46 protein-coding genes and 6 pseudogenes (1 of these 52 running past the window's edge) are annotated in these 57671 nt (G+C 69.7%); 15 read left to right on the forward strand and 37 right to left on the reverse strand.

Annotated elements, in window-relative coordinates:
• Positions 1 to 1331: 1331 nt before the first annotated feature.
• Both ACIPSA_RS47255 and ACIPSA_RS47260 read left to right on the forward strand, forming a co-directional pair.
• Positions 1332 to 1922, forward strand: coding sequence for a hypothetical protein (locus tag ACIPSA_RS47255; RefSeq protein ID WP_402647436.1), 591 nt, complete (start codon positions 1332 to 1334; stop codon positions 1920 to 1922).
• A 304-nt stretch (positions 1923 to 2226) separates the two neighbouring features.
• The gene (locus tag ACIPSA_RS47260) at positions 2227 to 3078 is read left to right on the forward strand and encodes a hypothetical protein (protein ID WP_402647439.1); all 852 of its coding nucleotides are present in this window, start codon (positions 2227 to 2229) and stop codon (positions 3076 to 3078) included.
• Between the two features lie 446 nt (positions 3079 to 3524).
• On the opposite strand, the gene ACIPSA_RS47265 is transcribed toward ACIPSA_RS47260, so the two are convergent.
• Positions 3525 to 5663, reverse strand: a complete 2139-nt coding sequence (locus ACIPSA_RS47265; RefSeq protein WP_402647442.1) for a serine/threonine-protein kinase — start codon at positions 5661 to 5663, stop codon at positions 3525 to 3527.
• 34 nt (positions 5664 to 5697) lie between these two features.
• Positions 5698 to 5805 (reverse strand): annotated as a pseudogene (locus ACIPSA_RS47270) (helix-turn-helix domain-containing protein); the annotation flags it as partial.
• Between the two features lie 642 nt (positions 5806 to 6447).
• Here ACIPSA_RS47270 and ACIPSA_RS47275 point away from each other — a divergent pair.
• Entirely contained in the window at positions 6448 to 7638 is a 1191-nt protein-coding gene (locus tag ACIPSA_RS47275) for an IS1380 family transposase (RefSeq protein WP_402647445.1), read from the forward strand.
• Between the two features lie 280 nt (positions 7639 to 7918).
• Here the strand turns inward: ACIPSA_RS47275 and ACIPSA_RS47280 are convergent, their stop codons facing one another.
• Positions 7919 to 8524 carry a helix-turn-helix domain-containing protein gene (locus ACIPSA_RS47280; protein WP_402647447.1) on the reverse strand — a complete coding sequence of 202 codons (606 nt, stop codon included), beginning with the start codon at positions 8522 to 8524 and terminating at the stop codon, positions 7919 to 7921.
• 94 nt (positions 8525 to 8618) lie between these two features.
• The gene (locus ACIPSA_RS47285) at positions 8619 to 9191 is read right to left on the reverse strand and encodes an adenylate kinase (protein ID WP_402647450.1); all 573 of its coding nucleotides are present in this window, start codon (positions 9189 to 9191) and stop codon (positions 8619 to 8621) included.
• Between the two features lie 812 nt (positions 9192 to 10003).
• Between ACIPSA_RS47285 and ACIPSA_RS47290 the strand changes: the two genes are divergently transcribed.
• The 4 genes and pseudogenes from ACIPSA_RS47290 (at position 10004) to ACIPSA_RS47305 (ending at position 14436) form a co-directional block, all read left to right on the forward strand.
• The gene (locus ACIPSA_RS47290; protein WP_402647573.1) at positions 10004 to 10576 is read left to right on the forward strand and encodes a DUF4158 domain-containing protein; all 573 of its coding nucleotides are present in this window, start codon (positions 10004 to 10006) and stop codon (positions 10574 to 10576) included.
• Positions 10577 to 11290: 714 nt separating this feature from the next.
• Positions 11291 to 12568: pseudogene (locus ACIPSA_RS47295) on the forward strand (transposase); the annotation flags it as partial.
• Positions 12569 to 12703: 135 nt separating this feature from the next.
• Positions 12704 to 13092: pseudogene (locus ACIPSA_RS47300) on the forward strand (hypothetical protein); the annotation flags it as partial.
• A 351-nt stretch (positions 13093 to 13443) separates the two neighbouring features.
• A complete protein-coding gene (locus ACIPSA_RS47305; protein ID WP_402647453.1) occupies positions 13444 to 14436 on the forward strand; it encodes a LuxR C-terminal-related transcriptional regulator in 993 nt (330 codons plus the stop codon).
• 11 nt (positions 14437 to 14447) lie between these two features.
• Here the strand turns inward: ACIPSA_RS47305 and rsgA are convergent, their stop codons facing one another.
• The 9 genes from rsgA to ACIPSA_RS47350 all read right to left on the reverse strand — a co-directional run bounded on the left by rsgA (position 14448) and on the right by ACIPSA_RS47350 (position 23727).
• The gene (gene rsgA, locus ACIPSA_RS47310; protein ID WP_402647456.1) at positions 14448 to 15587 is read right to left on the reverse strand and encodes a ribosome small subunit-dependent GTPase A; all 1140 of its coding nucleotides are present in this window, start codon (positions 15585 to 15587) and stop codon (positions 14448 to 14450) included.
• Positions 15584 to 16993: an MFS transporter gene (locus ACIPSA_RS47315; RefSeq protein WP_402647458.1), complete on the reverse strand. Its 1410-nt coding sequence runs from the start codon at positions 16991 to 16993 to the stop codon at positions 15584 to 15586. The genes rsgA and ACIPSA_RS47315 overlap by 4 nt, the downstream gene beginning before the upstream one ends.
• Positions 16990 to 18027, reverse strand: coding sequence for a hypothetical protein (locus tag ACIPSA_RS47320; protein ID WP_402647461.1), 1038 nt, complete (start codon positions 18025 to 18027; stop codon positions 16990 to 16992). The genes ACIPSA_RS47315 and ACIPSA_RS47320 overlap by 4 nt, the downstream gene beginning before the upstream one ends.
• Positions 18024 to 18656 carry a TylF/MycF/NovP-related O-methyltransferase gene (locus tag ACIPSA_RS47325; protein WP_402647463.1) on the reverse strand — a complete coding sequence of 211 codons (633 nt, stop codon included), beginning with the start codon at positions 18654 to 18656 and terminating at the stop codon, positions 18024 to 18026. The genes ACIPSA_RS47320 and ACIPSA_RS47325 overlap by 4 nt, the downstream gene beginning before the upstream one ends.
• A complete protein-coding gene (locus ACIPSA_RS47330) occupies positions 18646 to 19482 on the reverse strand; it encodes a cupin-like domain-containing protein (RefSeq protein WP_402647466.1) in 837 nt (278 codons plus the stop codon). The genes ACIPSA_RS47325 and ACIPSA_RS47330 overlap by 11 nt, the downstream gene beginning before the upstream one ends.
• Positions 19479 to 20741 (reverse strand): hypothetical protein, encoded by a 1263-nt coding sequence (locus ACIPSA_RS47335; RefSeq protein ID WP_402647468.1) that lies wholly within the window; start codon positions 20739 to 20741, stop codon positions 19479 to 19481. Before ACIPSA_RS47335 ends, ACIPSA_RS47330 begins: the two co-directional genes overlap by 4 nt.
• 36 nt (positions 20742 to 20777) lie before the next feature.
• Positions 20778 to 21980 (reverse strand): arginase family protein, encoded by a 1203-nt coding sequence (locus ACIPSA_RS47340; protein WP_402647471.1) that lies wholly within the window; start codon positions 21978 to 21980, stop codon positions 20778 to 20780.
• Positions 21980 to 23185, reverse strand: a complete 1206-nt coding sequence (locus ACIPSA_RS47345; RefSeq protein ID WP_402647473.1) for a hypothetical protein — start codon at positions 23183 to 23185, stop codon at positions 21980 to 21982. The genes ACIPSA_RS47340 and ACIPSA_RS47345 overlap by 1 nt, the downstream gene beginning before the upstream one ends.
• Before the next feature lie 380 nt (positions 23186 to 23565).
• Complete coding sequence (locus ACIPSA_RS47350; protein ID WP_402647476.1) at positions 23566 to 23727, reverse strand: hypothetical protein; 162 nt, start codon at positions 23725 to 23727, stop codon at positions 23566 to 23568.
• 551 nt (positions 23728 to 24278) lie between these two features.
• Here ACIPSA_RS47350 and ACIPSA_RS47355 point away from each other — a divergent pair.
• A pseudogene (locus ACIPSA_RS47355) lies at positions 24279 to 25170 on the forward strand (NAD(P)-dependent alcohol dehydrogenase); the annotation flags it as partial.
• 593 nt (positions 25171 to 25763) lie between these two features.
• Here ACIPSA_RS47355 and ACIPSA_RS47360 read toward each other — a convergent pair.
• From ACIPSA_RS47360 to ACIPSA_RS47380, 5 genes are all read right to left on the reverse strand, one after another.
• Complete coding sequence (locus ACIPSA_RS47360; RefSeq protein ID WP_402647479.1) at positions 25764 to 26105, reverse strand: hypothetical protein; 342 nt, start codon at positions 26103 to 26105, stop codon at positions 25764 to 25766.
• Between the two features lie 501 nt (positions 26106 to 26606).
• On the reverse strand, positions 26607 to 27302 hold the full coding sequence (locus ACIPSA_RS47365; RefSeq protein ID WP_402647482.1) for a restriction endonuclease: 696 nt from the start codon (positions 27300 to 27302) through the stop codon (positions 26607 to 26609).
• A gap of 796 nt (positions 27303 to 28098) precedes the next feature.
• On the reverse strand, positions 28099 to 28242 hold the full coding sequence (locus ACIPSA_RS47370; protein ID WP_402647485.1) for a hypothetical protein: 144 nt from the start codon (positions 28240 to 28242) through the stop codon (positions 28099 to 28101).
• A gap of 119 nt (positions 28243 to 28361) precedes the next feature.
• Positions 28362 to 29291 carry a hypothetical protein gene (locus tag ACIPSA_RS47375; RefSeq protein WP_402647488.1) on the reverse strand — a complete coding sequence of 310 codons (930 nt, stop codon included), beginning with the start codon at positions 29289 to 29291 and terminating at the stop codon, positions 28362 to 28364.
• A 262-nt stretch (positions 29292 to 29553) separates the two neighbouring features.
• Entirely contained in the window at positions 29554 to 30630 is a 1077-nt protein-coding gene (locus tag ACIPSA_RS47380; protein WP_402647491.1) for a tyrosine-type recombinase/integrase, read from the reverse strand.
• Between the two features lie 358 nt (positions 30631 to 30988).
• Between ACIPSA_RS47380 and ACIPSA_RS47385 the strand changes: the two genes are divergently transcribed.
• The 3 genes and pseudogenes from ACIPSA_RS47385 to ACIPSA_RS47395 all read left to right on the forward strand — a co-directional run bounded on the left by ACIPSA_RS47385 (position 30989) and on the right by ACIPSA_RS47395 (position 32713).
• Complete coding sequence (locus ACIPSA_RS47385; protein WP_402647493.1) at positions 30989 to 31123, forward strand: hypothetical protein; 135 nt, start codon at positions 30989 to 30991, stop codon at positions 31121 to 31123.
• A 351-nt stretch (positions 31124 to 31474) separates the two neighbouring features.
• A pseudogene (locus ACIPSA_RS47390) lies at positions 31475 to 31873 on the forward strand (helix-turn-helix domain-containing protein); the annotation flags it as partial.
• A gap of 183 nt (positions 31874 to 32056) precedes the next feature.
• Positions 32057 to 32713 carry a hypothetical protein gene (locus ACIPSA_RS47395; RefSeq protein WP_402647579.1) on the forward strand — a complete coding sequence of 219 codons (657 nt, stop codon included), beginning with the start codon at positions 32057 to 32059 and terminating at the stop codon, positions 32711 to 32713.
• A gap of 177 nt (positions 32714 to 32890) precedes the next feature.
• On the opposite strand, the gene ACIPSA_RS47400 is transcribed toward ACIPSA_RS47395, so the two are convergent.
• Positions 32891 to 33196 (reverse strand): hypothetical protein, encoded by a 306-nt coding sequence (locus ACIPSA_RS47400; protein WP_402647496.1) that lies wholly within the window; start codon positions 33194 to 33196, stop codon positions 32891 to 32893.
• Positions 33197 to 33517: 321 nt separating this feature from the next.
• On the opposite strand from ACIPSA_RS47400, the gene ACIPSA_RS47405 reads away from it, so the two are divergent.
• Both ACIPSA_RS47405 and ACIPSA_RS47410 read left to right on the forward strand, forming a co-directional pair.
• Entirely contained in the window at positions 33518 to 34324 is an 807-nt protein-coding gene (locus ACIPSA_RS47405) for a hypothetical protein (RefSeq protein WP_402647498.1), read from the forward strand.
• Between the two features lie 1267 nt (positions 34325 to 35591).
• Positions 35592 to 35735, forward strand: a complete 144-nt coding sequence (locus ACIPSA_RS47410; RefSeq protein ID WP_402647501.1) for a hypothetical protein — start codon at positions 35592 to 35594, stop codon at positions 35733 to 35735.
• A 31-nt stretch (positions 35736 to 35766) separates the two neighbouring features.
• Here ACIPSA_RS47410 and ACIPSA_RS47415 read toward each other — a convergent pair whose 3' ends face one another.
• Positions 35767 to 36255: a hypothetical protein gene (locus ACIPSA_RS47415; protein ID WP_402647503.1), complete on the reverse strand. Its 489-nt coding sequence runs from the start codon at positions 36253 to 36255 to the stop codon at positions 35767 to 35769.
• A 73-nt stretch (positions 36256 to 36328) separates the two neighbouring features.
• Between ACIPSA_RS47415 and ACIPSA_RS47420 the strand changes: the two are divergent.
• Positions 36329 to 36626: pseudogene (locus tag ACIPSA_RS47420) on the forward strand (pentapeptide repeat-containing protein); the annotation flags it as partial.
• Positions 36627 to 36673: 47 nt separating this feature from the next.
• On the opposite strand, the gene ACIPSA_RS47425 reads toward ACIPSA_RS47420, so the two are convergent.
• The 9 genes from ACIPSA_RS47425 to ACIPSA_RS47465 form a co-directional block, all read right to left on the reverse strand.
• Entirely contained in the window at positions 36674 to 37528 is an 855-nt protein-coding gene (locus ACIPSA_RS47425; protein ID WP_402647506.1) for a hypothetical protein, read from the reverse strand.
• The gene (locus ACIPSA_RS47430; protein ID WP_402647509.1) at positions 37515 to 37868 is read right to left on the reverse strand and encodes a hypothetical protein; all 354 of its coding nucleotides are present in this window, start codon (positions 37866 to 37868) and stop codon (positions 37515 to 37517) included. The genes ACIPSA_RS47425 and ACIPSA_RS47430 overlap by 14 nt, the downstream gene beginning before the upstream one ends.
• 45 nt (positions 37869 to 37913) lie before the next feature.
• Entirely contained in the window at positions 37914 to 38924 is a 1011-nt protein-coding gene (locus ACIPSA_RS47435; RefSeq protein ID WP_402647511.1) for an NAD(P)H-dependent glycerol-3-phosphate dehydrogenase, read from the reverse strand.
• Positions 38921 to 39790 carry a class I SAM-dependent methyltransferase gene (locus ACIPSA_RS47440; protein WP_402647513.1) on the reverse strand — a complete coding sequence of 290 codons (870 nt, stop codon included), beginning with the start codon at positions 39788 to 39790 and terminating at the stop codon, positions 38921 to 38923. The genes ACIPSA_RS47435 and ACIPSA_RS47440 overlap by 4 nt, the downstream gene beginning before the upstream one ends.
• Positions 39787 to 40938, reverse strand: a complete 1152-nt coding sequence (locus tag ACIPSA_RS47445) for a YcaO-like family protein (protein ID WP_402647515.1) — start codon at positions 40936 to 40938, stop codon at positions 39787 to 39789. The genes ACIPSA_RS47440 and ACIPSA_RS47445 overlap by 4 nt, the downstream gene beginning before the upstream one ends.
• Positions 40925 to 42172, reverse strand: coding sequence for a TfuA-like protein (locus tag ACIPSA_RS47450; RefSeq protein ID WP_402647518.1), 1248 nt, complete (start codon positions 42170 to 42172; stop codon positions 40925 to 40927). Before ACIPSA_RS47450 ends, ACIPSA_RS47445 begins: the two co-directional genes overlap by 14 nt.
• A 93-nt stretch (positions 42173 to 42265) precedes the next feature.
• On the reverse strand, positions 42266 to 42406 hold the full coding sequence (locus ACIPSA_RS47455; RefSeq protein ID WP_402647521.1) for a hypothetical protein: 141 nt from the start codon (positions 42404 to 42406) through the stop codon (positions 42266 to 42268).
• A 229-nt stretch (positions 42407 to 42635) separates the two neighbouring features.
• Positions 42636 to 42875 (reverse strand): hypothetical protein, encoded by a 240-nt coding sequence (locus tag ACIPSA_RS47460; RefSeq protein WP_402647523.1) that lies wholly within the window; start codon positions 42873 to 42875, stop codon positions 42636 to 42638.
• Entirely contained in the window at positions 42872 to 43285 is a 414-nt protein-coding gene (locus tag ACIPSA_RS47465; protein ID WP_402647525.1) for a hypothetical protein, read from the reverse strand. The genes ACIPSA_RS47460 and ACIPSA_RS47465 overlap by 4 nt, the downstream gene beginning before the upstream one ends.
• Positions 43286 to 43476: 191 nt before the next feature.
• On the opposite strand from ACIPSA_RS47465, the gene ACIPSA_RS47470 reads away from it, so the two are divergent.
• The gene (locus ACIPSA_RS47470) at positions 43477 to 44811 is read left to right on the forward strand and encodes a hypothetical protein (protein WP_402647528.1); all 1335 of its coding nucleotides are present in this window, start codon (positions 43477 to 43479) and stop codon (positions 44809 to 44811) included.
• Positions 44812 to 44965: 154 nt separating this feature from the next.
• On the opposite strand, the gene ACIPSA_RS47475 is transcribed toward ACIPSA_RS47470, so the two are convergent.
• The 8 genes in view from ACIPSA_RS47475 to ACIPSA_RS47510 are tightly spaced (at most 37 nt apart) and all read right to left on the reverse strand, a layout consistent with a single transcriptional unit that may run on beyond the window.
• The gene (locus ACIPSA_RS47475; protein WP_402647531.1) at positions 44966 to 45493 is read right to left on the reverse strand and encodes a hypothetical protein; all 528 of its coding nucleotides are present in this window, start codon (positions 45491 to 45493) and stop codon (positions 44966 to 44968) included.
• A 37-nt stretch (positions 45494 to 45530) separates the two neighbouring features.
• On the reverse strand, positions 45531 to 49856 hold the full coding sequence (locus ACIPSA_RS47480) for a hypothetical protein (protein ID WP_402647532.1): 4326 nt from the start codon (positions 49854 to 49856) through the stop codon (positions 45531 to 45533).
• A gap of 37 nt (positions 49857 to 49893) precedes the next feature.
• Positions 49894 to 50412 (reverse strand): hypothetical protein, encoded by a 519-nt coding sequence (locus ACIPSA_RS47485; RefSeq protein WP_402647535.1) that lies wholly within the window; start codon positions 50410 to 50412, stop codon positions 49894 to 49896.
• Positions 50405 to 52135: a type IV secretory system conjugative DNA transfer family protein gene (locus ACIPSA_RS47490; protein WP_402647537.1), complete on the reverse strand. Its 1731-nt coding sequence runs from the start codon at positions 52133 to 52135 to the stop codon at positions 50405 to 50407. The genes ACIPSA_RS47485 and ACIPSA_RS47490 overlap by 8 nt, the downstream gene beginning before the upstream one ends.
• Positions 52136 to 53692, reverse strand: coding sequence for a type VI secretion protein (locus tag ACIPSA_RS47495; protein ID WP_402647539.1), 1557 nt, complete (start codon positions 53690 to 53692; stop codon positions 52136 to 52138).
• The gene (locus tag ACIPSA_RS47500; protein WP_402647541.1) at positions 53692 to 55221 is read right to left on the reverse strand and encodes an SCO6880 family protein; all 1530 of its coding nucleotides are present in this window, start codon (positions 55219 to 55221) and stop codon (positions 53692 to 53694) included. Before ACIPSA_RS47500 ends, ACIPSA_RS47495 begins: the two co-directional genes overlap by 1 nt.
• A gap of 3 nt (positions 55222 to 55224) precedes the next feature.
• Complete coding sequence (locus ACIPSA_RS47505) at positions 55225 to 57156, reverse strand: hypothetical protein (RefSeq protein WP_402647542.1); 1932 nt, start codon at positions 57154 to 57156, stop codon at positions 55225 to 55227.
• On the reverse strand, positions 57146 to 57671 hold the 3' portion of the coding sequence (locus ACIPSA_RS47510) for a hypothetical protein (RefSeq protein WP_402647544.1). Its footprint extends 239 nt past the window's final position; the window shows 526 of its 765 coding nt (coding positions 240-765); the start codon falls outside the window, past its right edge; it ends in the stop codon at positions 57146 to 57148. Before ACIPSA_RS47510 ends, ACIPSA_RS47505 begins: the two co-directional genes overlap by 11 nt.

A 57671-nucleotide genomic window follows, 5' to 3' on the forward strand; every position in this document is an offset into this window, starting at 1 on the left:
CCAGGAAGAGCATTACCACATTGCTAAGCGATCCGGCTGCGGAATCGGATCGATGGGCTGCGAGCACATGTGCATCTAGCTAAGCGATCCGACTCCAGAGTCGGATCAACCCGATCCCAGAGTCGGGTTGATCCGACTCTGGAGTCGGATCAACCCGATCCCAGAGTCGGCAATGCCGATCCCAGGATCGGGTTACCCGATCCCAGAGTCGGATCAGATCGCGCGTTTCCGCAGGTCAGAGGCCTGCGGGGGCTACGCGTTCTTATTGCATGAAGGAAGGGGCACACGTGCGGCGCCATGAGGGTTGACCCTGCGGGCCGCCGCAAGCGGCGGTCCTCGGGTGTGTCGGGCACGTCAATCAGCCATCTTCAGGCGGCTAGTGGCTGGGCGGGCAGCAACAGGAAGCGTGGCTGGCCTACGTCTGGGGCACAGGTGCATACGCGTGCCTGGTCAGTTGGCTGCCCCGCCATCGTGGTGGGCTGGTTTCGGCTGAGGTGATGAAGGGGTAGGGGGTCCTGCCGCAGGCGTTATTGGTCACTGCAAGTCACAGCAATAACCCCGGTTCGGCACTGCCTCGCTAGGTTTTGCCAACAGTGGGCCGCCCCGTCGACGTCGGTGTTCGTCGGCACCGCTGAGGTCATGTCACCGGAGGCATCGGCCTGGCTTCCGTCGGCCGCCACGCTGGCCGCGACAGCATGGCCATCGCCGACCAGGAAGGCTGGGCTCGCCACTCCTGCTTCATGCTCAACTACATGCAGATCAACGACGGCCGGGACTACAACGCCGACGCTGGTCTGACCTGACGTCACCGCAGACCAGCCGCTCCGGGACGGCCCGTCAGGGTCGTCGTCTCGACCCGGGGAGCACCCCTTCCTGCGAACCTGACTGTACGAGCCCGAGCCGATCATCCGCCGCGGCGGCGGCCTCCTGGTGTAGGTGGCGGATTGCCACGTACTTCAACGGCCGAGCCACGTACCGCCGCCGACGGCCCCTCCGAGCACCGACAGTGAAGTGAGAAGCAGGACTGGTGGCCGCAGAGGCCGCTGCATCGTCACCCGGAAACTTCCTACCCTGAGCTCAAAGTACGGATGCTCTGCGTGCGCGCCTGGTCGACCAGCATCAGGCAGTGTCTTCTTCGGCATCTCGGCCCCCAATCATTGGCTGTCTCCGTTGTCGGCCATCGATCAGGAAGGCATGACTTGAGCGATGAAAAACATACGAAAGGGCGATCGGGTACATGGGCGGAATCGGTCAACTTCGACCTCCAACCCGAGTCTGGGAACGTCTGGTCCGGACAACAGCGTGTCGGTGATGGCCGCCATGATGGGTGCGTGGACTACAGCCTCGTGATCGCCGCTGCTCAGGCCGCCGGGCCCTGCCCGCCCGGTGAAGAACCGGACTGGGGCCGCCGCGTGCACGCCCTGACCATTGACCTGCACATGATCGCCCAGCAGGCCGCACAGGACATCGCCCGTGTGGAGAGCGCCTCGCGGTTTGTCGCCTTTCTGGAGAAGGTCGAGATCGAGGACTCCAGCCGCCGCGGTCTGCTCACCCTTCGCAACCCTGCCGGAGACACCGAGCAGATCCGCACCGAACAGCAGGAGACCGACCGTGGCCGCGTCCTCATCGAGCGTGCCCGCGCCCTGACGGGCCGGTGGGTACTGGTGTTCCGGCACAACGACAAGGCCTCCGCCACCAAGAGCGTGCGTATGCTGGCCCACCTCATGGACCTCGGCGACGGCGCCATTGCCGTGAACCTGGCGAAGAAGATCCTGCTTGACGACGCCGGCGGAGCCGTCCCCCGGGCCCAGGCCGCATGGGCGGACGCAGGCCTGCCGGACTCTGGCACCGTCACTGTCGAACAGTTCCAGCAGGCCCGCGGCAAGCTGCAGGGCGAACGGGACCCTGGCGTCGCGGTGTAACGCTCGCCGGGGGTCCCCGTCTGTAGGGGTGAAGCGCCCCCGGGGAGACGGCCCGCCGAACGGATCCCCGGGGGCGCCGCTAAGCCGGCACCCTTGGATAACAGCAAGAAGCAGGGGAGGCCCCGCGGGGCGCAGCCCGCCCTCGGGCCGCCCAGGGGTCGCACAAGGACCGTGCCGGGCCTGCGCGGACCGTCTTGGTCCGACACGGACCGAAACGAGACCTGTAGCTGGCGGGGGAGGAGGGCCTGCCCCGCTTCTTGCTGTTATCCAGAACCATCCGACCGGATTGCGTACGCTGTCGGGCATGTCCAAGGCGATCCCGCGCAACACCGACGCCCTCACCGCCATCGCCACCTTCATGGATGCGCAACGTCAGTCCGGGTACGCCTTCGAGACCGTACGGCTGCGCGGCACCCTGCTCACCGAATTCCTGGAGCACGTCCTCGACGAGGAGAAGAACGCCTCCCTCACCGCCGAAGAACTCGTCCAGCCCGAGCACGCGGACTCATGGCTCAACGCCGCGGACTCAGGCGAGACCCGCCGCCGCAACACCCTCCTCGGCCCCGACGCCGTCGCCGCGCACGACTCCCAGCGCGCCCGCATCCAGACCTACAACGCCTTCACCGACTCCCTCGGCCTCTCCGGCCTGCGCCGGGCATACCCGCCATCCGGGCACGGCGAGCGCCTGGAGCCCGAGCAGGCCTGGAACCTGCTGCGCACTCTCGCCGTGAAACGGCCCACCGGCACGAACGCGGCCACCGCCATCCGCACCGCCGCTGTGGCCGCCCTCGTTGCCGCCACTGGCCGCACTGTGCCCGAGCTGCAGAAGCTGGACGTCACGCACGTCGCCCTGGAAAGCCGCCCCTTCCCCGTCGTCGAGATCGGCGAGGCAGCACACCCGCTCGACAAGCACACCGTGGAGATCCTTCGCCGCTGGCTCGACGTCCGCGCCGGCATCACCAAGGAGCTGGAAGGCAGCGACCCCGGCTACCTCTGGATCCCGACCAAGCCCGGCCGGGCCCGCAACGGCATCGAACCGCCCAAGCCGGGACTGACCCGGGCCGCCGTGCGCACCCTGCACTCCGCACACCGCACCCTCGTCCTGCAGGTCTTCGGCGCCCCCCTGCGGCCGTACGCACTCCTCCCCCGCCGCTGACGCCGCTACCGCCGCGCCCGTGATGGAACTGTTCGCCGACGCCGACATGGCCCTGTACTCCCGAAGCTGCCACGAAGTGACAAGTAGCTCTCTGTAATCACGCTTGACCTGCGGTGACACTGCGGTGCCTGACGTCGACTTCTCGGCGGGGGAAGCATGCTGACACCCCATCAGGGCGTTGACCTGCAAAGTTATCGAAGCTCGGGATTCGTGAACTCGCCGCTGGGCCGGGCCGACATGGAGCGCATCGCCGCGGCGGTTGTCTCGGGTCCCGAGGAAGCGTCAGGCACGTGAGGCAGGTGACCCGAAGACGACGTGACTCACGGATATCCGGGGGTTGTTCAGGCGGTTATGCGAGCACGTCGGTTTCGCACCCCTACGAAGGGGCACCCTAGGTGTCCGCTGTGGTGCTGGGCGAGGCCCGGCCGAACACTGTGCGTTTGTCCTCAGGCCCAGATGGCGACCACGGCGTCGCCGGTCGCGGCGTAGACCATGCCGTCGGCCACCGCGAGTGCCTTTATCCCGCGGTCCGTGGGGAGTTTCCAGCGCTGGTTTCCGCTGGCCGCGTCCACCGCGAACACCGCTCCGCTGCCGGCGCCCTCGCTGGGGCCGCTGCCGGCGTAGACCGTGCCGCGGACCACCGAGAGCGCGTTGACAGGCTTGCCGGTGGGGAATGCCCAGCGCTGGCTTCCGCTGGCCGTGTCCACCGCGACCACCCCACCGCTGGTGGCTGAGCTGGCAGTGGCGGCGTAGACGGTGCGGCCGGTCGCCGCCAACACACCGTTCTGGTCAACGGGCAGCTTCCAGCGCTGTTTGCCGCTGGCCGCGTCCACCGCGAACAGCGTTCCGGCGGCTGTGTCACCCTCGCTGGGGGTGCTGGCGAAGCAGACGGTTCCGTCGGCCACCGCCAGCGACCAGAGGATCCAGCCGCTGGCAGGGAACTTCCAGCGCGGCGTGCCGTCGGCCGCGTCCACCGCAACCCCGCCTCTGCGGCCGAGGGCGGCGTAGACGTTGCCGTTGGCCACCGCCAGTCCTCCTGACACGTTGCCGCCGGTGGGGAATGTCCAGCGCTGGTTTCCGCTGGCCGCGTCCAGTGCGATCACAGCATCGCTGTTGCCGCCGAAGTAGTCGCTGTTGCCGAGGTAGACCGTGCTGTCGGCCACCGCCAGGCAGTCCACGCTCCAGCCAGGCCGATCGCCGTTGGCCTTCCAGCGCTGCTTGCCGCTGGAGGCATCCAGGGCGAACAACCCGCTACCGGCGAGGTTGGGGCCGAAGTAGACCGTGCCGCCGGCCACCGCCAGCGGGTCCACGCGCCCTTCGGCGGGTGTCTTCCATCGCTGTTTGCCGCTGGCCGCGTCCAGGGCGAACACACTGCCCCTCTGACCGTCGTCGATGCTGCCGCCCGCGTAGACCGTCCCCTTGGCCACCGCCAGTGAGACCGCGTCTTCCCCGAGGGGGGACGTCCAGCGCGCGCGGCCCGGGCGAGGAGCGGCGGTGGGGGGCGTGCGCTGCTTGCCGGACGGAGAGTTTCCGTCGTTGAGGAGCTGCCATCCGGTGATGCCGGCCGTGGCAAGGGCGGCGGTCCCGGCGATTCCGATCAGCAGATGCCGCCGGGACAGGCGGGGTGTCGCTGGTGCTGTTGGTCCGGCGGCCGGTGTTGACGCGGCGGGCGGTGCCGGGCGGCCGGGTGGGTCAGCGGTGGTGGCCTCTTGGATGCTTTCGGCGTGGCTGCGGATGAGTCGGGTCACTGACGCGGGGAGCCAGTCGGCGGCCTCCGCCGTGGTTGGGCGGCCCAGCTGGGCGAGGAGCTGTGCGGGAGTGGGGCGGGCCGCAGGGGGGCGGGCCAGGCAGTGCCAGATCAGGGGGAACAGGGCTGCGGGAACGCCGGTGAGGTCGGGGTCTTCGTGGACGACGCGGTAGAGCAGTTCCGGGCTGCCTCCCGTGCCGAAGGGGTTGGTGCCGGTGGTGGCGTAGGCCAGGACAAGTCCGAGGCAAAAGATGTCGCTGGGCGGTCCGACCGGGGCGCACCTGGCCTGTTCGGGGGAGACGAAGCCGGGCGTGCCGATGAGTTGCCCGGTACCGGTGAGAGCGGTGTCTTCCAGGGCGCGGGCGATGCCGAAGTCGATAACACGCGGACCATCGGTGGCGAGCAGCACGTTGGAGGGTTTGAGGTCGCGGTGGGTGAGTCCGGCAGCATGGATGGCGGCCAATGCCTCGGCCAGCCCGCGGGCGAGCATGCGAGTGCTGTTCGCGGGCAACGGCCCGTGCTCGCGGATGGCCTGGGTGAGGGAGGGGCCGGGCACGTACTCGGTGGCCAGCCACGGGACAGGGGCCTGGGGGTCGGCGTCGACCACGGCGGCGGTCCAGAAGCCGCCGACCCTTCGCATCGCCGTGATCTCCTGGGCGAAGCGCCGCCGGAAGCGGGGATCATGGGCCAGGTCGCTGGAGACGACCTTGATGGCCACCAGCCGCCCGCCGGGCGAGCGGCCCAGGAAGACCCGGCCCATGCCGCCCGACCCTAGCTGGCCCAGCAGCACGAACGGCCCGATCTGCTGCGGGTCCGCAGTCCCCCCCACCTGCAGCATGGCAACCCCCTTTAAGAGCCGCGCCGCGGCGCGCTCAGCTTGTATCGGAGACGGGAGCAGGGCTGTGGGCGCGGTCCAGCACCTGGTACACCGTCGCCCGGCTCACGGAGAACAGCTCGGCGAGGTCGGCGATGGTGTGCTCGCCGCTGCGGTTAGTACTTCAGCAGCAACGCGAACCCCAGCCGCGTCCCGCCCCGCTTGCCCGCCAGGAGCCCCAAGTTCCCCATCTAGCACCGTCCAGTGCTCGACCAGCTTGTCCATCCCCACCGGCTGCCGACCCACAGCCACGCATCATGCCCGAGCGTCGCTCGTCAGGGCAGCCACTCCGTCAAACCCGCTTTGGGGGCGGTGACACATTCGTTAATGGCACCCCGACCGGCTGGACGTTCTCCACCGGATGGGGTGCCCGCGAGTCCATCCACGTCACCCTCGTGCGGCCGGAGCTGGTCGTGGAGGTCGGCGTCGATGTCGCCCGGGACAGCGTCGGCCGCGGGCGGCATCCCGCCCGATGGCACCGGTCTCGCCTCGATCTTTCCCCCGCAGACGTGCCACGCGTCCCGCCCAGAGCGACGGACTAAGCCTCGATCCACCGACCGATGCTGTGGATGACGCTTAGGAAAATGAAGAAGTGCCTTGTGACCTGCGATGATGGGAGTTCTTCACGCTTCCAGCACGCACAATCAGCAAGGCACTTCCTAGATGCAAGTTTCCCATACGCCAGCGGCGGTCTCCGCTGCGTTCGATGACCCGAATCTGATCGCGTATGCCGGGCTGGTCCCGGTGATTGCGGCTGGCCGAGCGGTGTGCTCTGCCGCGACTGGTGACGCAGAAGGTCAAGTTGACCGGGGTGAGGAACGGCGCGGGTGCGGCGGCGGACGCGAAGGTCACCAGCATCGTGGCCGGGATGGTCGCGGGTGCGGACAGCATCGACGACCTCGATGTCCTGCGCCACGGTGCGATGCCGGCCATGTTCGCAGGTATCCGTGCGCCCTCCACGCTCGGCACTTTCCTGCGCGCGTTCACCCACGGCCATGCCCTTCAACTCCACGCCGTGCACAGGAGGTTCCTGGGTACGCTCGCCGCGCACACCCCACTGCTGCCCGGGGCCGACCAGGTGGCGTTCATCGATGTCGACTCCACCCACAAACGCGTCTACGGCCGCACCAAGCAGGGCGCCGAGTACGGCCGGTTCAAAGGCATCCGCACCCTCCACCCGCTGCTGGCCACGATCTGCACTCCGCGGTCCCGGCCGGTGATCGCCGGGGTGCGGATGCGCCGCGGCAAGGCAGCCGACTCCCGCGGCGCCCCGAAGTTCGTCAGCGAGGCCCTGGCTACCGCCGCGGAGGCCGGGTGCACTGGCACCCGCATCCTGCGGGCGGACTCCCAGTTCTACAACGCCGGGGTGATCGCCGCCTGCCGCCGGGCCGGCGCCCACTTCTCGATCACCACCGGCATGAACCCCTCCGTCAAGCGGGCCATCCTCGCCATCCCCGACCAGGCATGGCAGCAGATCACCTACCCGACCGCGGTGCCCGACCCCGAGACGGGGGAACTCATCTCGGACGCCGAAGTCGCCGAGATACCCGCCTACACCGCGTTCGCCAGCCGCAAGAAGGCGGAGCGGGTCACCGCCCGGCTGATCGTGCGCCGGGTCCGCGACCTGGCCAAACCCGCTGTCGTGGGAGAGCAGGGGGAACTGTTCCCCCTCTGGCGCTACCACCCGTTCTTCACCGATACTCCCGCCCAGACCCTCCAGGCCGAACGGGAACACCGCCACCACGCCGTCGTCGAACAGGTCATCGCCGACAGCAAAGCCTCCGCCCTGGCCCATCTGCCGTCGGGACACTTCCACGCCAACGCCGCCTGGCTGACCCTGTGGGCCATGGCCTACAACCTGCTGCGGGCCACCGGCGCACTGACCTCCGCCTTCCACGCCAAGGCCACCACCGCCACCCTCCGCGCCCACCCCGGCTGACAGCCCCTACCCACCCCGCCCGCCAAGGCCCGACCGGAACCGAACTGTGGAAAAGCTGGGCAGACCAGTAGATATTACCTGCCCAGACACAGACACCGAACCGAAACCCGCTCAAAAACCGATCAGAAGATCCATTCCAGGCCACGTCGGTGGATCAAGGCTAAGTCGGCCACGGACTGTCAATTCGTCTTCCACGACAACCTCCCGCGCCCGGCGGCTCGGCTGAGAGCTTGGGAAGGGGCGGCACACCCTGTGGTGCGCCGCCTCTTCCCCATACGGATCAGCTGGGCGGGGAGGTCTGGCTGGCCTGGGTGAGGAGGCGTTCCCAGGTGCGTGTGGACCCGCCGTGTTGTTGGGCGAGGGATGCTGCGATGTGGTGGCGGGGGGTGTCACCGGCGGTGCGGAGGGCTGCGGTCGCGGTGTGCAGGCGGGGGTCGCCCTCGTAGGCGTGTGCCTTGTGCGGGCCTTTTCCTGTGCCTGGTGGGCGGCCGCCTCCCTTTCCTTGTCCAGGCGGGTTTTTCCGGCGTTCGTCAATGGCATGGCGGGGCCAGACGCGGACGCTGTAGAGGGTCTTGCCTGCTGGGAGATAGCCCTGGGTCGCGTAGGCGCGGACGGTGCTGGCCGTGACGCCGAGTAGGACGGCCGTCTCTTCGTCGTTGAGGAGGTCGTCGGGGTGTTCTCCGGCGGGCAGCTCGGGAAGGGGTTTGCCCTCGAGGTAGGCGCGGGCTTGTTCGAGGTCGTAGATCAGGATGCGGCTGTGAGGGAAGAGGCTTGCGACGCGCTGGCGGAAGGCGGGGGCATCGCGTCGCCGCCATGTGGACGCGGGGACGCCGGCGTGCTGGGCGATGTCGGCCTCATTGATCACTGGCCGGTTGCGGGGGATCACAGTGGTGTTCCTTGAGCGGCTGTGGGGTCACGGACGGGGCCTTGTAGGCTGGTGGTACTTCCTTACGCTGGCGTCTCGCCGGCGCGGATGTTGGTTAAGGGCCGGTGGTGTGCCGGGCCGCCCTCGGGTGGCTCTCCGCCGGCCCTTTCATCAGTTCTGTCTTCCAGTGGCGGACTTCGTGTGGGCTGCGGAGCCTGATCACCTCGACGCCCAGGGCGGCTGTCTCGGATACCTGTTGGGCGTAGCGGGGCCGGTTGTTCCGGTACTTGCGGATGGCGGTGCGCAGCAGTGACCGGCGGCTGAAGAATGCTTTGCTCCAGGTCAGCCGCCTTGCTTGTGGGCTGTCCTCGCGTCCGGTGAGCTGGTAGAGGCTACGGCGCACGATGCGGTAGATGATCAGAGACAGCGGGAAGTCGAGCCACACGAGTGCGTCGGCGCGGTGCCAGACCACTTCGGCCAGCTTGGAGAAGTTTCCTTCGACGATCCACGCGTCTTGCCGTGTGATCTCCGCTGCCTGTTGGCGGAACTCGGGCAGCGGCAGCGGGCCGTCAGGGGTGAAGAGGATGTCGTCGAGGTCTGTGTGCGGGTGGCCGAGCTCTGTCGAGAGCCACCTGGCCAGGGTGGATTTTCCTGTGGCGGGTGGTCCGAAGAGTGCGATTTTCCGCATGGATTCCTTGCCTTCACGGGGACGGCGTCCGGGCTCCATCGGGCTTCGGGCGGGCGGTGGCATAACCGCACACCCCGATTTTGCCATTTAAAACCTTACAGCATTCAGACTCGCCATCGAGAGCCGTTCGGAGTCCGCGGACCGGCGGCCGAAGGCGGCTTCTCAGCCCGCAGGGGCGGGCCCGCGCCCAAAGGGCAGAAAAAGCCGGGAGGGCCGCCAGGCCCTCCGCGGCGTCTCCGCCCGGCCGGTCCTCGCGGGCGGCCGGCGGGATGGGCCCGGCGAGCGCACGGCGGGGGGAGGTTCCAGCGGGCGGCGGCCGAGGTCGTCCTCGCAGTAGGCGTAGAAGCTGCGGACGGCGGAGACGGCGCGGCCGCGGGAGGCGCAGTGGTTTCGTCCCTGCGCAGCAGGGAGCAGACGGCGCTTCATCCCCGTAGCGGCGGGGAGCACTTCCCCGGGGGGAAGGTCTTGCTGCACGTCCTTGACGGACGGACCACCCCGCAGCGGCGGGGACAACAGCGCGTTCAATCGACGCGACTGGGAGGGCACGGGGCCACCTCCGCTCGCGCGGAGAGCACGCTCCCACTGCAATGATTCGCCGCGCCGCTGGGACCCCATACATGGCCCCGGAGACCTAGCTCAGACACCAGGGAGCAAGTAACCCGCCGGCAGCTTCCGGTTCTTCACTTCTGCCGTTTCCCGGCGCCCGTGCACCTCGTTGAGCCGATCGGGTGAATACCCGGAGGGCCGACGACAAAGGGGCGGGTGTGCGACAGGAGTGGTCGCCGGAAGACGTGGTGGCGTGTTGGACGCTGGTGGAGAGCGACTGGGACTTGGTGGCGAACAAGTCCGGCCCGACCCGGCTCGGTTTCTGCCTGATGCTCAAATTCTTCGAGATCGAGGCCCGGTTCCCGGAGTTCATCGAGGAGTTCCCGCAGCCCGCCGTGGAGTACGTCGCCGAGCTGGTGAAGGTGTCGGCGGCCGAGCTGGCGAAGTATGACCTGGCGGGCGCGAAGCGGCACCGGAAGCAGATCCGCGAGGCTTTGGGGTTCCGTCCGGCCACCCTCCCGGACGAGGAGGAGCTGACGGCGTGGCTGGCCGCGGAGGTGTGCCCGGTCGAGTTGTTGGAGGACCGGCAGCGGGAGGCCCTGTGGTCGAGTGCCGGGCGAGGAAGATCGAGCCGCCGGGCCGGACCCGGATCGAGAAGGTCCTGGTCGCCGCGCGGGGCCGGTGGGAGAAGGTGTTCTGCACCCGGACCATCGAGCGCCTGGGTAGCGCGGGCACGGTCCGGCTGCTGGCGTTGGTCGCGGAGGACAACGAGGGCGGCACCGCCCTGCTGGCCGCGCTCAAGCGTGACCCGGGCGCGGTCGGGCTGGACTCGCTACTGACGGAGATCACCAAGCTGAACGACGTCCGCAGAATCGGTCTGCCCGAGGGGCTGTTCGCGGACTGCTCGGAGAAGCTGCTGGCCGCCTGGCGGGCGCGGGCGATCAAGATGTACCCCTCGGACTTCCGGGCCACCGCCGAGGACGTGCGGATCACGCTGCTCGCGGCTCTGTGCTCCTCCCGGCAGGCGGAGATCACCGATGCCCTGGTGGATCTGCTGGTCGCCCTGGTTCAGAAGATCAACGCCCGGGCCGAGCGTCGGGTGGAGAGGCAGCTGACGGCGGAGCTGAAGAAGGTCCGCGGCAAGGAGGGCATCCTCTTCAAGCTCGCCGACGCGGCGATCGGCAAGCCGGACGAGATCGTGCGCACGGCTCTGTACCCGGTCGTCGGCGAGAAGACGCTGCGCGACCTGGTCGCCGAGGCGAAGGCGAATGAGAAGGTCTTCAAGGCCAAGGTGCGCACCACGCTGCGGTCGTCGTACAGCTCGTACTACCGGCAGATGCTGCCGCCGCTGCTGAACACGCTGGGCTTCAGATGCAACAACACCGCCTACCGGCCGGTGATGGACGCGCTGAAGCTGCTGGCCAAGTACGCCGACGTCGACGGCAAGACCCGCTTCTACGACGGCGCCGACGAGGTGTCGATGGACGGCGTCGTACGCAGGGACTGGCGCGAGGCGGTCGTCGACGACAAGGGCAGGGTCGAGCGCATCCCGTACGAGCTGTGCGTCCTGGTCGCGCTGCGGCCGTCTTTCCCGTTCTGCCCGGCCGAACCGGGTGTTCGAGGCGGTGCGGGAGGTCGTGAAGGCCACCGGTGTGCTCAAGGGCAAGCACCGGCGAGCGCTGGACTCCACCGTTTTGGACGACGCGGTCGCCACTCAGGACACCGTCACACAGCTCATCGCCGCCGTCCGCGCGGTCATCCGCGAGGTCCCCGGCGCCGACCAGGTGGCAGCCGTTAAGTGCACCGCGCATGACTACAGCGACCCCGGCGAACCCCGCATCGCCTGGAACGACGAGCAGGCCCGTGCCGATCTCGTTGACGCCCTGGTCGGTGACGCGCTCAGGCTGCTGGGGCATCTGCCGGACCAGCAGCTCGGTGAGAAAGCCGCGAACGCGGTGGGCCTGCCGGCCCTGGTCGCCGGACAGGACGTGGAACCGGCCGAGGACTCCGACGGCCGTGACGGACGCTGGCGCATCACCCGCGGCACCGCCTACGACCGGACAGTCTCCACCGTCGATGCCGAATCCCGGCACATCCACAAGACCCGCACCCACCAGCAGGACGGATACAAAGCCCACCTGGCCATCGAGCCGGAGACCGCGTTATACACCGCTGTGGCCCTCACTCCCGGCGTCGGGCCCGAGCACCACGAGGCCACCGTCGGCGTGGACCTGCTCGCCGGGGAAGACGGGCCGGTGGACGCTTTCGGCGATACCGCCTACTCCACCGGCGAGGCCCGCCAGGTCCTCGAAGCAGCAGGCCACCGGCTGTTTTTCAAACCCGCCCCGCTACGGGCGGCTGTCCCCGGCGGCTTCACCCTGGACGACTTCGCCATCGACACCGCCGCCGCCACGGTCACCTGCCCCCAAGGACACACCGTTGCACTGTCGGACCCCGGCGGGCAGTACCACCAGCGCAAGGCAGCCTTCAAGAACCTGTGCACCGGATGTCCCCTGCGCGAGCGGTGCACCAAAGCCAAGGCCGGCCGCATCCTGACCATCCGCCCCCGCCACGACCTGCACGCGGCTGCCCGCCGCCAGGCCACCACCGACCCCGACTGGCAAGCGGACTACCGGCGCTGGAGACCACCGGTCGAACGCGCCGTCGCCTGGCTCGTCCACCACGGCAACCGCCGCCTGCGCTACCGCGGCACCATCAACAACGACACCTGGCTCCACACCCGAGCCGCCGCCCTCAACCTCCGCCGACTGATCAACCTCGGACTCACCCGCACAGGCAACACCTGGACGATCAACCCGGCCACCGCATAAGCCGAGGGGGTTGTCCGGCCCACGGGCCGGACAACCCCTCAACAAGATCTTCATGAGCCTTCTAGCCCTAGGTGCCGGCGCTGCGGAGCGCGACGGCTCCGTCGCCGGATGGGGCAAGGGGGGTGTGGCCCTGGACCGAAGAACAGCGACGGCCGACGCAACGGACGCAAGAGCTTCTCCTGGCGCGACTACTGGGGCCTGCTGATGTCAGCCCACCAGCAGCTCGGCGGACCGAGGTCACGCTCGTCCGGGACAACCTCAACGTCGACAAAGTCGCCGAGCTGCGGGAATTCGCCAAAGCGCAGGACGGCTGACGCGGCCGACTCTCCGGCGTCGCCTTCACCACGCCCGAACGCCTCATCCAGCGCATCCGACGCGGCCTACGGCACAGACATCACGAGTTCAACCCCAGTAAGAGGTGGACTCGAGATCATCGGTTCCCATCAGGCGATCGTGAAATCCGGAAACCAGAACCGCCTCGCAGCGCGCTTGGGAAAGGCCCGCGAGCTGAGGACAGCTGCTGAGTGCCCGACCGCAGATACGACTTGCGGACGCTTCCGCCGTACCGAGCGTTTCGGCGACGATGAAAAGGCTGAGGACCGGGCCCTTCGGCGTGACCGGGTGAGCTGTCACGTGCTGCAACCCGTCCGCCGGATCCGCATATCGGTGGACACACTCCAATATATTATCCGGGAGTTCAGAATCTGGCGGATTGATTTCTACGTGGATTAGATACATGACCCATCGATATGGATAGTCGAAATCGCGACGATTTACCTCGCCCCGCGTGCATCCTGCGTCTGGATATGGCCGATCGGCCCGTTAAGATCCCCTCCAGGACTCGGGAGTGCCTTGAGGTGCACGGGGGGTAGGACATGTTGCAGACACTTGGGCTGGACACGGCGTCGGAGCTGGCTTATCGGGCGATGATTCGACATCCGCAGGACTCCCTGCCCGAGCTGGCGGACCGGCTGGGTGTCTCCCTGCGGGACGTACGGAAAGCCCTGGACCGGCTCAGTGAACTGGCCCTGGTCAACGCCGCACCCAACCCCTCGGGCTTCCGCGCGGTGAACGCGTCCATCGGCATGGAGCTGCTGCTGGCCCGGCAGCAGGCGGAGCTGGCGGCCCAGCAGGAGCGCATCGAAGCCTCCCGAGCCGCAGCGGCCCAGCTGATCGCAGAGTGCTTGGACAGCGGTGCCGAGACCAGCAACTCCATCGGGGAAGAGATCCGCGGGATAGCCGAAATCCGCCTCAAGCTCGCCGAGCTGGGCTCCAAAGCCACCGGCGAGGTCATGACGCTCGCACCGGGCGGTGCCCACTCGGCGGCCGACCTGGAGGCCAGCCGGGGCCCCAACGCCGATCTCCTGGACCGGGGCGTGAAGATCCGCACCGTGTACCTGGACAGCGTGCGCAACAGTCCGGAGACGCTGGCGCACATCCAGTGGCTCGGCGAACGTGGCGCCCTGGTCCGCACTGCCCCCGCGCTGCCGATCCGCATGATCCTCATCGACCAGCGGGTGGCCGTGCTCCCGACCCACACGAACGACGCCACCGAGGGTGCGGTGGTGCTCCGGGGGCAGGGCACGGTGGCCGCGCTCAACGCTCTTTTCGAGAGCATCTGGAACAGCGCGAGTTCCCTGACCGAACTCGGGAAGCGCGACGCCCGAGGGCTGACCGCACAGGAGGCCGAGACCCTGCGGCTGCTCAGCCAGGGGCTGACCGACGAGGCCATCGCTCACCGCCTCGGTGTCTCGCCGCGCACCGCCCGGCGGATCGTGGCCGGGCTGATGACCCAGCTGAACGCCCGCAGCAGGTTCGAAGCCGGCAGCCGTGCCGTCCAGGACGGCTGGATCCCGATGTCGCGCTGACCGGGCCATCGTCAGTAGCCCCGCCGCGGAACGGGCCGGCCCTTGGCCGCCGCGCGGGCCCGGCCCTCCTTGTAGGCGCTGTGGCTCTTCATGAAGTACTCCTTCTCCAGCCTGGGGTCACCCCGGCGCTCCAGGTAGTCGTTCTCCCGCTGGAGCTGCTGGTAACTGTCGAGCCGGCGCCGGTCGAGCGCCCCTGCCTCGACCGCCTCGACCACCGCGCACCCCGGCTCGTCACCGTGTGCGCAGTCCGAGAAACGACAGTCCTGTGCCAGGTCGGTCACATCGGCGAACGTCGCGTCCATGGCGTCGCCCGACAGCCATACCGACAGTGCCCGCAGCCCGGGAGTGTCGATCACCGCCCCGCCACTCGGCAGGGTGACCAGCTCACGCCAGGTGGTGGTGTGCCGGCCCTTGCCGTCGCTCTCGCGGACCGCAGACGTACGCAGCTCACCACCGCCGAGCAGACGATTGACCAGCGTGGTCTTCCCCGCGCCCGACGCACCGAGCAGCGCGACCGTCCGGCCGAGGCCCAGGATGTCGGCGGTCAGGCCGTCGATACCCTCTCCGGTGCGGCTGGAGACGGCGAGTACGGGAACGCCGTACGCGATACGCGAGATCAGCTCGACCGCCTCGCTCAGCGTGCCGGCGTCGGTCACGTCCGTCTTCGTCAGGACGACGGTCGGCTGGGCGCCGCTCTCCCACGACATGGCCAGAAAGCGTTCGAGCCGGGAGATCTGAACGCCCCTGTCCGCCGCGACCACGTTCAGGATCGTGTCCACGTTGACGGCGAGCGCTTGTGGCTCACCTCGGCTGCCGGACGCCCGCCGCACGATGGCGCTGCTCCTCGGCAGGATTGAGTCGAGTACGACGGAGCCGTCGTCGAGGCGCAGGGCAGTGGCCCAGTCGCCCACAGCGGGCGGGCCGCACGGCCCGAAGCGGGCGGTCGGGGTCCCGGCCGCAGTGGCGAGCCGGGCCCGGTCCCGTTCCACTCGTACGACCCGTCCCACCTCCGTCTGCTGTGCGGACCGTCGCTGGTGCCGGGCTGCGGCCAGGTCGTCCATCGTGACGGAGGACGCGCCGAGGCGGCGCAGTGCGCCGGACTCGTCCGCGGTCAGGCTCGGGTTGCTCAAGGTGTTCAGGATGTCGCTCATGCCAACTCCGCTTCCGTGAGGCTGTTGTCGGTCGTGAGGCCCTGGTACGTCCTGGCTCCGCGCGCGAGGAGGACCGCGAGGTTGGCGAGTGCGGTGCAGACGGCCATGCCGATCAGCAGGTTCGGCAGTCCGACCAGGTCCGCCGCCGGTCCCGCCGCGAGCAGTCCCAACGGCATCGGCAGCGTCGAGATGAACGTGTCGAGGGCGTCCACCCGGGCCACGGCGTCCTGGGAGACCTGCGACTGGATCGCTGTGTCCAGCAGCACGGTGCCGAAGACGATGGCGGCGACCGCCAAGCCCGCGGTGACAATAAGCACGACCTCCCCGCCCAGGGCCAACGCCCCCAGCTCCGCCGGGATCAGCAACGCCATCAGCAGGTATCCGGTGACCAGCGGTTGCCTCGGACGCCACCTCGACGCCACCATGCCGCCGAGCAGGCCGCCCGCGGAAGCCGCGGTGCCTACGAGCCCCCAGGTAGTCGCCCCGCCAAGGCGGGCCTCGGTGGCCGCAGGTCCCAGCACGAAGAATGCGGAGGTGCCCACGTTCGTCACCGCGGACGCGAAGAAAGAACTCCACATCCAAGGATGCTTGTTGACGACGGCGACGCCCTCACGGAAGCGAGTGAGCTCCCTTCGGAGGAAGCCGCCCGCATCATGGGCCCGTTCGCCTTCCCCGGCCCCCAGAGCCGTCTCCTGGGCCGCTTCGGTCAGGGGCCTCCCCGCTCGGAAGGCGGACGGACGGGTCCGGCCCAGCAGAGCGAGGAAGACCGCGCTCGCCAGGAACGACGCCGCGTCCAGTGCGTAGGCGACGCCATAGCCCCCCATGGTCGCGAGCAGCCCGGAAAAGGCCGGGCCCAGCATGACGATGAGGTTCTGCGAGATCGCGACGAGCGCGTTGGCCCTCTGCCGGTGCTCCTCGTCGACGGTCTCGGTGACCAGGCCCATGGAAGCGGGGCCGAAGAGCGCCGACGCCGCCCCATACACGGCGGTGCCCGCGGCCAGCGCCCAGATCGTGGCCGCACCGCTGAGCAGAGCGACCGCCAGCACCGCCTGGACGGCGCAGCGCACCAGGTCGGACCAGATCAGCACCCGGACCCGGGCGAAACGGTCGGCGATCTGGCCCGCCACCGGCGCCATGACCAACTTGGAGGCCCACAGTACGGCCAGGACCAGGCCGAGAGCGGTGATCGAGCCGCTGATGTGCAGCACCGCGAAGGCCGTAGCCACGGGCACCATGGCGTCACCGACGGCGGAGATCGTCTGCCCGAGGAAGAAGGACCGGAAGACAGGATTCCGTAGGATGTTCCCGGCACGGTCCCGCGCCCCACTCCCCTCGCGGTCCCGTACCTCACCCCCGTCGCGCTCGCGCGAAGGCGTCGCCCCTGAGGCGGTGTCGATGTCGGTCATGGCGCAACCTCGTTGGGACGTATGGCGCCCAGCTCCAGGGCGATGGACAGGATCTGCTGGGCCGCCTCCGGCCCGCCAGTGACCGCGGCGAGCTCGTGCCGACTGAATCCCTTTCGAGTTCCCAGCAGTTGAAGGGCCTCGGACATCCAGGGAGTATCGGGGAATATGACCTTACGGCCGCGCAGGAACGCAGCGATCTTCCCGTCCCCCTCCGGCCGCCACTCCGGCCGACTTCCGCTCGGCACGGCGAACTCCGTGGCCTCGGGATCGACCGCGCATGGCCGGGCCGGGAGCGAGAGCAGGTACCCGTTGCTCCGCAGAGCACGCCTGCGGTCGGCGGACGCCGCCGGGTCCAGCGGGAAGATGTCGAAGCCAAGCGAGGCGCCGAAGCCCCAGGACCGCAGCAGGTGGTAGGTACCGGCGGGGATGAACACCACGTCACCGTTCCGCATCACATGGTGTGTCGCCCGGTCCATCCACTCGGTCGCCGCCGCCTGGCCGGAGCCGTTCGGCGCAAGGTCGGAGTACCAGACCTCCTTCGGGTTGGGTCCGCAGTGCATCAGGAAGATCGGCTCGTCGTCGGTGTGGACCCCGAACGGAGTGGCGCCGCAATTGCCCAGGACCGCGTACACATCCAAGCCGCCGACAAGGCCCTCAAGACCGGAGAGGCCCGCGGAGTCGGTGAGAGGGCTCACGAACGACTCGTACGCCAGGTCGTGCAGGCGCTCGTTCCATGCCTCCAGGTGGCTCACAGTGACGAAGAAGCGCTCGTGGCCCAGCCAGCGGGCCAGGAAATCCTCCAGGGACGTCGTGGTGAGCAGGTCCGGGCGGTGGATGTCCTCGCGCAGGGCCGGCCTGACCTCACCGTCCGCATAGGGCGTCATCGGCGGGGCGCTGCCCGGGGTCGCGGCGATGGAGTGCAGCGTCTCGAGCAGCAGCGTCGTCCAGTCGTGGCGCGCGAAATCGCCGAACGGGCTCCAGTAGGCCGGCTGTCGAAGTCCTCCGGTCTCTTCCAAGAGCTTCAGGTCGGTCACTCCTTCTCCCCCGTGGACGTAATGATCAGGCTCGCGGCTGACCGCCGCGGCACATGACCGATGTACTCGTAGGTCCAGGAGCGCTCTTCGCTCACCTCGAGCAGGGCCCGCAGCTCGTGCTCGGTGTAGTGCGGGTAGTTGAACAGCTCATCGAAGACCAGGACGGTGCCCGGAACGACGTAAGGGGCGATGCCATTGAGGACCACCAGCGTCGAGCTGTACAGATCGCAGTCTATGTGGGCCAGGGCGATCTGTTCCCCGCGGGCGGCGAAGAAGTGCGGAACGGTCTTCTCGAACATCCCCGGCACCAGGCGCGCGTTACCCCGCAGCACCGTCGGCTCGCCACTGAATGCTCCCACGGACCACGTGAGTTCGGGGCCGACCCGCCACTCCTCGGGCAGTCCGGCGAAGCTGTCGAAGCCGTAGACCAGGCCCGTTGCCTCGCCGCACAGCTGCCACAGCGAGCCGCCGGTGCTGACGCCGAACTCACACCACACGCCCTCTTCCGGGGCCTTGTAGCAGGCGTTGATCAAGTGGTGGTACTGGTCGATGTCGGGGCCGCGCTCCGACTCGTACGCACGGCTGGCCCGGATGCGTGCGTCGGCGGCGTGCGCTAGGTCAAGCGGCATGGTTCCACTCCCTCTCGTCGTGTGTCAGGGCGTCCAGGAGCTTCAGCCAGGCCGTCCGGCCACGCGTCCGCAGATAGCGGCGGGCGAATTCGACGTTGCCGCCGTTCACGAAGTTGCCAGTGACCGCCACCGTGGTGTCGTGGTTGACGACCTGGTGCGCCCAGCCGCTGGGAATGACCAGTAGGTCGCCCGCTTCCTGGGAGCACTCGAACTCCGCATCGTCGCGGCCGGCGACGAGGTCGAGGTACGGCTCGGGCAGCACGCCGGCCCGCACCGAGGCCGCGGGCGAGAGGAACCTCCAGTGCTTCGTCCCGGCTGCGACCGCGTTCCAGGCGCTGCTCATCATCACGTCGACGTGCATTGCGGAGCCGGAGCCGCGCGGTCCCACGTAGATCCACTCCCAGCCGGGCCTGGCCTCGGCAGGCAGCCGCGTGAACCAGCTGCGCAGGGAGTGCGGGAGCCGGGCGGGAAGGAAGGCGCCGGGGTCGGTTTCGGAGGCGACCGTCCAGTCCTTGACGTACCAGGGCGCCTCGGCTGCCTCCCCGTCGGCGGCAGTCCCGCAGTACGTCAGGAACTCCCGCAGCGTGGTGGTCCAGCCCGGCGACGCCTCGCGCCGCGCCTGATCCGCCGCCTCCGGGCTGCTGCGTACCGCAGTCAACTCCCTGTCGCCGTACGCGGCGACGAAGTCGCCGGACGCGCAGGCCTGTACCAGCGGCCAGTCGGAAGCTCCCCCACGGACCAGGACGGGACCGCCGTCGACGCTCCACTCGACCGGTCGGCCACGCTCCACTTCGGTGACGCCCCGCACCTGTGTCGTCGGGCTCATGCCGCCTGCGCCCTTTCGTCGGCGGACCCGCCACAGAGCCGCAGGCCCCGGTGCAACACGGCCAGCTCCAGCAGCCGCTCCGCGACCCGTCCGGTCTCCAGGCCGTCGAGCCGGTCCACGGCCTCCTGGCAGGTGAATGCGGAGCGGCGACCGGCCAGCCACCCGAACCACTCCTCGATCTGCGGGTCGTACCGCATGTCGAGCAGCCGTCCGTGCAGGGCGACGTGGAGCCGGTCCTCGTGCCGTGCGGTGAAGATGGGGAAGTCCTCCCGGACCTCCAGTTCGTCGTCCGGCCGCAGCACGGGCCGGGTCCGGTCTAGTACAGGCTTGTAGATGAGGTACCCGTTGCTGCGTAGGCTCATCAGGTGGGCGGCCGCGTATGAGGCGGTCCTGGCCGCCAGATCGGGGATGGCCTCGAGGGCCGTCAGCACCTGGTGGCGCAGCGCCGGGATCGCCGTCGCCCCGGGCGCGCTCTCGACCGGCGTGCCGGCCTCGTCGCGCAGCAGCAGGCCAACGGCCTCGGAGACGACCGCCCCGAGGGTGGCTGGCATCAAGGACAAGCCAATGAACGCGGAAAAGCCCTTGTTCTCGAAGATGTGGAAGTCGCCGGTCGGGATCAGCAGTGCGTCACCCGGCTTCATGACCAGGCGCTGGGCGTGCTCGGCGATGGCGGCCGGATCGAACCGGCGGTCGTCGCGCTCGGGGTCGAACTCCCGGCCCTCGGCCTCTACCAGGCGGGCGTAGTCCGAGCGACGCCAGATCAGACACTCCTTGTCGGCGGGCCCCAGGTGCAGCAGCAGCGAGGGCTCACGATCGGCGTGCACACCGAAGGGCGTGTGCCCCGCGTTCGCCAGAAAGGCGTAGAAGTCCAGCCCGCCGACAGGCACGCCGAGTTCTTCGAGCAGAGGAGTCACCACACCCGCGGTGAGCACTTGGTGCAGGTCGTCGTCCCAGCTGGGCACGCCGTTGACGGCTAGGCAGAACTCCTTCTCACCCAGGACCTCCGCAAGCCACTGCTCGAACCCGAGCGCGGGGTTCGGGGCGCGGTGCGAGAGCCGCTCCAGCAGGTCGACGCGCTGTCCGTCGCAGGTGAAGACGCGGGCGACAGGACGCTGTGTGGAGGAGGAGAACGCCTCCACCACCCTCCTGAGGCCCGCCGTGAGCCCGGCCACGTCGGTGATCGCGCCCTCGACCAGAGCTGGCTGGGTCAGGCCCGGCGAGGCCAGCAGAAGCTCCTTGGTCCACTCAGTCCGAAACATCAGTTCTTCTCCCTCAACACACCTGCGGTACGGCGTTCATCTGCCACCGAGCAGCAGAGCGCTGGCGCAGCCGGCCAGCGCCATAGCCGCGAGATTGCGCGTCTCCTTGCCGGAGGTCACCTCGACCAGATCCGCGCCGATCACGTCGAACTCCTCGGTGACGGCGTGCAGTACGGAGTCGACCTCACGGAAGGACAGCCCGCCCATGACGGGCCAGGCCACCTCGGGGGCCACAGTGGGGTCCAGCACATCGGCGTCGATGCTGATGTAGACCCGGGAGCCGCGAGGGATGTCCTTGAGGATCTCCGCCACACCCGCGCCCGCGATCACCTCCGCGGCGCTCACAACGCGGGTCTTGCCCACCGTCAGCGGCGGCTCGTCCTCGTTCGCGGTGTGGTCGAACTCGCGGATGCCGATTTGGAGCAGTCGCTCGACACAGTCCAGCGACTCGACGTGCGACATGACGTTGCCATTGGTCAGCCCGGCCTGGTTGCCCTTGCGCGCGGCGTACCTGTCGGTGTGAGCGTCGAAGTGGATCACGCTGAACCGCTGGTGGTGCTCCGCGACGGCCTGGATCACCGGCAGGCTCAACCAGTGCTCGCCGCCCAGGACCAGCGGCCGCCCACCAGCGGCGAGCACTTCCCGCGCGGCGGCCCGCACCTTGTGCTCCACCAGTTCGGCCGTGTCGGTGCGCGGGGCGTGGCAGACGTCCCCGAGGTCGAGCGGCAGTACGTCCGGCAGGTTCACTCCGCGGCCCCGGTTCCAGTCCCAGAGCAGCCGTCCGGCGGTCCCACCGGACGACGAGAAGAGTCCCAGCGCTCCACGTATCGCGGCCGGGCCACCAGCGGGCGAGTGCACGCGCGGGCAGTCGTAGGCAATGGGAACCCCGAACAGGCACCATCGTCCGGCCAGTTCACGGCCGGCCAGCTCGGTCCAGACAGCCGCGGCACCCACCGGGTTCCGGCTCGGCCTGAGCAGACCGGTCCTGACCGTCTCGGCCTCCGTGGCGGGCACCAGAAGCTCGTTGCGCAGCAGAAAGGCGACCAGATCGGCGGCGAGTGCGGGGGAACCGCGCCGCAGCGGCCGGGGCGCGGCGAACCCCTCCCAGATATCCAGCAGTTGAGGCGATGACTCAATCCGGCGGCCGGTGACGAGATCCTCCAGGGCCACGCCGCCCGAGCCCTGGGCCAGTACGAGCCGGGGATTACGGACGTAGAGCCGGTCGGCCAACTGCGGCATCACAGGACCTCTACGGCGCTCAGGCCGACGAGCTCGGTCAGGATGCGCCGTGCTTCCGGTGTGCCGATGCGGGCCTCGACATCGACGGTGTCGCCGCCACTCAGCGCCTGGACCAGCTCCCTGATGTGGGCCCGGTCCGGACAGCTGATCACCGTGCCGCGCGCGAATATCTTGATCGCTCCGGCGTCGCTCTCCTGCAGGATCAAGGGGAACGGGTCGATACGGCGGACCGTCCGGCCGTCGAGGGCGGGAATCGCGATCCGCCTCGGTGTGGCACGGAATCCGCAGTTGCTTCTGATCCTCAGGACGTAGTCCGTGACCGCGTCGGCGACGTCGACAGTCGAGCCCTGGGCCGGGGACGGCTTGATGGTCTCGTTGGCGTCGACCCGCTGGAGCAGCTCGCCGGCCAGCCCGGTCTCCCACTCCTGCACCTTCAGTTCGAAGGCGCGCGAGCGCATCGCCCGGCGGACGAGGCGGTCGGGGGCGTACTGGATCAGGGTGAGCACCATCGAGACGGAGAAACCGTGGTTCTCCGCGACGTGGTAGTACCGCGTGGCGGGCAGGAAGAACATGTCCCCCTGCCGAACGGGATGGTGCTGCCCGTGGGGCGCGATGTCCTCGCTCCGGTAGTACGAGCGGGTCCCGCCCGTCAGCTCCTTGAACTGCTCGGGCTCCCAAAGCGAGATCTGCCGGGGCGCGGAGCCGAAGTTGAAGTGCAGGGCGTCGGCGGCGTCGTCGATGTGCACACCGAACGGTGTGAAGCGCGAGTCGCCGATGAAATAGAGCAGTTCGGCATGGAGCAGACTGCCGGGCAGTCGCTGCTGCATCTCCGACGTCAGCTGTGCCACTGCGGGCGCCACCCGCGGAAACCACTTCTCGACCTTGTTGACGATGACGCTGTATTCCGTGTCGCCGAAAGCGCCGCGACACACGGTCTCGAGCTCCGCCAGAGATCCACCCGGGTCGAGGGAGAGGAATTTTTCGGTGGCGCGCGGCTCGTGGACACCGGCCTTGTAGACGCGGAGGTCGTCCGCCGCGGCATCGCGCTGCGCGGTGTCATGCATCGCATAGAGGGAACCGAGTACAGCGTCCTCCAGAACGGTGCCATGCAGTCCCGGCGTTTCCACAACGGCAGCGGCGCGCAGCCCCTGCGACTGCTCGAACACGTCGCGACCGGTCCGCCCATAGTCGAACGGAACCTGCATTGAAATTCTCCCCATTCTCCTTGCGAGAGATTCCCCTTGCGAGAGATTCTCCTTGCCAGGGCCCTCGAAACGGCCGCCGGCCGGGACCCGTTGGCTCCGGCCGGCAGGAACGCCGCGTGTCAGTGCCCGGTGGTCTGAACCGGACGCGCGACCAGCTCGGTGTCCTCCAGCTCGATGACCTTGATGTCCAGGTTCTCGAGGGAGATCTCCTGCTCGATCTTCTTGTCGCTACCCATGGATATTCCTCCACTTGTCGTTTTCGAATTCCTGACCGTCGATCCTCGCCGCCGGGGCGAACCACATGGTGAACGGCTTTGCCGCCGACGCACCGAAAAGGACCGAGGTGTTCTCTTCCGGCTGGCGCTCGATTCCGACCATACCTAGTGACCCCAGGTCATGTCGGTGAGCTGAGCGACCGGGCCGGACGCCGAATTCGTCGTGGATCCGGCGTCGGTGTCGATGGCGATGGGAGCAGTTCCGAGAATCACTGCGGCAGCCACCACGGATATAGCGGTAAGAGCCTTCTTCACAGTCTTTTTCATGCTGCTGAAACTCATCCCTTGTTGTGTTCCGCTGCGTTTCTCGGAATCCCGATCTCGACAAGAAAGATCTTGTCCAATGTCCAGGGCATACGGAAGGGGATCAGGGTGGACGGTCTATGTCACGACCTGTTCCGTCCAGCGGTGACCCAGTACTGCAGCCGCAGATGCAGGAGGCTGGTCGCGCAGGCAGGCGAGGTGCCCGGACGGCCTTCCTCACGCCTGCCGGGCGGTTCCCCGACCGGCGATGAGTTCGGCTTCGCCACCAAACCGGCCCTGGCCAGGGCGGAGGATATGGACGGGGGACGTGGAGGCCCAGATTCCGCGGAACATGCCGGCGGCGTACCGAATCCCGATCCCTCGGAGATCGCCCTCGGCGTTCGGTGCGGCGGCGTTGGCCATCGCGCCGAACGCGGGGTTAAAGATCGATGCCACGGGGGACGGCCCGTGCCCGGCGATCGTGTACCGGGCCACCCGACGTCGAGGATCAGCGAGGGACCGGCAGCCAGTCCGCGAACCGCTCGGGCCGGTCGGCCCTCTTCGCCAACTTGGCCCGCGGCGAGTCCGGTGACATAACGACTCCGCTCGTGCCCGGCCACGAGATCGTCGGAATGGTCACTCGGGTCCGCTCTGCGGTCACCCCGCACGCTGTCGGCGACCGCGTGGGCGCAGACTGCATGGCCGACTCCTGCCGCGAGTGCGCCGACTGTCTAAAGGGCGAAGAGCAGTACTGCCTGAAGGGCCACACCCTGGCGCTCGGCAGTGTGGGCAAGAACGGACAGACCACTCAGGGCGGCTACTCCACCCACGTGGGGGTGACCGAGGACTTCGTCCTGCGCATCCCCGACGGCCTCCCCCTCGACACCGCCGCACCCCTGCTGTGCGCGGGCATCACGACGCACTCGCCGTTGCGGCACTGGGGTGCGGCCCCCGGCAAGAAGGTCGCCGTGGTGGGACTCGGCGGCCTGGGCCACCTGGCCGTCAAGCTCGCCAAGGCGATGGCGCTGAGGTTACCGTCCAGTCGCAGTCGCTGAAGAAGCAGGACGACGGCCTGCGCCTGGGCGCCGACCACGACTACGCCACCGGCGACCCGACGACCTCGACGACAGCTTCGACATCATCCTCAACACCATCAGCGCCAAGATCGACGTCGACGCCTACTGTCGCTACTGGCCCTCGACGGAGCGCTGATCAGCCTCGGCGCCCCCGGCGAACCGCTCCCGGTCAACGTGCCCTCCCTGTTCGCCAACCGGCGCTCCTTTTATGCCGACTCGCTCTTCGGCGGCATCCGCGAAACCCAGGAGATGCTCGACTTCTGTGCGGAGCACAGAAGTCGGCGCCGACGTCGAGGTCATCCCGGCAGAGAAGATCAACGAGGCGTTCGACCGAGTCCTCGCCTACGACGTGCGCCACCGGTTCGTGGTCGGCACCTCCACGCTGGCCTGAGGGCCCGACGCCATGGCCGCCGCGCCGCTGATCCCTCCCCGTGTGCTCCTGCAACGGCGGCCGTCCGGCCACCCCGCCCGCTTCTCGGGCTCGGTAGCTCGTCAGCCGCAGAGAGGGGCACCGGGCACCCCGCTCCGCCGAGCCGACGGCGTGCCCATAGCGTGCCCTTAAGTCCGGTCAACCGCGGTCAACAGGGGTGCGATCGCGCGCTCCGGGGTGCCCACCTCGGAGCGCATACGCCCAGGTCAGACACCATCTGCCCCTGCAAGCGCCGTCGCTTCCCAAGCTGAGAGCGCGAGTTCGATTCTCGTCACCCGCTCCATGTGAAACCCCATGTCAGCGGCCTGGGGTTTGTTTATTATCTAGTCCAATTTGGGGGTTTCATGCCCTCCGCGCGCCCTAAGTTGAAGCGAAGTACCCCCTGGAGGGATTGCGGGCGGGTAATCGATCTTCACGGCGACCCTTCGCCTCAAGTCGTGAGACGCATTTTGGGCGACCTGCGTCACTCGCTTGCCTGTGCTAGGTGATGTCGCCAGTGCAAAGCTGCAGTTGGGTAGGGCTTTCGTTTGGGCGTGCCGAGCCGGCGGTCTGCGTCAGGCGGGAAGCAGTTCCAGGATGCGGGTGACTCGCCCCCAGCCAGCCACCAGCGTCGCAGCAAGAACCGCCGCTCCCAGGGTCAACCACGGACGCAGGTCCCCCACCCCCATCGAGGGCAGCACATGCGCGGCGCCCGCGGCCGCCGCCATGGCCGCGATGATCGTCATGGCGACATGGGCCGACTCAAGCCAGGTGTTCCGCAGCCGCGACACGGGCCGGATGTCCTGGAGCAGCTCGGCGGGCAGGAGCGCCGCCTGCCGTCCGCACAAATGACTCTCCGCGATGATGAGCTGCAGCCGAGCCAGCTCGGTCAGTGCCAGTTCCGGGTCGACGTCCACCTGATGCAGCGCCGCACGCTGGGCCCGGCGACCAGCGCGGCGTGTCGCTTGATCAGCCGGAGCCTGGAGGAGCGTCGCGGAACAGAACCCGCGATGCTGTGCACTTTGAACAGGCGCTTCTCCACCTGTCGACAGCTTTGGTCCAGATGCCGCAGGGCTTTAAACCGCCCACGGCCACGAGCCGCCGTGCGGGCCTTACCACCGGCTACAACCGCGTCGATCACTGCCAGCACTAGCTAGGCGCTGCGCGGACGGCAGCCCGTCGTGGTCTTCTTCGCCGCGGTCTTCGAGCTACTTGTCACTTCGTGGCAGCTTCGGGAGTAGAAAGCCTGGACGTCTACCCTCGGGGGGCGGACCGGTGACCGGCGCGACGGCGCCCGGTACGGTCCTCGCGAAGGCCACGGTGCCAGCCGATGACGTCATTGACGCCGAAGTCGTGGAGGACCGAGCCCGCGAACAAGGGGAACCCGGCAAACCGGGTTCCCCGTAACCAGGCCCTGCTCAGCTCAATGGCGTTGAGCGACGCGGGGGCGGAACCGCCCGCAGCAGCTCCCATAACGGCCGCGAGCCCGCCGCCCACACGCCCAGCGTCTGACGGTCGACCACGTGCAGCCGCTGCTGCTTGGCGAACGTGACCGCCGGCGCGGTCACCCGTCCATTCGTCACGATCACAGCGACATCCGCCCCGTGCACCTGCCGGGCCGTCCCGTTGAGCACCTGCAGGTCCGGCGTGCCCACCGCAGAGCCCCGGGCCCCGTTGCGGCGGTGCTTGCATTGGATCACCCAGCGCCGCCCGTACGGATCGGTCGCCTTCACGTCCGCACCCAGGTCCCCTCCGCCGCCGACCCTCTGAGCGTCCCGGCAGCCGTCCCGGCGCATCAGATCCCGTATCGCGTCCTCGAACCGGGAATGGTGCAGCGCGTCCAGCTGCGGCAGCCCATAGCGCAGCCCCTGCGCCCGTACCGCCTCCCAATGAGCCCGCTGCCGAAGGCTGTACAGCCAGCCCCCACCGGCCAGCACGGCGAGCACCAGGACCAGAACGAGCACCCACCAGTGAGCCAGCAGCCAGTGGACCACCGCCGCCACCACCGCGATCACCACGGCCGCCGCCAGAAGAAAACCGATCAGCTCGGAATCCCTCTGCCGACGACGACCGGGCCGCCCCGTGCGCCGCCGTGCCGGCGGCCGCCGACTCACCGGGCCCCCTGCTGAGACAGGAACCGGATCGGGTAAGACACCGCCGACGTCGGCTGCGGCCCCCGCTTCCACGTCGGGGTCGTGTCGAACCGGATCGGGTAGTGGACCGTCGATCGCGGGCCCGGCACCGTCTTGCCTCCCGCCCCGTCCGCAGATGCGTGACCGTTGCCGAACCCGACCACGGCTAACGCGAACAGAGCGAAGATCGTTAATTCCCGTCTCGCGCCCGGAGCCCACCGCGAATGCCCGCGAACCGGTGTCCCGTCAGAGCGCACGTACGGCCGTACCCAAGGCATGGATGCCTCCCCCTCGTAGCACCATCGCTGCAACCAGCCATGCTGACAGGAGGCACTGACATTGATGCTGATACTCAGGTTCCGGTGGTCGTGACTCGGGCACTGACTGACGCCCTGCTGGGCTGTCCTGCTGTTGTTCTGTCCGGCCGCCGGACCTCGGCCCGCTGCGCCTGCGAGTCGGATCCCGCGTGATTGGTACGGCTCCCGCGCGATGACACCTTTCGCCTCCAGCTCGGCCAGCTGGCAGTGCACGGACGACCGGCTCGCCGGCAACCCGACAACGCATTACGCACCCAGGGGTTCACCGGCCGGGCTCCCCCAGCTCCGGCGCACTCGTTCGTCCCCGCCCGGGTCGATCGGCGGGCGGTGCCTCGGAGGCAGAGCAGGTGAGCGACTCCAGGGAGACGAACTCGTACACGGGCGGACCGGCGCGCGCGAGAGGCCCGGCCGCGCGCCGACTCTTTCTATGCGTACGAGGTCGACGGGTCTTGAGGGTGTGGTCAGGCCGTCGCGGTGATGGGTTCGGGGCACTCGCCGGCGCGGGTGACCCAGATGTCGAGCGGGGTGATCAGCGAGGACAGGGCTGAGGTCAGGTCGTACAGCGCTTGGTGCGGGTTGGCTGCCTGGGCGACGTCGGGGCGCACGGCCAGGCGGGAGCCAGTTTGCTGATCTCGGCAGTGAGTTCCTCCGGGGTCTGGCTCACGACATGGGTTCTTTCCTGGCCCGGGCGGGCCGTCTGGTTTCCGCGTGGTCGGCGTCGGTGTCAGTCGCCGGTGAGGGTGCGCGTCGGTACAGCGGTGACCAGCCGGACCCAGCGCGCCGCCAGGTCCGCCGCTGCCCCGTCCCGAGTCGTGCAGCGTCGGCCGGTGCTGCCGCCAAGGCGTCCGGTCCAGCCGTTGCGCCCGGAGCGGGAGGCGCCGCCGTAGGTCGGCTCCACATACCCGAGGACCGTGTCGCCGCTGCGCAGGATCCACCTGTGGTTGTCGCGGTGTTCGGGATGGCGGACCAGCTCGGCGGCGTCGATGACGGCACGTGCCTTCTTCATTGCGAGCTTCTGCGGGTGCGGTTCGATGCCCCGGGGGGCGGATGCGGCCGCCACAGGATCATCACGTGACGTTTTAGCGGTGTGCGCCTCCGGTGAGGCGTCCGGGGCCCTCCGCGCAACATCGTTCCGGGCCGTCTCCGTTGCGGTGGCGGCGGTTGTGTTCGGGCGGGCGGCCATGTCGACCACGGCCTCGGTCGGGGCAACACGGCTGCTGGGCGTGCCCTGCCCAGCTTCCGCAGCGGGCATGGCCGGACGCGCACGGGCCGAGCCTGTATCGTCACGTGACGTTTCCGTGCCGGATCGCACGGTTGCGGCCGGCACGGGCACGGCGCGGCGGGCACGGGCCGCGAGGACGACCGGGATGCGGGCGAGTAGATCCAGGTCGGCATCCTCAGGACCCCGTCCGGCGGTCAGGGCCCCGGCCAGTCGCCGGGCAGCGAGTGCGAGCCGGTCGGCCAGCTCCAGCGAGGGGACGTCGGCGTATCGGGCCAACAGACCCGGGTCGTCGGCGGCGGCAGCACGGTGCGCGCTGTGCTGCCGCTGGCGGGCGCGGTAGGCCTTGCCCTGGCAGGCGCGTGAGCAGTAGCGGCGGGGGCGCGGTCCGCGCGGGGCGGGCAGGTCCGCGCCGCACACCGGGCACGTCGCCATGGGGTCCCCTCTCTTATCGTCACGTGACGTTTCAGCAGAGTAGCGGACGGCGGCGCCTATCATCACGTGACGGTAAGGGGCGCCATCCCGGCTTTCAGGACTCGCGCAGGCCGCCCCCCGGAACGACGCCCTGGACAGTCCTCTCCCTGCGCCCGCAGCAGGTGGAGGGTGGGGCGGCGCGGGGCATTCCGACGAGCCACCGTTCTAACACCGCCCGCCCTCACAGTTGAGGCCGACCGCATGATGCGGTTCGGCTGTCGTACTACAGGCCGATGCCGTACAGCGGGTTGGTCTCGTCCCACATGCCAGCCTGCTCGAAGTAGCTGGCGAGGGACTTCGAGCCGTCGACCCAGCCGCCGTGGCGGGCGGTCTCGATGAGGTCTTTGCCAGCCTGTTTGGCGGCGGTGGCGAAGCCGCGGCGCAGGCTGTGCCCGCTCCAGCGGGGCGGGAGGTCGGGCAACAACTCGGTGGGGGCGGCCAGGCCGGCACGGGTGGCGGCCCGGGTGACGGCGTCGCCGATGCCCTCGCCGGTGATCCGGCCGGTGGGGTCGCCGATCGGCTGGCCGTTGCGGTGCATGGGGTGGGCGATGCGGCCGTGCCGGTCGATGCGCACGAACAGGGGGCCGGCCGCCTGGTGCCCGTGGTCGGCCAGGCACTGGCGCCAGGCGCGGAGGCCGCGGACGGGGCAGGTGGCGGGGTTGGATCCATAGGGCACTCCGAGGGGGCCTTCGTGGTTGACCTTGGGTCGCCAGATCTGGACGGCGAGGCCTTCCTCGACCTCCTCGAGGTCCGTCCAGTCCAGCAGGCGCAGTTCGGAGCGGCGGGCGGCAAGGGCGAAGCCCAGCAGCAGGGCGGCGACGTCGCGGCGGCCGATCGCGGTGGTGGTGTCGGTGGCGGTGACCATCTTCCGCAGGACGGGCGGGGTGGCGGCGGCGGCCCGGCGGGGCCGGCGGCGGGGCTCCTTGCTCTTCTTGCGTTCGGCCTCGTGGCCCTTGAGTACCCGGCGGGCGCCGACGGTGGACGGCTTGGCCAGTCCGGCGGCCGCGTGCGCGACGGCGATGGAGGCCAGGGCGCGGTCCATGGTGGCGGGGCTCTTGTCCTCGCACTTGAGGTGGGTCATGTACTCGGTGAGGGTGTCGCCGGTCGTGGGCAAGGCCTGGCGGCCGGTGTCCGCGCACCAGGCGGTGAAGCGGGTCCAGTCGCCGGCGTATCCGCGGCGGGTCTCGGCGGGGATGCCCGCCTCGACGGCGGCGCGGGCCTCCGCGGACAGTCCGTCGGTCCGGCTCGCCGGGATGCGGGCGGGGACGTCGGTCTGGGTGACGGCGGGCGTGGTGTCCACGGGCGGCTCCCCGGTGCGGCTTTGGCTCTTGTTAAGGCAACTTACCGGGAGTCAGACAGGTTGACCGCAAAGCCATGCAGTCCTGACTGCTGTCTTTCGAAACGCCCCGCATCGAGCCCTGGTTCCCGAACCGCCAGCGCGCTCAAAAGTATGATCATTCTGGACCTGACGGAACATCACGCACCTTACTGAGCAGTACTGTTGCTGTTCAGACGGTTCTCTGCGCGTAGACCCCGGATGTGGTGATCGAGCCGGAATACGGGCCCTTCACAGACCGGTACGATGGTGCGCACTCCTTCCCGTCAAGGTGCCGGTCGACTCCGATCGGGTCGACCGAACCCGGGAAAGGGGGACGACCATGTCGGTGGACGACTCGCCCCGCGGCGAGAACGCACCCGACAAGAAGGCGTACTGCCGGCGGCTCGCCGGACTGGCGCTCAAGGCGGCTATCGCAGCCGCGTTGAAAGTCCTGTTCGAGAAGCTCTGGCAGTAACGAAAACGGCCCCGGCTGGTGACACAGCCGAGACCGCCTTCGGTCGGACTACAAGGTGCCGTGTGCTCTGACCTACGCGTGGGACGGGCATACGGCATCTTGCTTTTTTCAAGTCGGCAGGAGAGGCCGGAGCCACACCCCTGTGATGGTCGCCACAGTGTTGCGGACGTGAGTCCACGGGAGCGACGGTCACAAGCATGCGGACTGAGGCGCCCCATGCCAACCATGTATTGCACCTAAACGGTACCCAAACCCTGGCCTGCCGTACACTTCGCCCTGGATATCACGCGTGTTGCGTAACTTCAATTGACACTGAACAGTACCCGATCGGGCAGGCTGCAGGGGGCAGCGATGACACGAGGTGTCGCAAGATTCGATGGTGAGGCACTGCGTGCCGCACGGCGCTCTGCACCGTGCCCGGACCATCCGCACACGCTCACCGCCTCGTGCCTCGCCCGCCAGATCGGCACCTCGAAGGCGCTCGTCCTGAGCTACGAAAACGGCCGGAGCAGCCCGTCTCCTCAGAGACTGGCAGACCTTGCACGAGCCGTCGGAGTGGACGCCAGCACGCTGCAGTCGGACCCGATCGAGCTGTCGGATCTCCGCACAGCCCGTGGGCTGACGATCGCAAAACTCGCGGACCAACTGGGCCTGGCCGTAAACACCTACCGCCAGATCGAGACGCGTGGAGTACTGCCCAGGCGCCGGCCAGGAGTCTTCTGGGACCTGACACGAGCACTCGGTGTGAGCGCAACAGATCTTCACTGGGCGATCCGCCAGATCCCTGCAGTGCGTCTACGACGGGACCGCGCAGACGTCCTGCTCAAGCGCGTACTCAACAGTGCTCTGCACCCCGGGCCGTTCCAGCCTCTGCAGGACACGTCCAGGCCCGCTAGCGAACTGGCTGTGGTGTACGGAGTCGACCCATCGGCCGTGAGCAAGGTGGTCAACCTATTGCTCATGAGCCTGCGCCAGCTGGCCCTGCAACAGGCACAGCTGATCGCCAGCCGTGATTTCGCGGCTCACTCAAAGTCGACGCAGGCGTACGTGGACGAGCTCGACCGCATCGCAATACGGGTCAAGGATGAACTCGCGAGCGTCCCTGAGATCCTTGAGCGGTACCTGGTCAACCCCATGCCGCAGTCCTGCTGGCATAGCCTCGCCAAGCTTTATGTCGCCGGCCCGCCCGGCCTACACCCATCCACCCTGTCCGAGGAGGTCATCACCGCGCTGGCAAAGCCGTTCCACGGCTACCTGCTCGACGACACCCTTTCCGGCATTGGTCTCTCAACTCCCGGGGTGCTGTTCTTCCTGGACACGCTGCCGTACTACCGGGTCATCTACGCACCCCCCGAGCGCGTCATACGTCCCGATCCGCAGTTCTACGGCTGGCCGTCCTTTCGCGCGAGGCTCGCGCCCCGCCGTCACCGGCTTCGCACCGCCCACGTCCTGGGTCATGACCCACACCCGCACTGGGAGGGCGGCTCGTGGATGACGATTCGCCCCGCCCGTCCACCCGGTGCCGCGACCCGCGATGCCGTGTATGCGGCTGCCCTCGCCGGGTCCCACCCCGACGAGCCGCTGCTCTGACGTCGTTACGAGCTGGAGCAGTCGGTGAAGAAAGCCATGCGGCACACCGAGGAGGATCCGGCCGAGTAGCCCGTCATCGCTCGCAGACCCGCGGCAGTGACTCCGTTCAACAACCGACCCTTCTGGCCCCCCGTCGAGCCCACTCGGGGGTCGAGGCCCCACGTGTCACGTCGGGGCTCAGCAGGAGAGCCCATTCTGCAACTGCACAACGACCATCACCACGCCGGTGATTGCCACCCCCAGGACCACCACAACAGTCACGCACGGGTGCATCGTCCCGTCGGCATCCCATTGGGACGGACGGAAGAGAACGCTCAGGCCGATGAGCGCGAGCACCAGGCCAACTACAAGAAGCGTGACATGGCCTGTGCAGCCGAGCGTGAGCTGCATCGCGCTGGGCAATCTCTGCATATTCGCCACCGTAAGCAGGAACGGCCACTGCTTTCGGCCGCCGTGCGGCGGCGCCGACGACGTCGCCTGCATGGGCGCCCTCCACACGTGTCCGGGCTTGGAGCGGGGCCGCTGATCACGTCGGAGACCGCGAGGAGCGCCAGCTGTGGCTGGCGCCCCTGCGGCGCTGGAGTCCGGGTATGGGGAGCTTATCCGGGATCCAGACACCGGTCCGCTGCGAGCCCTGCGGACGTCGTCTCGCGCCCTCCCCACGGCAGCGCCGTGAGGGTAGTACCACCAAAAAATTTTCGGCAGACCCGAAAAAGTTCGCGCGCACGCGTGGGTTCACAAGTCTTCGCAGCCCTATGAGTCGCCAGGCTTACAACCACAGTGCGAGGATTGGTGTTGCTCAAAATGATCAGCGATGGTGCCGACGCCCAGCTGAACGTGAAGCTCTCGGCTGAGGTCGAAGAGGATCCGCCCTCCCCGACCCTGGAGCAAGACCGGGAGCTGTACGCCGAACTGGTGCGAGCGAAGTTCTCAGGGCCCCGCTACGAGATCTTCACCCAGGAGCTGTGGACCTACGGGATCCGCACTCTGACGGCGTGGATGCGGACAGGCGTCATCGTCCAGCACTGTTACCGGTACAACGTCGCCTTCGCCGCTTCGGAGATCGAACTGGCCATCCTCAACCGGAACTCCGAGGTACGCGAGGCGCTGGCGGTGGACAGCGTCGCGGCGGCCGCCCCGCGCTTCGTTGAGCGTGCGCTGCGGGGCAGTGAATGGGACCCGGACAAGGGCGCGAGCCTGTTCACCTTCTTCGTAGGCGGATGCGTGATGGCCTTCGGAGACGTCTTCAGGAACTGGTCCCGGAAGCGGCGCCGGGAGGTCGGGCTGACAGCCTCCGGGCTCCTCAACTCCGCTGAGGCCGGCGTCGTGTTCCCAGGACAGCTCAGCCTGTTTGACGACCCGGCGGAGACGGTCGCCTCACGTGACACCTTGCGGCGGATACTCAACGAGGCCACCCCAGAGGCTGCCGCTATCTGCACGCTGATGCTGCGGCGCCCTGAACTCGATCAACGCCAGATCGGTGCTCTGCTCGGCGGGATGAGCGCGCGAGCAGTCGAGGGCCAGCTCCGACGGCTGCGCAGTACGGCGCGCGGGCTCGCAGCGAGCGGAAAGGTCAGTCGACCGCAGTTCTCTGAGGCAGGCCAGCGATGACCCTACAGATCGCTCCTCAAGCCGTAATGATCCTCACCATCGGCTGCCTCGTCGGACTCGCCGTCTATAGGCACACGGCTCGGTCCCAAACCGGAGCCCCAACGCGGGGAGACCTGGTGGGTGCCATCGGAACGGCGGTGGGCGTCATCACCGTCCTGGCGCTCCTCCTGGGGATGGGAGGTGGTGGCGAAACGGCGCACAGCCCCAACGACCTGACACCTGTGGCTCCGACAAGTTCGGCACCCCCGCTTCCGTGAGGCGCCATTTTCTGCATCGTGTTCAGCCGGGTCCCTGATGATGTGGATGTCGTCGGTGGCGGAGTCCGCTCCGCCACCGAAGCTGCTCGGGGTCTCCCGCACAACGCTCTATAAGTACGTGCCGGAGCTGGCTGCAGGACGAGACTCCCTCATCGCCGGTCCGGCGCCGGCGCTGCCCGCCCCTCGCGCCTGATACCTCGATTCCTGGACGCTCGGTTGATGGGTCGGCCCTCGGACTATCGGTGCAGATCACGTCCGCGTGCGCTGTACCGGCGACGGAGGGGTGCTGATGAGGATTGTTCGACGTCAACGACCAACTCAGCAATCTGCAGCGGAAGTTGGAGAGCCGTCGATTGTCAGTGCTGCGGCTTAACGTCGTAGATGCGCCCGAATTGGGTTCGCTCTCCCGACTCACCCGAGGACATCCCTGATGGCATACGTTCGCGGTCACCGCCGCTCGGACGGCACCTACGTCCGCCCGCACTACCGTCGCACCCGCCCGGCTGCTGCCCACTCCTTTCGCTCCGTTTCCACCCCGCGTCGGGTGAACACGGCTGCTGTCCGGCCTCAACCATCCCCGGCGGGCCAGACGACGTGGGTACGGAGCTATCGCCGCTCCGATGGCACCTATGTCCGCGGCCACCAGCGGCGGATCACTTCCCCGGCTGCGGTGGCGGTCGGCGGAGGCGGCATCGTCCTGTTCATACTTCTGCTGCTGGCCCTCCTGGGAGGCGGAGGCGCGGGAGCTTCGGGCACTCCCAGCCAGCACCCGACCTCGCCGGCCAGCGTCAGCGGCCACTTATCCCACCCGTAAGCAACGGGCCTGAGGGTCCCGGACGGTCTCTCGTTCGGGACCCTCAGGCTGTCCGGGCAATGTGCCACCTGAGCTGCGGGTTTCTCGTGCTGTGGTGCGGATTTTCGCGAGAGTTGCGGAACTAACCCGCGCGTGCTGCAGGGTGCGGCCCGGCGCGGACGGACCGCGTCCCACCATCCGCACCTGGGAGTTCAACGTGACCGGTCTCGACACCCGCACCGCTGTGCTGCTGCTGGCGGGCGCTGGCGGTACGTACGTCGCTTTCCTGCACCCCGCTGTCGGAGTCGCGCTCCTCGTGGGCCTGGCCGTCGTCGGTGTGCTCCACAGCCTGCTGCGGTGACCCCGTGCCCACCCTCCAAGGCCCTGTCGGTCTACAGCTGCGGGGGCTGGCCGTACTCGTTGGCGCCCGGTTCGGGGCCGTCGTGCTGGGTGAACTCGGCCAGGCGCCACCCGTCATAGGTCCACTGCAGGGTCAGGGTCTGGGTGAACCAGCTGGTGGCGGCGGGAATCGGGTACGCGGCGCCCTTGCCGGTCAGTCCGAGCAGGCCGGAGCACCACACGTCGATGGTGGCCTCGTGGGGGTCGTAGTGGCGCACGGTGGCCCCGGCGGGCATCGTCCGGCTCACGAAGGTGGTTCCTGCCGGCGGCTGGCCCTCGGCGTCCAGTCCAAGCTTCTGGTTGAGGTCGGGGGTGTAGTCGGCATCGACCGCCTCGCGGATGGCGTTGCGCTTCTCCGGGACGACGAGCAGCTGCACCAGGTCGTGGCGGTGGTCCGGGTTGAACATCTGCTCGCTGCCGAGGGCGGCGGCCATCTTGGCGGCCGCGCTCTGGGCGCCCTGCCTGCTGTGGGGTATTTCCACGGTCAGCGGGTCGGGGGCGGCTGCCGGAGAGCTTCCGGATGCGCGGCCCCGGGTGGCCAGGGCTATCCCCGCTATGCCCCGGCGTCGAACGGAGCGGCGCGGCCTGCGCCTGTGGCCGGTCGGTACCGTCCTCGCCCTGCCCCTTCGCCGCGGCCGTCCTGGTGGCCACCGCGGTGTTCTACACCGGATGGGACCTGCTCAGTGCCCGGGGACTCAAGCCCGAGCACCGCATCGACTCCACGACGCTCTTCGACCTGGTGAAGCTGTCCTTCGGCGTGGTCGCCGGGGCCGGCGCGCTGGTCGCCCTGGTGGTGGCCTACCGGCGCCAGCGCGTCGACGAGGACGGCGCCCTGAGCGAGGCCACCCGCCTGGCCCGCCCTGTGGCGGCCACCCGCGCGGCCTCCACAGGGCGGATGGGTCAGCCGATGAAGGCGACGTACGTGCCGACCGTGAGGCCCGAGAACGTCAACAACTGGCGCGGCTTCAGGCAAGTGAACGCCGCGTGCATCCCGATGCCTGCGGTGATGGCGTACGGCGTGGTCTGCGGGATCAGCAGCACGACGGGCAGGGCGAACTCGGCGACGATGACGGTGACGGCGACGAGCCGCCACAGACGGATGTCGCGGGCGCTGAGGTTGCCCGTGTGGCGGTCGACGAAGCCGGGGATGGCGTGCTGGTGGCGGTAGGTGAGTCGGTCCTTGAGCTGGGTGTAGGCATGCATCCACTGGGCGAGGAAGAGACCGGTACGGAACTGGCGGGACCGGCACTTCTGCACGGCGCTGTTCCAGTAGAGATCCGTCGTCACGAGTACCACGAGGGCCTGCGCCCAGGTGTTGGCGATGCTGGGGTGGTGCTCGATGCGGAGGCCGTGGCCGAGGTCTCCGGCGGCCATCAGGCACGCGCCTGTCAGGAGCGTGAACCGTACGGCGCTCGGGCTCTTGAGGTAGAGCAGTTCCATGGCGGCCCCGGCCACCACCAGCAGGAGTGACAGCCGGGGTACGAGGCCGGCGGCCAGGGCGACGGCGGCGGCCGTGCGGAAGATCAGGGCGGGCCGGTAGACGACGGCGAGCAGACGGCCGCGCCGGGGACCGAACCGTTGCTTGGCCAGGCGGAGACTGAGTGCTCCGGGCGCGAACCGCGTCCAGCCGCCCTGGCCGAAGGAGAGGGCGAACCGCCCGGCGAGGACGGTGCCGTAGACGATGCGGAGCAGCTGGAGCCGTCCGGGGTCGGTGGAGCTGCGGAAGCCGGACATCAGGGCGTCAAAGAACCACACGGCTGTCCCTCACCTCGATCGGCTGCTCGCCCTTGACGGACAGGCACCGGCCGTGTCCGTCGATCCGGTCGTAGCGGCCGGTGTTGATCAGGTGGTTGACGACGGTCTGCAGCTGGGGCGGGGGCAGGAGGAACGTCCCCGGGCTGAGGAAGAGGTACGGGTTGATCTCCTCGGTCCGGCCGTCTTTGGTGCCGGTGAGGTCGATGATCACGAAGGTGGCCCGGGAGAAGAGGGGATAGCGCATCCAGCGTCCGGGCCTGCGGGTGAAGCCGGTGATCATCCACGCCATCAGGGCCGCGGTCGCGGCGAGTTGGGCAGCGGTCGGTAAGGCTGCGGGCATGACAGGGACCTCCGGGGCGGGAGGAGAAGGTGGTGGGGCGGGCCGCTATTCGGGCTTGGGAGGCCGCTGCATCAGTTCGGCGACGGCCTCGTCGAGGGTGACCTTGCCGTGCAGCAGGGCGGTGACCACGGTCGTGATCGGCATGTCGACGCCGTGGGCGTGGGCGAGGTCGAGAATCGCCTCGGCGCTCTTGACGCCCTCGGTGGTCTGCCGGGTCGCGGCGGCGGCCTCGTCGACGCTGAGGCCGTGGCCGAGGTGGGTGCCGAAGGTGCGGTTGCGGGAGAGCGGGGAGGAGCAGGTGGCCACCAGGTCACCCATGCCGGACAGACCGGCGAGGGTGGCCGGCTGGGCGCCCATCGCGGTGGCCAGCCGGATGCTCTCCGCCAGCCCCCTCGTCATGATCAGGGACGTCGCGTTGTCGCCCAGGCCCATGCCGGCGGCGATGCCGACCGCGAGCGCGATGACATTCTTCAGCGCGCCGCCCATCTCGCAGCCGATCACGTCGGGGGAGGTGTAGGGCCGGAAGTACGGGGTGTGACACGCGCTCTGGACCCGGCGGGCGGCGTCCTCGTCGGGGCAGGCGATGGTGGCGGCCGCGGGCTGCCTGGCCATGATCTCCCGCGCCAGGTTGGGCCCGGAGAGCACCGCAACCTGCTCGGCGGGCATGCCGGTCACCTCGCGGATGATCTCGCTGGCCCGCAGGTGGGTGTGGGTCTCGATGCCCTTCATGAGCGAGACGATCACCGTCTGGGGCTCGATGTGCGCCGTCCACTGTGTGAGGCACTGGCGCAGGGTCTGCGCGGGGATGGACAGCACGAGGAAGTCCGCGCCGTCCAGCGCGGCCGCCGGATCGGTGGTGGCGGTCAGGGAGGCGGGCAGCTCCAGGTGCGGGAAGTAGTCCGGGTTGCGTCGCTGGGTGTTGATCGCGTCGGCGATCTCGGTGCGGCGGGCGTGCAGGACGACGCTGGTGCCGGCGTCGGCGAGGATCGTCGCCGCGGCGGTGCCCCAGGATCCGGCGGAGAGCACCGCCGCACGGGCGGGGCGGTGCGCGTTCACTCATCGGTCCTCTCGTCCGGTCCACGGCCGCCGTCGGGGTGACCGGGCCCGGTCATCGTATCGGCGGCGGGGTCTGCTCCAGGGCGGCGCAGCGTCAGCAGGACCGCGCGCCGTCCGGGCAGCAGGGGCAGCCTTCGGGTCGCGGTGGCCAGCATGTTCTGCGCCTCGGCGTCGCCGAGCTCGCGGGTGAGGGCGTCCGCGTGCCGGATCCACAGCCAGAACACCCGCTCCCAGGTCGCGGGTTCGTCGGGGCGTTCGTCCACGTGCTCCAGAACGAGCCCGGCGGCTCGGGCGTGCGCCTCGAAGTCCGGGCGGGCGTCGCGCCGTAGGGCCCGGGTGAGGGCCAGGCGGCCGCCGGGTGCCAGGACGCGGCCGAGCTCGCGCAGGGCGGCGGTCCGGTCGGCGGCGAACGAGAGCGCGTCGATGCACACGACGGCGCGGGCGCAGCCGTCGGGCAGGCCGGTGGCCTCCAGCTGGGCGATGCGGAAGGCGACGCGGTCGGCGGGCACGAAGCTGTCGGTGCGGGCGGTGGCGTGCTGGATGGCGGCCGCCGACACGTCGATGCCGACCAGGCGGGCGGACACGGCGCGGGCCAGCCACAGGCCCGCCCCGCCGGTGCCGCAGCCCGCGTCGACCAGGAGCTGGCCGGGCGTCATCTGCAGGCGGGCGACGAGCAGTCCCAGCAGCGGCCAGTCCAGCGAGCTGTTCGCGGCGACCTCGTGCGGGTAGCGCTCGCCCATCGCCTCGGCGTACAGGCGGGCGACGAGCGGTGCGCCAACCCGCGCGGTGTGCCAGGTGTCGAACGCGGCAGCCGTCGTCTTCGGGCCGGGCGGCGTGGCGGTGGCCGCGGGGGTGGGGTGGGTCATCGGGGCATCGACCTTGTGATCCGTGAGCGGGTGCCGGGAGCGACGACCTGCACGGCGTGGACGGGGCCCGCCGGGTCGGACAGGTCCAGGGCTATGGGCTCGTGGTGGGTGACGCGCTGGATGCGCCGCGCGATCGCGGCGACCTGGTCGGCGAAGCCACAAGGGTGGGGGGCGAAGCCCTCCGTGGCCTGCGGCCAGTCGGCGAGGCCGATGCGCTGTGCGGGGCGGAAGGCGGGGACCTGGTCGGCGGAGGCGGGGTCGCTCGGCAGGTCGTCCCGCATCCCGGAGATCAGGGTGAGCCGGGACTGCGCGGCCTCGGTCAGCGCCCTGGTCAGCGCGATGACGGGGCTGGGGTGGCAGCCACCGCCGGCGAACACCATTGGCAGGTCCTCCGACCACAGGAAGGCCAGGGCGACCGGCAGCCCGTACGGGCCGTCCACCAGCGCGATCTCCAGTGCCATCTGTGCGGCCATCAGATGGTCGATGACCTGCCGGACGTAGGGGTCGTCGACGGTGCCGGGGTCGATCAGGGTGCGCCGCCGTCCGCCGGACTGGCCGTCGCGGTAGAGGACGTCCCGCTCGACGACCTCGCACAGGGCGTGCAGCAGCGCCTCGTCGCGGGTGGTGCCGCAGGCCAGGCCGGTGCTGGTGGCCCGCACCAGGTCCGGGCTCCACTCCGGCCGCTGGACCCGTCGGCGCACCACGTCGACGGGAACCAGCAGCTTGTCCCCGCTCGCCAGGGCGCTGCCCGCTGTCCAGTCCCACACCATCTGGTCCAGGACGCTTGTGGCGTACGGGACGGTCAGCGGCAGCGCGTTCAGCGGGCAGTGCGGGCCGATGTCCCGGGCGGGGCCGTGGGCGGCGACGGGGAGCGGCTGTTCCACGTGCCACAACTCGATGGCCTCCATGACCGCCGAGATCTTCGCGAGGAGCGCGGTGGCGCCCTTGCCCTGGGACGTGCTCAGGGTGCGGGAGGCGGGCCGGATCGCCGTCCACACCGGCAGGCCGATCACGTCGAGGCCGGTCAGGTCGGCGACCCGGGTGATCCCGTACTCCTGCAGCCGTCCGGCCAGCAGCTCCCAGGTCTGCTCCGGGTCCCGGGCGCGCACCGTGCCCGGCACCTCCATCAGGCCGTCACCGCCTGCCACGGGCCGCCTCCCTCGTCTCGGTCGCTTCTCTCGCCTCATCCAGATAGCCGGGCACGAGCCGCTTGACCGTCTCGATGGCGTACGCCCCGCTGATCAGGCCCCGGGCGGACGCCTCCGCATCGAGCGCCTTCGGCCGGCAGCCCCACACCTGGAGCAGCACCCGGCGGGCGACCTCGTCGGACACCGCCGCGGTCCCGGGCCTCTCCCGGCGGTACGCGGCGCGCGCTTCGGCGTACCGGGCGACCGAGGCGCGGTCGTCGCGGGTCTCCCCGGCCAGCAGCACGGCGAGGGTCGCCTCGTCGCGCAGATCGAGTGCCGGGTGGAACACCCGGTGCGCCGTCAGGACACCGCCACAGGCCCGCTGAAGCCGCTCGGGCAGCGGCAGGCCCTCACCGCCGCGGGCTGGATGCCGGGAGCGGTGGGCGAGGAAGGCAGCCCACCGCTCCCGGAAGTCTCCGTCGAATACCTGCTGGTAGACGACACGGTCCTGGGTCGACAGCTCCACCCCGTCCACGGCGCTGCGGGAGAAGTGGTTGGACCAGCCCCGGAAGTACGCCGAGTCCCACATCACCGGTGCCAGTGGGACTCCGGTCGGGCCCCGGCCCCCGAGGGCGGTGCGTACGGCGGTGAGGGCGTCGAGGCGCTTGACGTCGCCGAAGTACGGGTCCCGCCTGCGCTGTTCGGCCAGCCACCCGGCGAACTGGGTCTCTCCCTGCCGCTGGCAGACGGCCCGTACCGCTGCCGTGGTGCGCTGCGGGTAGTAGACGCCGCGCAGTGCGGCCAGCAGCCACCGGGCCCGCGCCACGTCCACGATCCCGGCCGCCCGGGCCAGCGCCAGGACATGCCGCAGGTTCACCAGGGGCCAGGTCAGCGACTCCCGGTCCCCGTCCGGGACCTGGCCGACCGCCACCTCATCATCACCGCTGATCTCTCCTTGGGCGTAGGAGGTGTAGATGGCGCCGACGCCGAGCATCCCGAACGTGTCCAGCTCGGCGGCCCGCAGGGCGCCGACGCTGGCCGCCCCGATCACCCGCACGCCCCGGCCCATCGCGGCCAGGATCTCCTTGTGCCGCAGCGCCGGGGCCTGGTGGTACACCCCGTCGATGATCACGGCAGTGTCGCCGTCGCGGACGGCGGTGTCGAACAGGTCGCCGTGCCGGACCGGCGGCCAGACCCGTACCCCCGGCTGCGACAGCACTGGCTCGGACCGCGTGAGCGTCGGCCCGATGTACACGTGGTGCAAGGCTCCTCCAGACAGTCAAACGGGAGGGGTGTTCCTCCCCGGTCCACCGGACACGGGGAGGAACACCCTGGGCGCAGCTGCGGATCAGGGAACGAACGGGTCGTCGAACTCGACGTCCTCGGCGACGACCACGATCTCGGGGGCCGCCGGGCTCTCTTCCTCCACCGCTGGCGGCGTGCCGACGGCGGTGGAGGTTGCCGCGGCAGCAGCGGACTTGGACTCCATGGGATTCCTCCTTCATTGCGTGCTGTGATTGCGGACGGTGCGGGCGCTTTCCGCCTGCATGCCGGTGGTGCCATGGGTCCCGAGGCTTCTCGCCCCGCGGGCCCGCCTGCCCGCCCGTGGCCCGGGCGGGGAGTTGAGGGGTTCAGCCCTGGGTGAGGGTGCGGTGATCGGCGACGATCCACTGCGAGCACCGTGCGGCCCGGACGCGAGGGGCGAGCGTGAGCGGCACTTATCGGTCCTTCCCGGGGTGGCTGTCCGGCGTGAGCGGTGCGGGATTTGCGAGGGAGCCCGGGTCGGTGGTCCACTCCGTCCCCCCGCCCTCCGGGCGCAGCCAGGCCACCGGGCGCGGCTTGTCGCCGTCCGGGGCGATGGCCCGCAGAATTCCCCGGCGACCTGTAGCGGTGTCCTCCACCTCCCGGCCGATCCAGCGGTGGTCGCGGTGGAGCAGGCTGCTGCGTGCGGTGCTCACTTGACCTCACCGCTCCCCGACGCCAACGGCTCCCACGAATACCGCACCCGTACGCCGCGGTCCTGGAGCCAGCTGATCTCGCGGTGCCGCAGTTCGTGCGCAGAGTCCGGTGCGATCGCTGCGGGCCAGCGCACGATCACCGCGGCGACCGTGCCGCTCTCGGCCAGCTCCCGCACGCGTACCCACCCCTCACGGTGCAGGGGGTCGGGCTCGCCGTACGGGTCCGTGATCACCTCGGTGAGGTGCAGTCCGCGGGCCTCGGCCAACGTGCGGCCCTCGGTCTCGGCCCGCTCAGCGGCGAGGTCCGGGGCGAACGTTCCGCGCTCCGCGCACACGTACAGCACGGCCGCGCCCGGGTCGGGGCAGGCGGTGACGGTGGCGGTCGCCTCCCGGTCGGATGTCTGGGTCATCGTGGGGCCTCTTCGTCGTCTTGTACGCCCGGCCCGCCCTCCCGGGGGTCGGTGAGCAGGCCGGGCTGTCAGCAGCCGACGGGAGTAAGCCACCGAACGGCCGGTAATCACTCAACCCCGCTGCGCGACGCCGGGTAAGGGAGCACAGTGGAGGCTCGGTTGAACTGGTTGAACGCACCCGGGGGTCATCGATGGCACGACGACCGCGAACACCGAACACTGCTCTAGCGGCCCTGATGCAGTCGGGAGGAATCGGAAACGCGCAGCTCGCCCGCCGAGTCAATGCCGCCGGCCGCGAACTCCGGCTGCGTCTGCACTACGACAAGACATCCGTGTCGCACTGGCTCGCCGGATCCGTGCCCAAGCCCGAGGCCCGGCCCGCCGTCGCCGAGGCGTTCTCCCGCCTGCTGGGGCGGCCCATAACGTGCGCGGAGATCGGCTGGCCAACCGAGCCCGCCGGTGAACGGGACGTGGTGGCGGGAGTGATCGACCTGAGCCGGGCAGACATGGACCCCTCGCGCCGGGGGGTCCTCAAGGGCGGGATGTACGCGGCGGCGCTGACCGTGCCCCGCTTCGAGGACGTGGCAGGACGACTGGAAGCCGTGCAGGCCGGGCGCACCGTGCACATCGGCCGCTCCGACGTCGAGACGGTGCGCACCATGACGGACAAGGTCGCTGACATCCTCGACCAGGTTGGCGCCGGGCACGCCCGTCCGATGGCAGCGGCCTTCCTGGTCAACACCGCCGGCCCTTACCTGCGCGCGACCGGCACCGACAAGGCCGTGCGCGACATGCGGGCCGCCGTCGCCGACTTCGTGTACCTCACCGGCTGGATGGCGATGTACGAGGATCAGCAGGGCCTCGGCCAGAGGTATTACCAGCGGGCCCTCGAACTCGCTGGGGCCGCCGAAGACCATGTGACCTACTGCCGCACGCTGCGCGGCATGAGTCTTCAGGCCACCCACCTCGGCCACGGGTCCAAGGGGCTGGAGTTGGCCGACGCCGCCGCCGAGGCCGCGCCCGCCGCGGGCCCGCGCCTGGTGGCCTTCCTGCGCGGGCAGCAGGCGGCGGCCGCCGCGATGACCGACGACCGGCGCACGGCCGTGGCCCGGCTTCGCGAGACCGAGACGGCACTCTCCCGCGCCGACAACCGCAAGGACGCCGTGGGCGGCTACGACACTGCCGCCTACTTCTTCCACGAGGCACACGTGCGCTGGCACCTGGGCGACCAGGCCGGCTCCATCGCCTCCCTGCGCCGCTCGAACGCCGCCCGTTCCCCGCTTGAACGGCAGGGCCGCCTGCACTGCCTCGGCGTAATCGCCGAACGGCAGCTGCGCATGCGGCACGTCGAGGCCGCCGTCACCACCTGGGGCACGTTCCTGGACGACCACATGACGATCTCTTCCGCCCGCGGCGACCAGCATCTGAAGGCCATGCTCAAGGCGCTGCCCGCCTACCGGAGTGTCGCCGGCGTACGTGACCTTGAGGAGCGCGCCCAGCACGTCGCCGCCCTCAAGGCGTCCTGACCCACCCCGCACCTCCAGAGGCCCCGGCCGCGTGCCGGGGCCTCTGCGCTGCTGCGCAGCCCCTGTTGGCCCTGTTGGACCCAACAGGGCCATGGATGGCGCGGCGGCTACGCTGACGGTGTTGCCCCCATTGGATCCAATGGGGGCAACACCGTCAGCGTGACTGGCCCTGCTGCCGGGCCTGGTCGGTCCTCGGCCCTGGGGCGAATGCCGATGGCCCGGCCGCCGGGCGCGGGACCTGGGCCGGTGCAGCCGCCCGCTGCTGCCTCCGTTCCGCCGTCTCGGCCTGCTGCTGGGCCGGGGTGAGCTGCTGGCGCCGGTGGACCTCGACGTCGACCTGTTCGGTCTGTTCGTGCAGCCGCTCGGCCCGGGCGTGGGCCTTGGCGCTTTGCTCGCGGGCGTACAGCTGGTCCTCGCGGGCGGCAGTGCGGGCCCGCTCGATCAGCTCCCGGTCGGCGCCCTGGTCGGCGAGACGCTGGACCATGCGAAAGGCGCCGTCGGGGGCCTCGGCCTCCGCCAGGCGCCGGGCGGCCTCCTCGGCACGGATCAGCCGGATCTGCCGTTCTTGGACCTCCCAGTCCGTCAGCAGCTGTAGCGGCATGGGGGAGTCGAGTTTCAGCGCCTCCGCCGCCGCACCCCGCCCCGCGGGCGTGGCGGGAACGGGCTGTTCCGGGGTACTCACCTGGGACCTCTTCCTTCACTCGGTCTGGGCGTGGCCGTTACGCCGACATGCCTCGGGAACCCGCCGGGGCGACGGGAGCCGCGACCCGCGGGCGCGGCGCGGCGGCCCGGGGGGCGGGCGCGGGGCCGGTGAGGCCGGGCGGCAGGGTGACCGCGAGCCGCCCGCCGTGGTGCTCGGCCAGGGTGGCCAGGGCCCTCAGGGCCTCGACGTCGCCTTCGGCGAACCGGGGCGGCTGCCCTGCCTGGGCATGTTGGGCGTTGGCGGCCGCGGCGCGCTCTACCAGTTGCTGGGCGGTCCGGCCGACGTCCCCGTAGGGGCCGGCCGCCGTGCCGGGGCCGTCGGGCAGGTCAGCCGAAGGCAGCCGCTGCCATGCCTGCCGGAACGCGGCCACGCGGGGGTGCTCGGAGGCGGTGGTCAGCTCCTGGCCCATGGAGGTCTCGCGCCACGTCTGGAAGGCCTCGGCGACCTCCCGGGAGGCCTGCGCGGCTTCCTCGCGCGTCCCGTACGGGACCGGGGCACCGTCGCGCAGCGTGGTCGTCAACTGCCGGACCTCGACGACGTTGTCGGCCAACTCGGTCGACGGGTCCGGGTTGTCGGGGCGGGGGATGCCGGGGGTGCTGTAGGTCAGTGCGGCGTCGCTGAGGTTGAGCAGGGCCTCGGCGGTGGGCAGGTCTCCGCCGCGGCGGCCACGGAGCGCAACGTTGGCTAGTTTCTGCGCGCCAGTGGCGATCGCCGCTGTGGTCCGAATGGACACCGTGCGCCAGAAGCCCTGCACACGGATGTCCTTGCTCAGCTGTTCGAAGTACGTGCCCGCCTTCTCCCGGAGCACGTTCCACAGGTGGGCGGTGGCGCCCCGGACGGTCTGCAGCCGCTGCCACTCCGGGAGGTCCTTCAGAGCGGCGGCGTGCGTATCGGCCTGCCGCAGGGCCTCGTTGACGGGCTCCGGGTCACGCTGCGGGGATGCAGGGTCGCCCTGGTCGGCTCGGGCGGACGCGGCCTGCGACTCGCCGTCCGTACGCGGCGCGGGCACGGCTCGCTGCCACTGTTCTTCCAGCTTCTGCAGTGGCATGTCGACGGCTTCGAGCAGGTCCTCGACCGTGCCGTGCTCGGGCGGGACGACGTCCGCCCAGGCCTCCGCGACGGTGGACGTGAAGGCCTCCTTGATGCCAACCGGTTCGTATGCGTCGCCATCCGGGGCTGGGCTGTCGTCGTCAGATGTGGCCGGCGGCTCGGCACCGGGGGCCGTCTTGAGCCGCCACTGCGGGGCGCCGTAGGCGTCGTAGAGGACGCCGTCCTCCTCGCGCCACGACCCGCTCGACAGGTCAGTGCCGGTCCACAGGGGGACATCCTGCTGCTCTTGGGAAGGCGCCGACGCGGCCCGGGTCATCGCGCGGGCCTGCAGCGAGTCGCCGCGTTCTTCCGCGGGCGGCTCCGGCCGGGCGCCGGTCTGGCTCTCTCGGGTCATGGCGCTCTCGGCGGCCGCCTGCAGGCGCTCGCCAGGCTCGGTGGGTGTGGCCATCAGGGTCTCCTCCGTTCGGTCGGGTGCAGCGGTCTGTGCCTGGGCGGCCAGGGCTTCCGGCGGGGAAGGGGTCTCGTCCGTGCCGTCCGTCACCGCGGGCGTGCCGGCGAGCTCTTCGTCGTACCAATCGGGCACGGGCGGGTCCTCGACCGGTAGCGTCTCGCCGCCCTCGGTCGCCTCCGCCGGCGGCGGGGATACGGTCGTATCCGGTGGCTCGGCATCCGCCAATGCTGCGTCGGTGGTGTCCTCGTCACCGGCCGGAGCCGTGGTCTGCGCTTCCGGCGTTGTGCCGGGGCTCTCGTCCGGGTTCGGCACAGCCGCCTCTTCCTGCTCGGCGAGCTGGGCCTCCGGGGACGTCCCGGCGTCCACGCTGGCGGGCTGCGTGGGCTCCGGGCGCGACTCGGTGACGTCGGGCTCCGGTGTCGGCTCCGGGCCGGGTGCGTCGGCCGGTGGGGCACTGCGCTCGGCGTTGGCTTCGCCCGCGCCGAACAGTCCCAGTTGCTCAGCCACAGATTCCGGATCCGAGGATGTCTGAGAGGCGATGGCCGTCTCCTCCTCGCGGGCGGGTGGCTGTTCCTCCGACACGGGATGTTCCTCACCGCCGGACTGGACAGGCATTTCATCGGCGGCGCTGCCGGTGCTGGCGTCGGCCAGCGGCGCGGCGGCCGTACGCTGGGCGAGGCGGGCGATGTCCGCGTGCAGCCGGTGGGCCTGGATGTCCAGGTGCTGCCGGAGCTCGTGCAGGGACTCCCCGGTGTAGCCGCCGTAGCGGGCGGTGTCGTCGGCCGCCTCGAAGAGGGCCGCTGCGGCGGCCGCCGCAGCGGACATCGCCGCGGCGTTGGCCCGGTAGGCGTCTGCGCCCCGGCCGGGCGCGTCGATCGTCTGGATCGCGTCGCGAAGTGCCTGGAGCTCGTCCTGGGGGCCGTCGCCGTCCGGCCACTGGCGGCTCGCGCCTTCGGTGAGGGCGGTGTGCAGGGCGTGGGTGCGTGCGGTTTCGGCGGCCGCTTGCGCGTGGCTCCCGTGCCTGCCGAACGCCGCGGCGACGTCCTGCGGTTGCCGCCGCTCGCGCGGCACGACCAGGACCTCGTACGTGTTGGCCAGAGAGAAGCCGTTCCAGCCGCGGGTCTTCACGTCGCGAGTGGTGAAAGTGGTCGCGCCTCGGGGATCGCCGGTGTAGCCGACCTCGGTGACGACCTCACCGCGGATGCCGCCCTCGGCGACAAGGTCACCCAGGCGGATCTGTCCGGCGGTGCGCGGCTCCGGCCGTAGGTCGTCCCGGTGCCCCGCCGGGATGAGACGCACCCGGCTGGGGAGGTGCCGCACCAGGACGTCCTCCACTGCGACGAGTTCGGCCCCGTCCGGGTCGTGGATCACCACGTCCAGCAGGTTGGTGCTGTCGTGGTAGTCGCGGAAGCCGGGAGGGAGCGTGCCCGTGACCACCACCGTCTCCGGCACCGACTGTTCCAGCGCTGTCGGCCACTCGATCCTCGCGCTGCCCGCAGTGAACGTGATCAGATCCCCGGGGCGGACGGTAGCGCGTTCGACGTCGTGCAGGTCCTGCGACGCTGCGGCGGCCGCCGTCTCCTGCACGACGAAACCTTCCAGCTGCTGCTCAGCGGACTGCTTGACACTGGCCGGCGGGCCCGCCGGGTCTGCGGCCGCGGACTCGGGAGCCACGCGGATCGCCCAGATCCGGCGGGCCAAGGCAAGCATGACGAGATCGTCCCTGCTCACGCCAAAGGAGGACGCGACATGGTCGAGGCACTGGGGGTCGCCGCCGTTGACGCGGTGGAGCTTCTGGACCTCGTTGTCGCCCGCATGCAAGCTGCACCGCCCGCACACCCCGTCGACCGCCAAGGCGAAGTCGTTGTTGCGATGGTGCGCGTACAGCGGCTTGTCGACGTTCTCGCGGGCATCCCGGGCCAGCTGCACGCAGCGGTCGATGGCTTCGCCCTTACTCTCCAGGGGAGCCAGGAGCACGAGCATCTCGCCGTCGCCCTCGATGCGCGGCTGGAAGGTCTCGGCACCGCTGTCGTCGTCGCGGTCCAGCTTCACCACGAACGGGATGCCGTCCGCCGTGACGTCGAAGGCCACTTCGGCAGGGTCGAACCGGGGCCCCACCTCGCCGACCGTCACCGGGATCGGCTCACGCACCCTGGCCAGGATGCCTCCGGGCACGTAGTCGGCGTACGACTGGACCGGCCGGGCGGGGATGGAGTCCGCCTCCGGCAGGTCCTCCAGCGGCCGCTGCGGCCCAGGCCCGTCGGCGGGCTGCAGGTCCGCGGCCGCGCCGTTGACGGAGTAGCTGTAGCCGGTGGTTTTCTTCCCGCTGCGGCTGAGGACGTGGTACTCGCCTGTGTGGCCGGTCCGGTCGGTACTGACGTACCAGGTGTTCCCGGCCGGACCGGGAGCCATCACCTGCCCGGTCACCTGCTGGCCGCTCTGCTCGTCCCGCCAGGTCACCCACGAGCCAAGGCCGTACTCCGCTGGGGTGAGGCCCAGGGTGTCCTCCCGCCTGGTCAGGCGCAGGGAGGGCAGGGGCCGGAACGGCTCCATACGGTTGACCGTCTTGTAGGTCCGGCGCCACCGGGCCAGTTGATCGGCCTGGTCCGCGGACGTTTGACCTACCTGCTCGTTCTTGCCTTCGACGACCGCAGCGAGTTCGCTGCGGAGCCGCTGGTAGCCGTCCACGGCCTCCTGTTGGAACCCGGCGTCCGCAGGGACCGTGTGCAGGGTGAACGTCAGCCGCCCGTCGGCACTGGTCAAGCGCTCCCGTCCGTCGTCCTTCAGGGCCGCGGGTGCGGTCTCCACTTCCGTGTCCGGCGTCGCGAATTCATCCCCCATGCGCTTCTCCCCGTGCCACGTGCTGCGGGGCCGCTGTCTACAGCGGCGGGTCCAACTCGGCGGCCATCCGCCGCACCTCGGCCTCGGCCGGGTGATTCGCCTTGTCCGTGGTGTCGGCGGAGGTGGCCAGGTACAGCTCCCACTCCTGGTCGGCCTGCGGGTTCGGCGGAGGCGGCAGAGGCGGGTCCTGGTGGCCACTGACACAGGCGGGCAGCTTCATGTACGGCTTGAACGCGTGCACCGTGTTGATCCACTCGGCCTCGGCGAGCTCGCGCCCCGGGGTCTTCTCGCCCTCGTAGGTGCGCAGCCAGCCCAGGTAAAGGGCGGTGAGCATCTCCCGCACCCACCGGTGCTGGTACCAGCAGGGCGGGATCTCGTTGTGCAGCTCGGCGGTGTGGCGCAGCCACTCCACCCAGGTGCGCAGCTCGCGCAGCCGGGCACGGCGCTCGGGCGGGGACATGGCCGACCACACCCAGCGACGCGGCTGCGGCGGTGTGGTCTGCGCGGGCGGGTCGGCGGGCCACAGTGAGGCCGGGTTGTCGAGGGAATCAGCCACGGCTGGCCCCTCCGGCCGAAGGCGTCACGGCCTTATCCAGGCTCAGGGTCAGGGCCTCGGGCATCAGCGGGGGAGCCTCCAGCAGCCGCTTGAGGTCGCGGTCGCGGAAGGTCAGCCGCATCTTCACCTTGATCGGGGCCTGGTTGGAGTACTGGGCAATCGCGGTGAACTCCTTCAGCTGCTGCAGGGAGTGGACAGGCGCGAGATCGGTTTCGGTGGGCGAGGTGTTGCTGGAGAACTCACCGCGGGAGCGGCCATGCGAGGTGCGCAGGATCTCGGTGCGGCCGTACAGGCCGGAGAAGTAGCGCAGTGTCTCCAGGTCGCCGCAGCCGGGCAGCAGCATGCGCAGGCCGGAGGCGGACAGTACGGTGTTGGCCTTCTGCACGCCAAGCCGGTCGCGCAGCTGGGACAGGTCGTGCCACACGGTCAGCAGGGTGATGCCCATGCCGCGGCCGGTGGTGAGGATGTTGGGCAGGCGGGGGTAGCGCAGCATGTTGCCCGCCTCGTCGACGAGCACGCCGAGGCCGGGGTCGAGGGGCTTGCCGGTGGCGTTGTAGGCGACCTCGGCGCCGTGGATGATCGAGGCGATGATCGAGGTCAGCAGCGGGGCGAACCGTTCGGCGTCTGCCTCGGAGGCGATCAGGCACACGGTGCCGTTCAGGGTCAGCAGGTCCTCGACGGTGAAGTCGGTGCCGGCGCAGGTCTCGCGGACCTCCTCGTCGGCGTAGACGCGCGCGAGGACGTTGAGGCTGAACTGAATGGAGCCGATGCCGTCTTCGTGAAGGCGCAGCCAGGGGGAGGCGTAGTCGTCGGCGACCTCGGTGTAGCCGTGCTGCTGCAGCACGGAGCGGACGTGGTCGACGGCGTCCTTGCCGAGGGAAAGCCAGCGGCGCATGGCGTTGATACCGCCGCCGGAGAGGTTGGCGGCCAGCAGGACGCCCTTGAGCACGCTCTTGGCCTGGTCGATCCAGGGGGCGGCGCGCTTGTCGTCGCTGGAGGCGGAGGCCTCGGCCATCCAGGCGGCCATGCGGTCGGCGGCCTTGGCGTCGGTGCAGTACTCCACCGGGGACCACTTGTTGGTCGCCCGTCCCGGGATCCCGGCCGGGGCGATCACCCAGACCGGGCCCACGGCGCGGCGGCGGGCGTAGATGATGTCGAGGTCGGCGGCCTTGGTGGTGGTCACGACCAGCGGGCCCTGCCATTCGGCGGCGTTGGGCAGCACCAGCCCGGTGGTCTTGGAGGAGCCGGGCACCCCGAACACCGTGGCGCTGATGTTGGGCTGGGCGGCCACGATCTTCTTGGTGTTCATGCCGCGGCCGGCGGTGATGCGGTTGGCCCGCAGCTTCGGGTCTTGCGGGGCCTTGAGCTTGCGTTCGACCTTCGCACCGCCCCACTGGGCGCCACCGGTATGGCTGCCGAAGTTCAGCTTGGTGACGGCCTTGAGCAGCAGCAGGAAGAACGTCAGCAGCAGCGCCACAGTCAGCAGGTAGAACAGCCAGGCGGGTGGGGCGGGAGAGAACACCGCGCCGGGGCCGTTGACCAGGGCGCGCAGCACGGTTTCCGGGACGCCGGCCGTCGCGTGGGCCCAGCCTCGGCCCGACAGGAGGGCGGCGAGCGGGGCGGCCAGCAGCACCGCCCCGCCCAATGCCACGGCGAGACCTGCGGCGTAGGCGGCAAGCAGGGTGCTGTCGTCGAGCCCGCCGCCGGTGGGTTTCCCGGCCACCTAGATCACCATCTTCTCGTCGGTCTCGAAGAGCTGTTCCTCGGTATGGGAAAGCACCAGCTGCACGGCGTGGCTGCCGCCACCGCGGCCGACCTTCCACAAGGCCCTGCCGCGCTGTCCGGCGCCCCAACTACCGATCAGGTCGCACTCGGCGTCCGTGAGGCCGATCGCCTCACGGGTCAGGCGCAGGGGGCGGGTGTCCTGAGCGAGCTGGATACGGGTCTCGCAGCTGGAAATGAGGTCCTTGGCAATGTTGACGGCCTCGGAGCCAGCGGCGCCGACGCCCTCGAAGTCGCTCAGGCGGTGGGTGGCGAGGATCTGGATGGTGCCGGTCGCACGGGACAACCGGAGGTCGGCGTCGATCTTCTTGACCTGGGAGGCGCCGCCGGACCGCATCTGCCGCCACAGCTCGTCGCGCACCACGATCCACGGCCGATTGCCGGGCCGGTCGATCGCCGCCTGAGCCCAGCTGGAGACGCATGTGAGCACCATGGCCACGGTTTCGTCGCCGTACTGCTCAAGGGCGGAGATGTCGACGCTCTGGATCGGCGCGTCCCAGTCCAGGCCGATGCTGGTCTGATCGTCGAAAAGACCGGTCACGTGCCCGTTGACCATGGCGCCGAGGGCGGAACGAATGGATTCCATCTGCTCGCGTGCCCGCTGTACCTCGCCGTCGCGTACGCGCAGCTCGGCGGCCATGGCGTCAGTTGGGTCGCGTAGTTTGTCGTAGACGAGCGGCAGTGTGGGCGTCTCCAGCCGGGTCTGCCCGTGCAGTTCGCCGGTGACCTCGCGCACCGCGACGTCGAGGGCCTCTTCCTCCTGCGGCAGCAGGGTGCGGCGCAGCTGCAACTCCAACAAGGCCTTGAGCAGGGTCAGCCGACGGCGGTGGATCTCCCGCAGCCGGTTCCGCAGCTCACCCGGGTCCTTGATCTTGTCCAGGCCCTGTCCGAGCGGTCCGGCGTCCAGCGGGTTGACGCGGCCGGGCAGTCCGGGGCCGAGCCGGACAGGCTCCACCCCCAGGTGGCGGCACAGGGCGGCGTACTCACCCTTCACATCGCCTGCGATGAGGGTTCGGTGGCCGAAGGCCATCAGCCGGAAACACAGGGCCTTGATGTGCGCGGACTTACCGGAACCGGGGATCCCGGTGATCATCACGTTCGGGTTGGTGCAGAGCCCTTCCCTGACCCACGCCGCGGGGTGCGCGGAGAACGCCTCGGTGGTCAGGGTGTTCTGCCCGATGTAGGCCCCGACCGGCGGAAGGGACGCGGCGTGCAGGAATGGGTACGCTCCGGCGGCGTTGGCGGTGTCGGCGCGCACAACCTCAACGCGAGGCAGTGACGCGGCCCGACCCGCGTCCGGGTGCGCCCAGCCCTTCTTCGGGGCGATCCGCATGACTGTGTCGGGGTCTTCGAGCAGCCGCGCGCGGCGCTGGTCGCGGATGCTCGGTGCGGGCGGCAGCGCCTCGACGGGCCGTTCGGCCTGGCCGGGGGCCTGGCCGAACGCGGACTCCTTCAATACCGTGTCGCCGGCGTCGCGGCGCTTGAACAGCAGCGGCATCAGAATCCGATCCTCCGGTCCGGCAGCCCCTGCCCCAGCGGCAGCGCGGCGGCCGCGAAGCCAACGTCCTGGGTCCCCCACATGCGGCGCAGTTCCAGCCCGGAGGCGGCCGCATCCGCCTGCAACTCGGCGCAGGCGGTTTCCAGCTCGCCCAGGTCAGTGACGGTGACGGCGAGGAGCGCGGTCAGCCGCACCACGCCTTGTCCGGAGGCGCGGGCGACGTCCTGTGCCCTGGCCTTCTGCGCTTCGAGCAGCTCGTCGGCCGACTCGTCCTGACCGGTCTTGGCGCGCAGCTTGCGGGCGGACTCCCGCCTGGCCTTCTCACGGGCGAGGTCCTGGCGGGCCCGGCGCGGCCCGATCGGCTCGTAGACGATGCTCAAGCTGCGGCGGGCGTTCTGCCGGGGCCTGAGCAGTGGCTGCAGGAAGGTGGCGTAGACGTCCGCCTGCGGCCAGGTCCGCACCTGGTAGGAGACGGTCCACGCGCCGTCGTGGCGGTAGACGCCCCAGTCGGTCTCCGCATGGGCTGGGCCCGCCAGCTCCGATGCCACACCGGGCTCCAAGCCCTGCCAATCCGGCGCCTGGGCGGCGGCGTTGCGGGTGGCGAGCATCAGCTGTGCCTCCGGGTCGTATGCGGTGCGCACCACCTGGGCCAGGGCCCGGGGGGCGAGCCACTCGACGACCTGCAGGCTCGCCGAGGACAGGGCGCCGTGCATGGCGTGCAACTCGCGTACCAGGACCGCGGCCGCGCCGACCTGACCGCCGCCGGCGCCCTTGATGGCCAGCCTGGCCTTGGCCGCGGACAGGGTGATGGAAAGGTACGTCTCGCGGGTGGTGGCGGCCGGACCCGCGCCCTCCATCAGCTCCGTCAGCGCGGCGACGGCCTCCTTTGGGGCGTCCGGCGCCAAGTGCCGGTCGGTCCACGAGCGCAGCGCAGCGCCGTCGTCGGGCAGGCAGCGCTGGTGCACGGCAATCCGGACGATCGGCGAGTCCTCGGTGCAGAAGCTGCGCAGCAAGCCCGCCCAGGCGGCGACCCGCGCGGTCTGCCGGTCGCTGTCGACGAGCGCCAGGCCAGGGAAGGTGATCCGGGCGACTGCGGTGTAGGTGTTCGCGACTGGATCGTGGGAAACGCCCAGGGTGCCGCCGAGGCCGTCCGGGGCCTCCAGGAAACGCAGCCGGGCCAGCACCCCCGGCAGATCCATCGGCTGCTGCCCAGTCGTCTTGGAGCGGGGGGCGAAGGCCCCTGACTGGAAGATGTTGCGCCTGGTGGCCACGTTGATCTGATGCCTTACTGCGAGAAGGATCCATTCGTCGGCGCTAAGACCCAGCACCCGCCCGAAGGCGAGAACGAACAACAGGGCGGCCAGCGGCACACAGACGAACGCAGCGGTCCAGCTGCCCAGGTTGAGCGGAGTGAGCAGCAGTACGCAGCCGCCTACAACCAGGGCGAAACCGGGCCCGGACAGCCGGCCCATGAACCCGCTGCGTTCGGACTGCCATCCGCCGTAGGTGACGGGGGTGGAACCGGACATGGGCTATCCCTCCCTCGACGACGGGATGTCGGTATTAGGCGGGCCTGTGATCACTGGTGAGGTGTCCGGGCGCGGCTGCGGAGCGCGCTCTTGGGCGGCGGGCGGCAAGCCTGCGGTGTCCGGGCCGCGCGGCGGGATGACCACGTGGCGGCCGCCGGGGGACGCGGAGTCAAGACCGGCGTGCGCGGCGGTGTTGGCCATACCGGACTCCAGCGTGTCCTTGCCCATGGCCATGACCTGCAGACCCAGGCCGAGCGGCCCAGCCACACGGGTACCGAGGCGGCCGCCGGGCCCCCTCAGACGGGCCCTGAGCGACTCGTTGGTCCAAAAGCCCCCGCCGCCTTGGGTGTTGGCCCCGCTCGCCTGGGTCTGCGCGTTGTCCCGCTCCAAGGCCCGGGTATACGCGGGACCACCGCCGACTGCGCCCGCCCCGCCGAGCTGGGGCCGGTAGCCGCCGCCCATTGAAGCGGCCGACGAGCCGAGGGAGCTGATCAGCCCGCCAGCCATGGCGGCGCCGGCACCCAGTGAGGAGAACGTCATGAACTTGGCGATGGCGGGCCAGCAGAAGCAAGCCATCAGGAAGATCAGCAGACCTACGAGCATGTTCTGCACGCCCTGGCCCTGGTCGATGGCGAAGAAGCCGATCGCGAAGCAGAACACGATCATCGGCTTCATCAGAATCAGCGCGAGCAGTGCGTCGCGGGCCTTGGGCCACCAGTCCTTGGTGGCGTCCGACATCTGCCCGACCAGCACGATCGGCATGGTGGACAGCAGAATCATGATGCCAGCCTGGCGCAACAGTATCTCGATCCACAGGGCGCCGATGGCCAGGATGCACACGATGCCGATGACGATGACCACGGCGACCGCGGACGCGGCGACACCCTGGCCCGTGATCAGCGCCCCGCCGGCTGTGGCGGCGCCCCCGCTGCCGATCAGCCCCGCGAACATCTCGCCGAACTTGGCCTTCAGTGCGTCGCTCGCCGCCCCGTGGGCCGCGCTGTTGTGGCTGTGGAAGCTGTAGTTGACGATCCAGTCGGAGAGCTGGTCGGAGAACTGCAGCGCGGTGGTGGTGACGGTCCAGTACGCGGAGAGGATGACCGCCCATTTGGCCAAGCCGGAGATCGCCGTGGCTGCAGGTCCGCCCTGGTGGCTGATGGCGACCTTGCCGAACTGCAGGAGCAGCAGGAACACAGCGATGACGACCGACAGTGCCATGGCGATGCCTGTCGGCTGGGCGATTCCGGTGCTGTCCAGGTTGATGACCGAGGCCTTGGTGAAGACGTCGGCGAACTTCTCCAGCAGCCACAGCACGGCGTTGCCGATGTACTGAGCGGCCTCCTCCAGCGCATCCCGCGCCAGCTCGCTGATCTTCTTGCCAACCCAGTCGGCGAGCGTCTGCCCGCCTATCGGCCCGTACTTCTTGTACGCGGCCTCATTGCAGGTCTGGAAGGACCATCCCTTGTTCTTGTCGAGACAGTCCGTCAGGAAGGTGTTCCACTTGTCGTAGTCGGCCTGAGAGAGGTTGCCTTCCCTGACCGCCTGCTGGTTGGCCTTGCGCCATTTATCCAGCTTCTTCTTCTCGAGCGCTTGCCAGGTCTTGTCGTCGCAATCCGGCGACTTGTCACCGCCGGCGTTCTCGCACTCCCCCACCGTGCCCGGTTGCTCGCCGGCCTCCGGCATGCGGCAGATGTCGTCGTCGTTGATCAGGTCGTAGATGCAGTAGTGGCCCTGCTTGTCGATGCCACAGGGTGCGCCACCACTGAAATCCACCGGACATTGCTTGCCGCTGTCCGGTCCGTAGCCAAGGTGGTACTTCGGGTCGTCCTTTGCTAACGCTGCCGGGGCCGTTCCCAGGTTGGTGCCGAAGCACAGCAGTACGGCTGTCAGCAGGACGACGAGGCGCGTCAGGCGGGTCGGGCGGTCAGTCTGCATGCCTCACCTGCTGCCAGCCGTCCAACCAGGAGGCGTGGGCGTCCGGGAAGTAGGAATGCGCAAAGGAACGCTTCTTCCAGTACTGGGGCTCGTTCGTGATCTTCCAGGCGCCGTCCTGCCACTTCAGCAGCAGGTCCGAGTCCTGATCCTTGAACGGGTCGCCGTCAGGGCTGCCGTCGGCCTTCGTGGCGTAGCGGTCGTAGTTCATCCAGATCTGCACGACCTTCCCGTCGGTTCCAGCCAGGGAGGTCGCCCGGACAGCGTTGACGGTCGTGCTGAAGGTGATCCCGGCCGGAGTGCCGCCGGACGGCGGAAGGCCAACCTGCTCACGCAGTTTGCGCACCTCGGAGACTTGGTCGTCGACGTAGCCGGACGCGTCCGGAGAGACGATCGCTCCCAGTTGCTGACGGGCCTTCTGATCGTCGAGGAAGGCGTACTCCTCCCAGAAGTAGACCGCTGTGGAGATCGCTCCTACGGGCCCCTTCGAGAAGCCGACGGAGAGGCCTTCCTTCTGT

This window comes from Streptomyces sp. NPDC086549 (genome assembly GCF_044746205.1).
Lineage (GTDB): Bacteria > Actinomycetota > Actinomycetes > Streptomycetales > Streptomycetaceae > Streptomyces.

Coding starts and splice junctions, on each gene's coding strand:
- ACIPSA_RS47260 (WP_402647439.1), top strand. CDS start 2,227: ATGTCCAAGGCGATCCCGCGCAACACCGACGCCCTCACCGCCATCGCC.
- ACIPSA_RS47265 (WP_402647442.1), bottom strand. CDS start 5,663: ATGCTGCAGGTGGGGGGGACTGCGGACCCGCAGCAGATCGGGCCGTTC.
- ACIPSA_RS47285 (WP_402647450.1), bottom strand. CDS start 9,191: ATGCGGAAAATCGCACTCTTCGGACCACCCGCCACAGGAAAATCCACC.
- ACIPSA_RS47305 (WP_402647453.1), top strand. CDS start 13,444: ATGTTGCAGACACTTGGGCTGGACACGGCGTCGGAGCTGGCTTATCGG.
- rsgA (WP_402647456.1), bottom strand. CDS start 15,587: ATGAGCGACATCCTGAACACCTTGAGCAACCCGAGCCTGACCGCGGAC.
- ACIPSA_RS47315 (WP_402647458.1), bottom strand. CDS start 16,993: ATGACCGACATCGACACCGCCTCAGGGGCGACGCCTTCGCGCGAGCGC.
- ACIPSA_RS47325 (WP_402647463.1), bottom strand. CDS start 18,656: ATGCCGCTTGACCTAGCGCACGCCGCCGACGCACGCATCCGGGCCAGC.
- ACIPSA_RS47330 (WP_402647466.1), bottom strand. CDS start 19,482: ATGAGCCCGACGACACAGGTGCGGGGCGTCACCGAAGTGGAGCGTGGC.
- ACIPSA_RS47335 (WP_402647468.1), bottom strand. CDS start 20,741: ATGTTTCGGACTGAGTGGACCAAGGAGCTTCTGCTGGCCTCGCCGGGC.
- ACIPSA_RS47340 (WP_402647471.1), bottom strand. CDS start 21,980: ATGCCGCAGTTGGCCGACCGGCTCTACGTCCGTAATCCCCGGCTCGTA.
- ACIPSA_RS47345 (WP_402647473.1), bottom strand. CDS start 23,185: ATGCAGGTTCCGTTCGACTATGGGCGGACCGGTCGCGACGTGTTCGAG.
- ACIPSA_RS47350 (WP_402647476.1), bottom strand. CDS start 23,727: ATGAAAAAGACTGTGAAGAAGGCTCTTACCGCTATATCCGTGGTGGCT.
- ACIPSA_RS47375 (WP_402647488.1), bottom strand. CDS start 29,291: ATGGCGACGTGCCCGGTGTGCGGCGCGGACCTGCCCGCCCCGCGCGGA.
- ACIPSA_RS47385 (WP_402647493.1), top strand. CDS start 30,989: ATGTCGGTGGACGACTCGCCCCGCGGCGAGAACGCACCCGACAAGAAG.
- ACIPSA_RS47400 (WP_402647496.1), bottom strand. CDS start 33,196: ATGCAGGCGACGTCGTCGGCGCCGCCGCACGGCGGCCGAAAGCAGTGG.
- ACIPSA_RS47405 (WP_402647498.1), top strand. CDS start 33,518: ATGATCAGCGATGGTGCCGACGCCCAGCTGAACGTGAAGCTCTCGGCT.
- ACIPSA_RS47430 (WP_402647509.1), bottom strand. CDS start 37,868: ATGCCCGCAGCCTTACCGACCGCTGCCCAACTCGCCGCGACCGCGGCC.
- ACIPSA_RS47440 (WP_402647513.1), bottom strand. CDS start 39,790: ATGACCCACCCCACCCCCGCGGCCACCGCCACGCCGCCCGGCCCGAAG.
- ACIPSA_RS47455 (WP_402647521.1), bottom strand. CDS start 42,406: ATGGAGTCCAAGTCCGCTGCTGCCGCGGCAACCTCCACCGCCGTCGGC.
- ACIPSA_RS47465 (WP_402647525.1), bottom strand. CDS start 43,285: ATGACCCAGACATCCGACCGGGAGGCGACCGCCACCGTCACCGCCTGC.
- ACIPSA_RS47470 (WP_402647528.1), top strand. CDS start 43,477: ATGGCACGACGACCGCGAACACCGAACACTGCTCTAGCGGCCCTGATG.
- ACIPSA_RS47480 (WP_402647532.1), bottom strand. CDS start 49,856: ATGGGGGATGAATTCGCGACGCCGGACACGGAAGTGGAGACCGCACCC.
- ACIPSA_RS47495 (WP_402647539.1), bottom strand. CDS start 53,692: ATGCCGCTGCTGTTCAAGCGCCGCGACGCCGGCGACACGGTATTGAAG.
- ACIPSA_RS47500 (WP_402647541.1), bottom strand. CDS start 55,221: ATGTCCGGTTCCACCCCCGTCACCTACGGCGGATGGCAGTCCGAACGC.
- ACIPSA_RS47505 (WP_402647542.1), bottom strand. CDS start 57,156: ATGCAGACTGACCGCCCGACCCGCCTGACGCGCCTCGTCGTCCTGCTG.